This window comes from Streptomyces sp. NPDC047042, assembly GCF_040644035.1.
Lineage (GTDB): Bacteria > Actinomycetota > Actinomycetes > Streptomycetales > Streptomycetaceae > Streptomyces.
This window is the reverse complement of sequence record NZ_JBEYVP010000023.1, coordinates 115344-171460: the sequence shown is the minus strand read 5'-3', so window position 1 is coordinate 171460 and position 56117 is coordinate 115344. Positions and strand designations below refer to the sequence as shown.

Here is a 56117-nt window from a genome sequence, read left to right as displayed (position 1 = left end):
TAGCCCATGACACCCCAGGCACTGGCGGCATGACCCACCCGGTAGGCGGACTTCAGGGCGTCGGGCAGATCCTTGGCCAGGAAGGTCTCGGTCTGCGGCCCGCCCGGTACGTTCACGCACTCGGTGTCGCGCGGCGGCGCGATCGTCGGCCGGATCATCACCATGACCGTCGGCTGCATCTGACCGCGCCGCTGCAGATCGCCCGCGATCTGCGGCACCCGCAGATGCTGCGCGAGGTTGAAGATGCTGCCCGGGTAGCCGCTGAGGGCGACGATCACCGGGAAGCGCTGCCGTTGGTACGCCTTCTGGAAATATTGCGGCGGCAGATAGACGAACGCCGGGTCGACCACGCCGGTGCGGCGTCCGATGACCTTCACGGACTCCACCCGCCCGTCCACCGAGGCGGGCCCGGTGGGCAGTCCGCTGACCTGGCCCAACTGCTCATTGGTGTCCGGCTGTACCAGCGCCCCCTTCATGGCGGCGCCGCTCATCGTGCCGACGCCTCCGACACCTCCGCCCGCCTGGGTCAGCTCGACGGGGGCCGTCTCGACGCGGCCGAAGAGTTCGTTCCACGATCCGAAGAACTGGTACGACGAGTTCACCCAGCACGCGAACGCCGCGATGATCACCACCTGGGTCGTCCCGATGGCCACCAGCCGCCCCAGCACCTGCCACAGTCCCCGCCGGGCGAACCGTGGCCACGACCAGACCAACAGCGCCACACTCACGGCGGCGACAGCCGTCATCACGTACACAGTCGTTTCGCTGGTCAGACCCATGCCGGTTGATACCCGATTTCCCTGTCTGTGCGTATTCCTTCATCCAGAAGGAGGGAAATTCGGGCCTCCGCGTTCCCCCAGACCGCTCAGCGGGGTCGTCGGCCGGTGGAAGTCACCGCTCAGCGGCTCAGCGGCAGTCGTACGTGAAGTGCGCGGTCACCGTACGCCGGGTGGGTGAGAGGAGGTGCAGTTCGGCCTGTGCCGTGTAGCGGCCCTTGCCCTGGAAGGTCCACAGCAGGTGGAGGTTCGCGTGTTTCTGGCCCCGGGCCATCTCCTCGCGCAGTACGCCCGAGGCGGTGCCGTCGCTTCGGGTCCAGCGGTAGGAGAGGGTGCCCGGCCGGCCGTTCGTGGTGACGCGGGCGGCGATGTCCGCGGTGGTGTCGCAGCCCAGCAGCGTCGGCCGGGCCGTCACCTCCACGGTGCGTGCCGCGATGTCCGGTCCCAGGCGCTGCCAGGCGAGGAACGCGATGACGATGAGCAGGACGAGGGCGGGCAACGCCTGTCTTCGCAGGCGCCTGCGCGGGGGTACGAGGGGTGGCGGCGCCACGTTCAGCGTGCTGTGGGTACGGTTCGCGACGGCCGCCGTCACCCCGGGGCCGAACCGCAGGACGGTGCCCTCGGTACGGTCGGGCAGCGTCGGAGGGGTGAGTGACGCGGGTGCGGTAGCTGGTGTCGGCGGCGGCTTCTCCAGCAGGTTCGCCGAGTTCGTCGTGGGTGGCCCGGCGGGAACGGTCTCCGGCTCGGGCCGCTGGATCCAGTGGCTGGCCAGCACGGTCGCGCTGTACTCGTCGTCGTCGTCGTCCGGACGCGGCTGCGGGGCTTGGAGGGGCTCGGCGTCGGCCGGGCCGAGCACCTTGGTGAACTCGACGTCGGCCAGGTTGAGCACCGTCGTGGAATCGAGGTCGGCCGGGCCGATCACCCCGGTGGAGTCGACGTCAGCCGCCGGGCCGATCACCCGGGTGGAGTCGTCGTCCGCATGCAGCACCCGAGTGAACTCGTCCTCGCCCGTGCGCAGCACCCGGGTGGGCTCGTCGGTCCCGGTAGGGGAACCGGGGATGCGGTCGTCGTCATACGCGGTCATCCGATGGCACACCCTCTGGTCAGAAGCTGCTGCGAGGCGCCGCCGTCTGCGGAGGCCGGAGTGGTGGTGGCCTGCACCGTCCAGTAGCAGCCGTCGCCCTGGAAGGTGTGCTCGACGGTGAGCGTGTACTGCGTGGCGCCGCTGCGTTCGAACGTCTGGGACGGGCCGTCCGACGTGGCGGCGAGCCGCAGCCCGTTGTCGCTCGTGGACCACGACACGGTGACGGAGATCGGACCGGTGCCGTCCGTGGTGATGTCGATCGTGGCCGTGGCGGTCGTCGGACCCGTCTGCCGGAAGCCCGAAATCGCGACGTCCTTGACGCCGGGCGCGGCCGGCCCCGTGGGGGCGCTGGTCGTCGGCGCCGGATCGGTGTCGGTCGCGGTCGGTGTCGGGGCGGGCGTCGTGGTCCCCGGCGGGGGCGGAGCGACGGTGGCGGGCCCGCCGGTGTCGGACGTCGCCGGGGCCGAGGGCGTAAGGCCGGGTGACGCGGAGGACGGCGAGGCCGAGGCCGAGTCCGAGGCCGATGGCGAGGGCGAGGAGCTGGGCGACACGGAGGACGACGGGGACGAGGTGTCGGACGCGGCCGGAGTGGCGAGAAGACCTCCGGACTCCACGCCGGGCTGGGCACTGGTGGTCGCCAGGGCCTGCGCCGCCGCCTCCTGCGGATCCACTCCCTGGGTGTCCGGCATGCCGTAGGACAGGACGACGGCCAGGAGTACGGCCGCGCCCGCCACCAGCATCCCCGGGCGGCCGGGCCGCCACGAACGCGCGCCGCCGAGGCCCGGTTCGCTGCCCAGGACCGTACGGGCGGTGTCCGTGGTGGTCCGCTGCGCGCCGCGTGCCGAGGGCAGCAGCAGCGGCAGCAGGGCGACCAGCGCGGCGAGCCGGCCCCGGCCGCGTTCCTCCCAGTCGGGACCGTAGGCGGCGCCCGCGACCGCCTCCAGTTCGATCACGAACTCCTCGGCCTGGCTGGGCCGTTGCCCCGGCTCCTTGGCCAGACCGCGCCGGACAAGCTCCCGCACCGACTCGGGGACCTCGTCGGCGGGGACGGGCGCGTCGACGTGCTGCAGCGCGAGTTCGGCGAGGTTGTCACCCGGGTACGGCTTGTGGCCCGTGAGGCACTCGAAGAACGTGGCCGTGGCCGCGTACACATCGGCGGCCGGCGAGGCGGGAGCGCCGGTCCACTGCTCCGGGGCCATGTAGGCGGGGGTTCCGGCCACGCCGACGCTGGTGCCGGCGTCCACCGCGATCCCGAAGTCGACCAGCTTGGACGAGCCGTCCGGTGCGACCAGGACGTTCGCCGGCTTGTAGTCGCGGTGGACGACGCCTACGCGGTGCGCGTCGGCCAGGCCGAGCAGCGACCCCTTGAGGATCACCAGGGCGGACTCGGGGTCGAGCGTGCCCCGGCTGGTCAGCAGGGTCCGCAACGAGATGCCGTCCACCAGCTCCATCACGATGGCGGCGCCGTCCGGGCTCTCGACGTACTCGTACAGGTTGGTGACGTACGCGCTCTCCAGCCCGCCGAGGAGCCGCGCCTCCGCCCTGAAGTCGCGTACGAAGCCGGGCCGGGTGCGCAGCGAGTCGCTGAGGTACTTCACCGCGACCGGGACGCCGGTCGCCTCGTGCACGGCGAGGACGACCCGCCCGCTCGCCCCCGCGCCGAGCTCCAGCGAGCCGGTGTATCCGGGTACTTCCCACGTGCTCGTCGCAGAACTCATTCCAGACCCCCAAGGCCTACGCGCCGCACGTACCGCACGTACCGCACGTGCTGCCGGAAACCCACCCGCCCAGGACCACAGAGCATGCACCCAGAGACACGTTTTCAGCCACTGCGGTTGCAGTGGGCACGCGAAATCGGCGTGTGCAGGACGAGTGCACGAGTGCCCGGTGGTTGGCCCACAGGCGACAGGGAACTCGGCGATGGTCTCCGCCATCGGCAACGCGTGAGATTCCTGAACATCCTGAAAATCCTGAAATTCCCGAGACTCGTGAGACTCGTGAGACTGGAGATACCCGTGGCCGTACGTCATCGCCTGATCAAAGCCAGCCCCGCCAGAGTGTGGGAGGTCCTTTCCGACGGCAGCAGGTACGCGGAATGGGTGGTGGGAACGTCGTCCTCGCAGCCGGTGTCCGGCCAGTGGCCGCAGCAGGACTCGGCGATCGGTTACGAGGTGCGGCTGGGCCCCTTCCGGGTCGGCAACGAGACGGTCGTACGCCGCTGCCAGGAGGGATCCGTCCTGGAACTGGAGGCTGCCGCCGGGGTCCTCGGCACGGCCCGTATCGCGATCGAGTTGCGGGAGTGGGGCGAGCACTGTCTGGTTCTCGTCGACGAACATCCCTTGCAGGGGGCCGGGGGCGCTCTGCACAACGTGGGGTTCGAGGCGCTGATACAGCTCCGGCACCGGGCCATGCTCGCGCGACTCGCCCGTTGCTGCGAGGACGGGGCCGGAGACACAGAAGGGGTCGGGGAGGGTCTCGCCCATGCCTGACGCCGTTGACGCCGTTGACGCCGTTGACGCCATTGAGGCCGTTGACGCCGTCGTGATCGGTGCCGGACCCAACGGGCTGGTGGCCGCCAACATCCTGGCGGACGCCGGCTGGAGCGTCGAGGTCCTCGAGGAACAGCCCGAGCCGGGCGGCGCCGTCCGCCACGACCGGGGCGTCGATCCCGACTTCGTCAACGACCTGTTCAGCTCCTTCTACCCGTTGGCCGCCGCGTCCTCGATCCTGGCCGGGTTCCACCTCGAGGAGTACGGGCTGCGCTGGAGCCACGCCCCGGCGGTGCTCGCGCATCCCCTGAGCGACGGCCGGTGCGCCGTACTGGACCGGCGCGTCGACACCACCGCCGCCTCCCTCGACACGTTCGCGCCGGGCGACGGGGATGCCTGGCGGCGACTGTGCGACCTGTGGCAGACCGTGCGGCCCGATGTGCTGGGCGCGCTGTTCACCCCGTTTCCGCCGGTCAGGGCGGCGGCCCGGCTGGGCCGGACCCTGCGAACGGCCGGCGGGCTGCGTACGGCACGGTCCTTGATCCTTCCCGTACGCAGGCTGGGCGAGGAGGAGTTCCGCGGTGAGGGCGGGCGGCTGCTGCTGGCGGGCAACGCCCTGCACGCCGACCTCGCCCCCGAGGCGGCCGGCAGCGGCGGCTTCGGCTGGCTGATGTCGATGCTCGGACAGACGTACGGCTTTCCGGTGCCGGTCGGCGGCTCGGGCGCGCTGACCGACGCGCTGATCCGGCGGCTGCGCGCGCGTGGAGGGCGGGTGCGCTGCGGGGAGCGGGTGGAGACCGTCGTCGTACGCGGTGGGCGGGCCGTCGGGGTGCGAACCGCAGGCGGGGAGGCGGTGCCCGTGCGCAGGGCGGTGCTCGCCGATGTCGCCGTACCGGTCCTCTACCGCGAGCTCGTCGGCCCCGAACACCTGCCCGCACAGCTACTGGACGACCTGCGGCGCTTCCAGTGGGACTTCGCCACCTTCAAGGTCGACTGGGCACTCGACGGTCCCGTGCCCTGGCAGGCCGAGGGGGCCGACCGGGCCGGGACCGTCCACCTCGCCGACGGCATGGACGAGCTGACCCGGTTCGCCGCGCAGATCGCCATGCACGAGGTGCCCGACCGTCCCTTCGCCCTGTTCGGCCAGATGACCACGGCAGACGCCTCCCGCTCCCCGCGCGGCACGGAATCGGCCTGGGCCTACACCCACATCCCGCACGACATCCGCCGGGACGCGGGCGAGGAGGGCATCGACGGCACCTGGGACAAGACGGACCAGGAACGCATGGCGGACCGCGTCGAACGGCAGGTCGAACGGTTCGCCCCCGGCTTCCGCAGCCGTGTCCGCGCCCGGCGCGTCCTGGCCCCGCCCACCCTCGAGGCACTCGACGCCAACCTCCCCGGCGGCGCCATCAACGGCGGCACGACCGCCCTCCACCAGCAGCTCTTCTTCCGCCCGGTGCCCGGCACGGGCCGCCCGGAGACCCCCGTCGCGGGCCTCTTCCTGGCCTCCGCCGGAGCCCATCCCGGAGGAGGCGTACACGGAGCGCCCGGCGCCAACGCAGCCCGCGCGGCCCTGCGCGCCCACCGCGTACCGGGCCTGATCCGCACCCACGCCCAACGCCTCCTGACCCGGCGCGACCGCACGGGCCGCAGGGTCTCCGACTGACAACCACCGAACTCACCGATACACCGATACATCGAGGGAGTGGCATGAGTGACCACCAGGACGGTCCCGACCGCCGCCACCGGCGACCGGACGGCGTCGACGACACCACCCTCGAGGCCCTCGGCGCCCTGTCGAAGGCACTGGAGACCACCGAGCGGGCCCGCGGCCACCTCTACGGCTTCCACCAGCTGACCGGCGGAGCCGACCTGGAACTCGACCGGGCGGTACGTCTGCTGCGCGAGGCCGGGCATAACGGCTGGGCCGAGAAGGTCGAGGCGGAGATCCTGGGCCGCAACGTCATCCCCGGCCACTGGACGTTCCAGATCGTCGAGGCCTACAACGCCACCTACTACCGCCCGTTCCAGGAGCTGGAGCACAACCTGGTGAGCGAACTCGCCGACGGCCGGGGCCATTTGTACGAAGCGGAGATGAAGGAGAACCGCCGTACGCCCGGTCACCGCGACCACACGGCCCGCCCGCCGGACGCCGAGGAGTGAGAGCCGGCCCGTCCTGCCGGCCGGTACGAGAAGGGAAGGCCCACCCGTGCGAAGCAGCAGCCCGCTGAAGGACCGGACGGTCGTGGTGACCGGCGCCGCGCGCGGTCTGGGGGCGGCACTGGCGCACGAAATCGCCGCGCGAGGGGCCAGGTTGGCGCTGCTCGGGCACGAGGGGTCCCCGCTGGAGGAGCTGGCCGCGCGCCTGCCGACACCCGCCCTGGCAATAGAGGTCGACGTGACCGACGTACGGGCACTGGAGCGGGCGGCGGCCGAGGTACGCGCCCGTCTCGGTCGGCCCTCGGCCGTGATCGCCAACGCGGGCGTCGCGGCAGGCGGCCCCTTCGACGCCACCGACCCGGCCGACTGGCGTCGGGTGGTCGAGGTGAACCTCGTAGGCAGCGCGCAGACGGCACGGACCTTCCTCCCGGACCTGTACGCAACGCAGGGCTACTACCTACAGATAGCCTCCTTGGCCGCACTCGGTTCCGCGCCCCTGATGAGCGCGTACTGCGCCTCCAAGGCCGGCGCGGAGGCCTTCGCACACGCGCTGCGCGCCGAGGTCGCCCACCGCGGCGTCGGGGTGGGCATCGCCTACCTCAACTGGATCGACACCGACATGGTGCGTGACGCCGACCAGCACGCCGTACTGCGCGAACTGCGCGCCCTCATGCCGGCGCCGGCGCGGCGGGTCTCCAGCGCGGAAACGGTCGCAGACCGGCTCGTACACGGCCTGGAACACCGCCGTACGGCCGTGTACGCCCCACCGTGGCTACGACTCCTGCAGCCGGTACGCGCGGCGCTACCCCCGCTGATCCTGCGCCGATCCCGCCGCGCGCTACCGCGCCTGACGGCCCACGAACCCCTGACCCCGACAGGCCTGCTCGGCGCGGGAGGCGCGGCGGACCGCGCGGCGATGAAACCCCAGAAAGGACCGGAACCATGACCACAAAAAGGCCACACCGGAACGAAGGACGGGACAGAACCCGGGACGAGCAGTACGGCAAGGGCGACAAGGTGACCTGGAAGAGCCACGGATCCACCGCCGAGGGCAAGGTCGAACGCAAGATCACCAAGCGTACGAAGGCCGCCGGCCGCGAGGTGGACGCCTCCCCCGAGGACCCGCAGTACGAGGTCCGCAGCGCGAAGTCGGGCAAGACGGCCGTCCACAAGCCCTCAGCCCTACACCGACACCGACGCCAACGCTGACCGACCGACCGACCGGCCGACCGGCCGACGACCATGCAGACATTCCTGGCAGATCCCGATTTCCGACGCTCCGCCCTGCTCCTGGACCGCCGCCGCCTGGGCAAACAGCGGGTCGAGGCCCTCCAGGTCCTGCGGGGACTGACGGTGCCGGGCTACGGCTGGCGCAGGCATCCCGCCGTACGCATGTGGAGCGGCTACGAGGAGGCACTGGTGAGGTACGGCCTGGAGATCTGCCGGGTGTGGTGCGAACAGGGCCACGAGGACAGCTGCGCCGCGTCACTGCTCGCCGGCCTGGCGGAACACCGTCCGAACACCTCGCCTGTCCGCGACCAGCCGGCCCTGGCGGCGGCCGGGGAGCTACCGCCGTGGCTGGGCGACGAGGCGTTCCACCGCAGCCACCAGTCGGCACTGGTCCGCAAGGACCCGGCCACGTACGGGCCCTGTTTCCCGGGCGTACCGGACGACTTGCCTTACGTGTGGCCACGCTCGGACCGGGAACCGACGGACGGGGGAGATTCTCCGACCCTGACATGACATGACATGACAGCGGGAGAACGCCGAGAGCGGCCCACCCTGTCCAACAGGTGGACCGCTCTCGGTTGCTCAGGCGGGACCGGGATCGAAGATCTCGTGCCCACCGACCCGGCGCCAGATGACGTGCGGTTCACCTTCGCGGAGTTCATCTCCGTACTGCCAGGTGGCGCGCCCGTCAGGTGCCCAGGTCATTTCCATGATGGGACGCTCGCCGTCAGGGAGCCTGACTCCCAGGACCGGCTTGACCCGGAGGCCGGGTCGAAACTGCCCAGTCGCAACATCCGGTACGAACTTCTTCCGGACGGTGTCCTCGAACCGCTTGCGCTCCTGCGGGAGAAGCTTTCGAAAGTCGCGGTCGAAACGGGCAGTCGTAGTGAAAGTGGGCAATAGGGCCTCCGGCGGTCGGGGTCAGCTCTCCTTGCCGAGGTGCGCGAACATGCCGTCCACGTCCTCGTGGCGGGTCGTGCGCCCAGCCGCGATGTCCTCACTGGCCTCGCGCTCACCGACCTGCCACCGCTCCGCCCAGAACCACGCCTGGTCGGTGCGGATCTTCCTCAGTCCGTGAACCTCGACGACGCCGGCATCGTTGATCTCGAACTCGAGCTCGTCACCTGGGGAGACCCCCAGCGCCTCACGCACGCCTGCGGGCAGCGTCAGCTGCCCCTTGTCGCGCACGGTGGCCTGGAACGTAGCCACAGCCATGGATGACCTCCCAGTCTCACCTTCCATGTCTCTTCTACTACGCAGACTACCCAGGATTTAGCGAAATCACGACTCTCCCACTTTCCAACTTTCGCACAGTCTACCGGTGCGATCTGCTCCCCAGGGGTGGCACGGGGCCACGGGTCCACGCGGCGAGGTGCCCTCGAGGCCTGCCCCTGCGCTCAGGTCGCCGGGAGCTGGTACGACAGCACGTAGGCATCGGCCGCCATGACGGTGTCGCAGACCTCCACGGCCCGCCCCTCGGTGTCGTACGCGGTCCGGAGCAGGTGGATGACGGGCACGCCGGGGGCAAGCCGCAGCATCTTCACCTCCGTGGGCGCGGGCATCCGGGCCCGGATCTCCTCCTCGAAGTGATCGAGCCGGTGGCCGAGTTCCTCAAGTCGGGCGTAGATGCCGCCCGGTCCGGGATTGGGCTCGGCAATTGCGGTACCGCGTGCGATGTCGAGCGGGAGATAGGAAGCGGCGAACTCGACCGGCTTGCCGTCGAGGAGATACCGGCGCCGCCGGGCGAGCACCCGCCGTACCGAGCCGAGGCGAGTGGAGATGTCCTGGCTGGCCTTCTCCTCCTTGACCTCAAGACTGTCGACCTGGGGGTGACTGCCGGCCGCGTCGGCCTCGACGATGAACGCGGACTTCCCCTGCTCTCTGTGCCGCCGGGCGAACCGGTCGGAGGCAAGCCGCCGCACGGGCGGCCGGGGCCGCACGAACACGCCCTTGCCGTGTTCGGCGTGCACGAGCCCCTCCCCCTGGAGGACGGAGAAAGAGTTGCGGACAGTCATCCGGGAAACCCCGTAGTACTCAACAAGCTCGGCCTCGGACGGCAGCTTGGCCCCTTCCCCGAACCGCCCACGATCGATGGCCTCGCGCAGCTGGTCGGCGATCTGCCGGAAGACCGCACGATCGCTCGTGGGATCGAGATCACCGAGCAGCCCGGAAGGGAGCGAGGCCACGATTACTCCTTTAGATATCTAGACGAGTGGGCGAGTGCAGTTGCTAACGTGAGGAGCCTAGCCACTTGAGAGGGCCGAGGAACGTGAGCACTGACCGTCCGCACTCCGTGAGCGTTGCCGGAGTCATCGTCGACGACCAGGGCCGCGCTCTGTTGATCCAGCGCCGCGACAACGGCCAGTGGGAACCCCCGGGCGGCGTTCTCGAACGCGAGGAAACCATCCCCGAGGCCCTGCAACGCGAGGTCTTGGAAGAAACAGGCATCAAGATCGCCCTTCCGGCGACCCTGACCGGCGTCTACAAGAACATGGCAGGCCTGATCGTCTCGCTGGTCTTCCGCTGCGAGGCCGACAACGGCACCCCGACCACCGGAACCGAGACCCGCGCACTGCGCTGGGCAACCCGCGAAGAAGTCTCCGAACTCGCCGACGAGGCATACGCGATCCGCGTCCTGGACGCACTCGACGCCACCTCCCCGCCGGCCGTCCGCGCCCACGACGGCGTGAAACTCGTCTAGCCCGAACCCGCTGCACATGGCGGCCTACCAGCACGAAGGAACTTGTATGGACGAGTATATGAGTGCAAGCAGCACAGCGCGGGTCTGGGGCCTTACTTGCCCAGGCTTCCCGGAGGAGATCAGCAGGGCGCGGCGCTGGACCCGCGACATCCTGAACGGCTCACCCCTGGCCGACGACGCCGAACTGATCGTGAGCGAGCTGAGCACGAACGCGGTCCTCCACACGGCCAGCGGGTTGGAGGCGGGAAGCTTCCATCTGACGCTCGCGGTATCGGCACAGGTGATCGCCCTGTCGGTCACGGACGATGGAGGCACAGGTACGGCCCCGAAAGTCGAGCACCGGGACCAGGAGGCGGAGCACGGCCGGGGCCTGAGCATGGTCACCGCACTCGCCCGCCGGGTCATCGTCCACGACAGCCACGGCGGCTACACCGTGACTGCGGAACTCTTCGCCGGCTCCCACCTTGGAGGCCACCCGTGCTGACTGACGGGCCCCGCCGGGGCTTTTGGTGCGAGTGCTGGACCGAAGACCTCACCGAGGCGGAGCCACCTGCACTCCGGGGATCCTTCGACGCCTACTCAGCGCCCCAGGCGGACAGATGGATCGCCATCGCGCTGCGGACCATCTCACCGGCACTCGACTCGGACGGCTCCGACGAGGCATGGGCCTGGTTGTACGAGGGACGCATCGAAACCCGGAGAGCCCTCCTGCGCGCAAAACCCTGCACCGTGTCCATCACCCACGCCGGCACACGCATCACCTGGACAGTCCGACCGGCACTCTTCCTACCCCTCGCACACCGCCAGGCGACCGAACTCCCAGCCTGTGCCCACGATTTCAAACCTCGTGCCAATCCATGACGAGCAGCCAGGTCACAGAAACGAGGCCAGCTCAGGTCAAGTGGGTCAGGCCCTCTTGGCTCCGACGGCTGGCTGAGCTTTGCTGGTCTCAGGGGAGGCGCCAATGGCAGACGAGAGTGACGTGCTACTCGACCTGTGGAAGGGGCACCGCGAGGAAGCACGACAAATGGAGAACCAGCGGGCAGCGCTGACGAACATCGTGATCATTGTGGCGGCAGCCGCACTCGGCTTCTTAGCTCAACAGGGGAATCTCCAAGAGTCCTCCCTAGGCGTGACGCTGCCGCTGTGTGCACTTGGCGTCTTCGGAGCTACTACCTGCGCCAAGTACGGCGAGCGCTGGGCTGTTCACTCCGGGCTGGCAGACGCCCTGCGTCATGAGATCGGGCTTCGCCATCCTGCACTGAAACTGTCGGATCTGATTGCAGCCAACCGAGCAGAGCACCAAGCCGAGTTTCCCCGCATCCTCCGGCTGAGGATCTGGATCCTCTGGGTCGTGCTGCACTCCGCGATCGCAACCGCCGGGCTGTTCCTCAGCGTATGGGTGTTGATTACACGCAACTGACGTCCGCAAGCCCTCCGTGTGCCACACGCGCAGACACACGGCCCGAGAGACGGACCCGCCCGACTGAGTTACAACTTTCTCTACTGGTTCAAGGCGGCTCGCTCCGCTCCCCGCGCGCGGCCGGGCCTGCGCTCCTGCCTCCGTGCCAGCTAGCCGAGATGGAGACGGTAACGTGATCAAGATCGTTAATCCGCACGCCGCCTGCCCCGATTATGCCCGGTATAGATCGGCGATGGGGCGGCTTCGAAGTGCCAACTGCTGGGAATAGCACAGCCTATGAGCATATGGGGTGGCAGGAAGGCGATCACTGCTGCTGTAGCGCTAACGGGCCTCGTGGCATTTGCGCTGGTGGCTTGGGCAGGCTTGGGGGACGTGGACCCTGCCGGAGCCGTGATCGGTGGCGGACTCAGCCTCCTCGCCTTGCTGTTGGCTGTACGAGCACAGCAATGGCAAGACACGGATGTGGTAGGCCTGGCCGACCGTCTGGCGAGCGAAGTCAAGAGACAAGAAAGCGTGACCTGGCGGCAATTGTTGGGGAACAGCGATCGCACCATCGATCTCGCGTTCACATTCCTACCGACCCCGGAACACAACGCTCACGGCGCAGGACAGGCGGGGCGGTTGACAGAAGTTGCTGCCTACTACCGAGCGTTGCGGCCGGGGCGGCTAGTGATCACCGGCGCGCCTGGCGCAGGCAAGACGGTCATGGCATTACAGCTGATGCTATTGCTCTTAACGGATCGCGAGTCGGGGGACCCAGTGCCGGTCCGCCTTTCGCTAGCTGCGTTTGACCCTGCCCGTAACAGTCTTGATGGTTGGATCACGGCTCATCTGATCAGTGTCTATCGACTGCGGCCAGCTGCCGCTGCGGCGTTGGTGGAGAATAGGCGAGTGCTTCCCGTGTTGGACGGTCTTGATGAAATGGATTCCGACGATCATCCCGGCTACACCTCGTATGCGGTACAGGCTGTGCAGGCAATGAATGCATATGCTGATGGCATCAATAAAGGGCAACTAGTCGTAACGTGCCGGAGCGATACTTACGCTTCGTTGCAGGTCCTGCACATATGGGCGCAAGACTCCGCCCGCATCAGCATCGCTCCCGTCACGCAAGAAGTAGCCCGATCTTTCCTGACGGCGCGAGCCGCCGACGCGGTACGTTGGCAGGGGGTTTTCAGCGCACTGCAAAACCATCCCACCGGGCCGCTAGCTCAGGGCCTATCCACCCCATGGCGCCTTGTTCTCGCCGCCACTGTCTATGAACAGCGAGAATCGTCGGGGGCCTTCACTCGCAGCCCTTCCGAGCTGCTGACACCAGGGCTAAACAGTGCCGATTCCGTCCGTGACCATTTATTGCATCACGCCTTCCGCGCTGCCACTCAAAATGCCACCCGAAATCGCAGTTCCTACGCCCCCGAGAACGTCCGACATTGGCTTGGTGTTCTGGCGCGCTATCTGCACAACAATGCAATCACCGGGCGGAGGCTGGGTGGGCGCCAGTTGCCAACGGCAGACCTAGTGCTACACGAGCTTTGGCCGATCTCTGGTTCCTCCGTTGCGAAAACGGTTCATGCCTTTCTAACTATAGGCGCATTCCTAACCATGGCCGTAGTGTTGTTTGCGGCTTTTCCTCAAGCATGGATTGCCTCTGCTGGAACTGTCGTGTGTGCCGCGCTTTTTGGGGCTGAGGCATGGGTTACCACATGGCCCTCACCTGCCCGCGTCGGCGGAACTCACCTGCGGACACGACGAGGGCGACGCCACTTCGCCGCAGGACTTGGGCTTGGATTAGCACTCGGATTCGTGTATGGAGTTGGCGTCGGAGTCACGGGTGGAATAGCAGTCGGCCTACTTATTGGACTTCTTGTGGGGCTATCTAACAGCGGAATAGCGAGAAGTGGAAACCCTCGGAGCATCGTGCGCAATGACTTTTTGGCTGGGGTCCTCTTTGTTCTAACGCTGACACTCATCGCGGGGCTCATATATGAGCTAGGAACGGGTCTTGCAGACGGAACCCTAACCGGTGTGATAGCTGGGTTAATCGTCGGACTCTCTGGAAATTGGACAGGGAGCGCGACCGCCGTTATGGGCTCACGACTCGCTTTTATTCTCATAGCAGGGGTCGTCGGTGGGTTTACGAACGGACCTATGTACGGCTTTTTTACCGCTAGCGGCTGCGTAATTGGGATGATGGTGAACTTTGCTGGCGGGCTTGCGGGGCTGCGTTACTTAGCACTACTGCTGTGTGCGCGCCGTCATTCAAGTATCTGGGTCCCATGGCGGTTGGGGAATTTTTTAGATTGGTGTTGCGAAGCCGGACTGATGCGGGTGGCTGGGATGGCCTATCAGTTTCGCCACCGGGAGCTACAAGAGTTCCTTGCTCGCACCACTACATGATGGGAACCGGGTTCGGATGCTTCGGCCGCAGTAGTGCATTAAGGCAGCCATTGCCACAATAACCGATCGCTAACGCTGGTCAGCAGAAAAAATGCCTGCTCGATTCTCCAACGCTGGACGCCAAGCCGACCAGGCGGAAGCCACAGCGCTGGCCCGTTATGGGTCAGTCCTGGCACCGGGCGTCGAAGACTGAGCTTCCCAAGCTGAGGGCGCCGCTCCGTTGTCACGGGCCAGTTGTCGCCGCTTGCTCTGATCGACGGTCCCGGCAGCGTGGTTGAGGCTGGTGGGGGTGCAGCGAGGCATACGCGCGCCTAGTCGGTCGGCTGACCCGCCACGGTGGCGGGCTGTCGTCGGCTGTGGATCAGATCGAACAGTGTTTGGCAGCTTCATCAGCGAAAGCGCAGAGCATCCCGATGAACTCCCGGTACTCGTCGGGGTCTTCGGGGTCCTCGCGTGCCTTGCTGGCCGGCCCGTCGATCCACTGCTGCCAGAGTCCGCCCGGGACGAGGAACCGGAAGTTGCGGTCGGTACCCAGCTTGGCGTCGAGCAACAAGAGCGCGCCCAGGGTGGCCGTCTGGTCGTAGTAGAGGTCAAGGCGAGGCAGGTAGCGATCAAGGTAAGCAACCAGGAGGTCAGCGTCGGCGGAGGTGCCGAAGGTGGCCAGGGCAACGCAGTAATCCTGCCCCGCGAAGGGCCCCGCGCTGGCGAGCAGGAGTTCGCCGAGACGTTCCCGGAACTCGGTTCTGCCGGCAACGGCGATCAGCCAGGCGGCCGTTCCCCTCTCGCGCCATCCTCGGTCGAGCAGCACGCCCAGTTCACGAGGACTGATCTCACCGGCAGCCTTGCCCAGCTTCCGTATGAACTTGGCTCGGTCGCGCCCGCTCATACTGAGAAGTGCGCCGCCGAGCTTGAGATACCGACGGTCGCGCGTGACATAGCGGCGAGTCAACTTGAGTATCTCGTACTCTTCACGGGTGCAGCGCATGCCAGCATCCTTGTATAGACGAAGCTGTCCCGCCGCCCAGGCGTTTCAGCCCTGCGTGTCTCTCCGTCTCAGTTTCCGTCTCGTTCAGCCCAGTTCACGGCCGTTCAGGAAGGACCGCACGCAGGGCTCGTCTCGCGGTCCAACCGCCCATGAACGCAGGTGAACGCTCCTGTACGGGGCCCCCGGTGACACCACCACAGTTGGAAAGCGTGGTGTTGCATTGGAGTTGGGCGTACGGCGCACCAAAGCTGGCGTCGCGTGATCAGCTTTGGGTGTGGAGACCATCATCGCCAGCGCCATAGCCGTTCTGGGAACTCTGCTCGGTTCGGGGATCACTCTGGCGTTCCAGCAGCGCACCACCGACAGTAGCCACCAGTTCACTCGCCGCGAGAAGCTCCGACAGGAGCGACTCGACGCCTACTCTGCCTACGCTGGCACGTTGATCAACTATCGCCGCTGCCTGGTCCACCTCTGGTTTTGCCAGCACGAGCACCCGCCACCGGAAGATGCCGACACGGTGCGTCTCCGCGCCTACGACTTGCGCTCCAGCGCCCAGGAGGCCCTGTTCCGGGTGCAGATGCTCACGGATGACGAGACGTTGAGCCGGACCGCGGAGGAAGTGCTTGCCGATATCACGGCGCTGCCCAAGGCCAGTAGCAGAGACGAGCTCGACACTCTCAGAGTGCAGACTCGTGACGACATCAGCCAGCTGGTCAGCGCGGGCAAGCAGCACCTCTGAGTCGCTTGCAGAGGCACTGGCCTGCGGGGCCACCAGACCGACCCGAACACCAACGTTGACCGTACGATAAGCGCACCAATTGGAGCGGGGAACAGCGGGGAATCACGGTGAATGCCTGCGAGCCCGTCGAGGCCGCGTCTCAGCCGTTCGCCCAGGTCAGCTCCCGAACCACCCTCAAATGCTCGCAGCTTCCCAAGCTGGGGTCCTCATCGCCTCTGTAGCCCGTCAGTCCAGCCAGACAAGCATCGCCTCGTTCGACCTGGCAGCGGCCTCGAAGAACTGTGTGAGGTCGTCGTAATAGGGACGCCCCCACTCCAGCGAGCCGGGCTCGCTCCATCCGAGTGGATACACCTCGGCGCTGACCAGTTCAGCAGGATCCACGCCGCTGATGAGCTGGCCATAGTTGGTAGCCCGGAGTGCTTCCGCCGCGAGCCGGACCCGCTCAGGCCGCAGGTACTTCGGAGGCCCGTACCCCCAATCCTCGTCCTCTGCGAATGGCTCTTCACCGTGGATCACGTTCACGGGGAAGTCGGCACGCGCCAGCAAGAAACGGAGCATGTCCCAGGTCTTGTACGTGCTGAAGTGGCGGGCTTCAGCCGGCGGGGGATCCGCCTCCTCCTCGGCCTCTTGGACCTCTTCGACGAAGTCCAGAGCCCCGTGAGGATCTTGGATCGCTTGGTCAAGCTCAGCAGCCGTTACGCGCAAGTACTCACCGATCATGCTCATGGCTGGAGACTAGGCGGGACCACTGACAACGGCCGTCGGACGGGTCGGTCTCAGATTCAGCCTGGTTCACCGGCGTTCAGCCGAGCCCCGAAGCCGCTCCCAGCGAGGTGCTGAGCCGCCGACGTACGCAGGTGAACGGCTCTGTACGCGGTTCCGCGAAGCGCCATCGCAGTTGAAAGCGTGCGTCATTATTCGCGGCGACGGCCCGCTCGGTGCGCGGCCGGCGCTGGCAGGTCTCTCCTTGGCCATCGACGGAGCCCGGCCGTTGGTTAGGTCCCGGGTCGTACCCGGGCCGCCCCCAACAGGCCGGGGATGAAGCTGCTCTACAGAGCTGGACACCTCGGAAGCCAGCCGCGCGTCTGAGACCCTAGCTGCGCCCACTGACAATGCGCCCCACGAGCATCACCTCTGACGCTGTGCAGCGCCTGACCTACGGGAGTGTGTGAGCGCGCGCCTCCGCCGTCAGTCGGTTCATCGCCGCCTGCTTTTCCTGAGCCGAGCGCACGGGCAACCCGGCGGCCTCACGCCGCTCGCGCGCCTTGCGCTTCGTCTCCTCCCAGGTCACGGTGCTCATGCGTACTCCCGTCAGGGTGATCGGTCAACGAGCCGACCGTACCCTTGGCCCCATGACGCGGTTGATCGTCGCAGCAGGCGGCGGGGGTGACGCAGTCGCCGCCGCAATGGTTGACGCCGCCCTGTACAGCACCCGCGAGCGCGCCGTGATCCTCACCTATGCATGGGACCGCTTGCTGATCGACCCTGTACCGGGTCCCCGGGGGCCTCACGACTTCGCCCGCCTCGAACCGCTCACCCCAGCCGTCTGGAAGGTGCCTGCGGCAGCCCGCCCGGTCGCCCCCGCAGGGTCCACGCTCCCCCGGCTTGCGGCCGAACTCCCCCACACCTTCGCCCTGATCGACCCCAGGAAGGGCGTCCAGGGCGTCACGCGTCAACTCGAAGAGCTCGTCGCCTACTTGCAGCCGACCTCGATCGATCTCCTGGACGTCGGCGGCGACGTGTTGGCCCGAGGTGACGAACCGACGCTGAAGAGTCCGCTCGCCGACTCCCTGACGCTGGCCGCCTGCGGCCAAGTGGACGCAGCTATACGTCTGTTGGTCGCCGGGCCCGGTCTCGACGGCGAACTGTCACACCGAGACCTGCAAGGCATGCTCGGCGGCCCCCGCCTCCACACCTTCACCGCTGAGGACGCGGAAACCATCAGCTCGGTCCTCGAATGGCACCCCTCAGAGGCAACAGGCATGCTCGCGGCAGCCGCCCGAGGCGTACGCGGCACGTGTGAAGTCCGGGACGCCGGGCTTCCCGTCCCCCTCACCAACGACAGTCCGACTCTCCACCAGGTCGACCTGGACGAAGCGTTGAGCCGCAACAAGTTGGCCCGCGCCATCAGGTCGACGTCGACAACCACTCTGGAACAGGTGGAAGCGTTGAGCCGTGAGGTCTGTCTGTGGCTTCTCCGAGATCGACTATGAGCGCAAGAAAGCCCTCCGGCTCAGGGATCGACATCAACGGCCGGTGAAGCTCGACGCCGAATCCGCGCTACTTCAACTCGTCCAGTTCGAGGCGGAAGCCAGGCTCCGTGGAGTCACCCACACGACGTTCCGGCACCTCACCGAGGTCCTGAACCTCGACGGTTCGCAGCTCGATGACCTGCGCCGACTGCTCATCAACAGCCGACCGGAGCAGTACGCGGCTCCACTCTGGCGCGTCCAGCCGGCATCTGAGTAACGCCCCTCAGCCCCCGCTCCCCGCCACTCTCCTGCGGTGGCAGGATGCGACCTGTGAACGACCACGGCCTCTACACAGAGGGCTTCAGCATCTTCGCCATCGACGCCGACTGGCCGGAATCACGGCAGGTCATGGGGCGCAGCTACGACTCGGTCACCGGGGACGTCCGTCTGACCCTGTGGTTCGGCTCTCCGTACTACGACTACCAGGTCGCGCACATGACGGTCCTCAGCGCCTCCTCCGGAAATGCGGAGGCCGACGAAGCTCTGGAACGCGCCTATGCGATGTACTGCCACCTTGGCGAGGAACGCCCGGACAGCTTGCCGGCCTCCGAACCCGTCACCATCACCGCGGACGGGAATCCCGTGACGTTCGAGCTGTGGCGCAACAGCGTCCACAGTGCCTGGGTCGCACGGGGACGCGTCGAGAGCACTGAGGTGGTCCTGTCCGGCTACGACGTCGAACCCAGCGAAGTCAGCCTGGTCCGCGCAAGCGACCTGACCTCGTTCAGGAACCCCTTCGAGTCCCTCAGGTAAGGCATCGCACGACACCGTCGGCCCTCCCGCCCGCCCCGGAGGGAGCAGGAGAGCCGACGGCTTCTCATGGCGCGTCAGGGAGACCCGCGCCGTACGAGTCCTCCGTCAGTTACGCAGCATCTCGCACCGTCCCCGTGAATTGCGGGCCCTCGATGCCCTCTCCCGTCGGGTCGTACGTCCACAAGCGCAGGCGTACCGACTCCTCGCCCTCGGTCACTTGGTCGGTGACCGTAGGGATCGAGATGTCGATGCTCAGGTCGCCCGCCGGTACCTCCGACATGAGGAGGGCGCCGTTCGGCAACGTGGACAGGGGGCGTTCCGGGTCCGGGGACGCGCCCTCGAAGTTCGTGGCCAGCCAGGTCGCCTCGATGTCCTTGGTGGAGAGTTCCGTGCCGTCGGTGACGGGGAGGATCTCCAGGTCCGTCCACATGGCGCTGTCGGCGATCTCGGAGAGGCTGATTCGCCAGGTCAGGGGCTGGCCCTCCGTCACCTGGTCCGTGAGGGGTGTCATCGTCACCGTGGGTTGGGGGTCGTCGTTCTGTGCGGTGACGCCGCCCGCGTACGCGCCTGCCACCGTGCCTCGTACGGCCTTCACCGCCACCACGTGCCTCGCGTCCGAGCCGTAGCGGGTGTTGCCCTCGACGGTCACCGGTACGTCGATGTCCGTGCCGGCCCGGACCTTCACCGTGCGCGCGACCGGGCCGGCACTGCCCGGCTCGGCCACGAACAGGCGGACCTCGCCGGTGCCCGAGCCCGATACCCGTACCGGCACCTGGTAGGTGCGTGAGCCGGAGTCGCCCTCCTTGACTGTGAGGCGGCCGACGTCCACGCGGGCGAGCTTCGCGGGCTCGACGGCGGGGGTGCCCGGGCGCCAGCCGTAGGCGTCCACCAGCCATGTCGTACCGGAGTCGGTACGAGGGGTCAGGTGCAGGGTTGCCGTGTGGGCGAGGTCGATGCGCTTTCGGGTCTCGGCGGACAGCGGGACTCGGACCTCGCGCGCCCAGTACGAGGACGTACGGGACGTGCCCGGCACTCCGTCGACGGTGACCCTGCCCAGGTCCGCCCGCTTGCCGGAGGTGTCGCTGAGGGCGACGTCCAGCTCGGTGCCTGTGCTGTTCGGCGGGACGATCACGCGCAGGCTCAACGCGTTCGCGGCGGAGAGGGAGACGGGGTGGGACGGGGTCAGGTCAGTCGCGGTGCCGGGGTGGGTCCACGTCATGGCGAGGGCGTAGCGGTCCGGTTCCTTGCCCGGTGCCACTCCGCGCCACTGGGCGAAGTGCGGGGACGCTGTCCTCAGGGTGGGGTCCAGGCAGGAGATCTTCGGGTCCGGGTCCACCTGGGCGCACAGGCGGCCGCCGCCGGTCACCTTGGCGGAGGAGTCGGGGACGAACGCCCCCGTACGGGAGGCGCCGACCGCGTGGGTGAGGACGCGGGCGGGTCCGGCGGACGCCGCGCGGGCGGGGGAGCCGTCGAGCAGCGGGCGGGCGCTGTCGTCACCGGCGACGAACAGCCGGGCCGCTGCGGCTATGTACGTCGAGCCCGCCTTCTGCTGCTGCTCGGCGGTGAGCCGGGTGGCCGTGCCGGGCGAGCAGAGAGGGTCGTGCTCGTCGCCGCCGTACAGGAAGTCGTCGTCGGCCGGTGCGGTGGCCTGGCCGGGGGTCCACTCGCTGTTGAAGTAGTTGTGGTTCGCGCCGGTCATGTAGACCGCGCTGTGCAGGGCCTTGCCGCGGCTGACGCCTCGGGTGCCGTCGACGTAGTACTCGCCCTGGAGATCGATGACGTCTCCGTCGCAGCCCGGCAGGATCGTCACGGACGGCACGTCGGGGGCGGGGTTCTGGCCGAAGATCGTGGGGCCTATGAGGACGGTTCCGCGTATCTTCCAGCGGGTCGGGCCGTGGTAGCCGTCCTGGTCTACGGGCGGTGGGGTGAGGCTGTCCAGCGCGGCCCTGTCGGCGCCCTCGCCGCCACGGGAGTGGCCGACCAGGAGTACCCGGTCGAGGTCGGCGCGGGGTGACCGTCGTACGACCTCGGGGGCCTTGGACGGGTCGGCGGCCCAGTCGGCCCAGTGGGCCAGGTGCAGCCGTATGAGGGAGGAGCGGGCCTGGGCGCCGGCGTCGGCGGCCTGCCAGTCCTGGGCGTTGATGGAGTTGGCCGAGATGGAGACCGTCACATAGCCCTGGGAGGCGAGGAGTTGCTGGTCGTGCAGGTAGCCGCGGTAGCTCGGCACCGGCTCGTAGTCGGTGGGGCACGGCCATTCGAGGGTCGAGTCGTCGCCCTTGAAGCAGGAGACGTGACGACCGTGGAGGAACAGGGCGAGGGGGCGGCTGCCGGTGGCGCCCTCCGGCGCGACCACCTCTGCCTTCATCTCCACGTCGGTGTCGTAGCCGGGCAGCTGGACCGACGGCAGGGTGTATTCGCCGCTGGTGGTGCGGAAGGGGCCGGGCACGCCCGGGTCGTCGACCTTGTTCACGGTCGTCGCGGCCTGGGACAGGCGGGTCGGGCTCGTTGAGCTTTCGGCTGCTCCCCGCCGTTCGCGGGCCGCGGCCTTCACTCCGGCCGCGTCCAGGCGGCGGCCCGCGGCCTCGACCCGCAGGTCACTCGCTCTGCCCAGGCGTACTCCGTCGAGCGGCAGCCGGAAGGTGCGGCCGTCCGGGGCGGGTTCGGGGGTGCCCAACAGGCGTTCCCCGCTGCGGAATTCGACCTGGGCATCGCCCACCGGCACCTTTTCGGGCGCGCGCCACACCAGCTCCGCCGAGTTCCCGGTGCCGGTGGTCAGCCAGCCTTCGGGAAGTCCCGGGGACGCGGGAGCGGACGGCCGCCCCGGCTCCGGTTCCGGCGAGGCCTGCGCCGCCCCCGGCGACGCGAGCGCCAGCGCGAGGGCCGCTGTCACAGCGGCCGTCACGCGCGAGACTTGGATCACTTCTGTTCCTCCTGGTGGTCAGTGCCCCGGGGGCCTCACGGGCCTCCGGACTCCCCCAACGCACCAAATGGAGCACAATCGAACGGTCTTTCATCTCCGCGCACAGCATTCGCACAACTTCCTCCCCTCCCGTTCATCAAATCTCGTGTCACCAGCGGCAGTTGGGTCAACAAAAAATCAACGGCCCTGCGGGGCAGAGGAGTTCATGGACATGCCGATGATGGACTGGACGCTGGTGGGCGGGCTCGTCGCCGGGCTGCTGATCGCGACCGTGACCGCTCCGGTCGGGGTGTCCGGGGCGGTGTTTCTCCTCCCCGTTCAGTTGAGCGTGTTCGGGGTGCCCAACCCGACGGTCACTCCGACGAATCTGCTGTTCAACGTCGTCGCCGGACCCGGCGCCCTGTGGCGCTACCGCCTCGACGGCGCCCTGCGCGGTGATCTCGCCCGGCGACTGGTGCTGGGTACGCTGCCGGGTGTCGTCCTCGGTGCCGTCATCCGGGTCTTCGCTCTGCCCGGCCCGACCGTCTTCCGGCTCCTGATCGCCTGTCTGCTGCTGCCGTTGGGGCTCTGGCTGTGCCTGCGTACGTTCACCCGGGCACGCCGAACCCCCTCGCCCCGGGACGAGTTGCCGCCGCGCAGACTCACCGGGCTCGCCCTCGTGGTCGGCGTCATCGGCGGCGTCTACGGCATCGGCGGTGGCTCCCTGCTCGGCCCGATCCTCGTCGGACGCGGTATGCCCGTCGCACGCGTCGCCCCGGCCGCGCTCGCCGCGACCTTCGCCACGTCCCTCGTCGGCGCCGCCGCCTACGCGCTGCTGTCGCTCGTGGCCCCGGGAGACGTCGCCCCCGACTGGTGGCTCGGCCTCGCCTGCGGCACCGGCGGCCTGATCGGCGGCTACCTCGGCGCCCGCCTCCAGCCCCGCCTGCCCGAACCGGCCCTACGGCTTCTGCTCGGCGCCCTCGCCGCGTCCCTCGGCGCCCTCTACGCCGCCCGCGCCCTGACCGACCTGAGCTGAGCCCGACCTGAGCCCGACCTGAGCTGAGCCCGACCTGCCAGGGCTGAAGCCCCGTTCATCCTTCGAACCTGTAGCCCATCCCCGGCTCGGTGATGAGATACCGGGGATGGGCAGGGTCCGCTTCCAGTTTTCTGCGGAGTTGGGCCATGTAGACCCGCAGGTAGTTGGTCTTGTTGCTCTGGGAGGCGCCCCAGACCTCCTGGAGCAGGTGTTTCTGCGTGATCAGCCGGCCGGGGCTGGTGACCAGGATTTCCAGCAGGTGCCATTCGGTGGGGGTGAGGCGTACGTCGTGGCCGTCCCGGTGCACTTTTCTGGCCCGCAGGTCGATGGTGAAGCCCGCCGTCTGGATGAGGGGTGTGCCCGAGGTGAGCGGCGCGTCCTCGGTGCGGCGTACGGCGGCCCGTAGCCGGGCGAGCAGTTCGTCCATGCCGAACGGCTTCGTTACGTAGTCGTCGGCGCCCGCGTCCAGCGCGGCGACCTTCTCCTCCGACGCCCGGCGGGCGGACAGTACAAGGATCGGTACGCGGGTCCAGCCGCGCAGGCCTCTGATGACGTCGACGCCGTCCATGTCGGGCAGGCCCAGGTCGAGCATCACGACGTCGGGTTGGCGGGCGGCGGCGAGCCGTAGCGCGGTGGCGCCGTCGGGGGCCGCGTCGACGGCGTAGTGGCGTGCCTGGAGATTGATGACGAGGGCCCGCACGAGTTGTGGGTCGTCCTCCACCACCAGCACCCGTGTCATGGGCGCGCCTTTCGTGTCGTACGCGGCGGTGGGAGCCGGCGGCACCGGTGCTGTGACCGGTACCGGTGTTGTGACCGGCACCGGTGCTGTGGCCGGGAACCGGGCCGTCGACTCCCGCTCGGGTCGGGTAACGCCATCAGCTCTTCGCCAGGAGCGCCTTGAGCGCGATGTTGAGTTCCAGGACGTTGACCCGCGGTTCACCGATGAAGCCGAGGGTGCGGCCCGTGGTGTGGTCGTCGACCAGTTTCTGGACCTGGGCGGCGGACAGGTTGTTGCGGTCGGCGATGCGGTGGACCTGGAGGTCCGCGTAGGCCGGGGAGATGTCCGGGTCGAGGCCGGAGCCGGAGGACGTCACCGCGTCCGCGGGTACCTCGGAGGGCTTCACCGGGTGTCCGGGCGTCGAGTTGTCCTTGACCACGGCGGCCTTGGCGGCGGTCACCCAGTCGATCAGGTCCTTGTTGTCGCCGGCGCGGTTGGTCGCGCCGGAGAGGATCAGTTTGTACTGGGTGTTGACGCTGTTGCTGCCGAGGCCGTTCTGCGGGCGGCCCTGGAACCACTTCAGGTCGGGGGCCGGGGTCTCCTGGCCCTTCTTCAGCGGCAGGTTGTACGACTGTCCGATGAGCGAGGAGCCGACGACCTTGCCGTCCGCCTTGATCTCGGAGCCGTTCGCCTTGTCGTGGAAGAGTGCCTGCGCCACACCTGTGACGGCCAGTGGGTAGATGATGCCTGTGAGCACGGTCAACACCAGAAGGGCGCGTAGACCCGCCGCCAGCAACCGGGCTGTGTTAACAACGGAGTTGTTCATGATCTCCAACCGTTCCTCTAACCGATTCCTCTAACCGATCCCGGGGATCAGGGAGATGAGCAGATCGATGATCTTGATGCCGACGAACGGCGCGACCAGGCCGCCGATGCCGTAGACGGTGAGATTGCGGCGCAGCATCTTGTCCGCGCTGACCGGCCGGTACTGCACACCCCGCAGGGACAGCGGCACCAGCGCGATGATGATCAGCGCGTTGAAGATGACCGCCGAGAGGATCGCGGAGTCCGGCGAGGACAGGTTCATGATGTTGAGCTTGTCCAGGCCCGGGTAGACCGCCGCGAACAGCGCCGGGATGATCGCGAAGTACTTCGCGACGTCGTTGGCGATGGAGAACGTCGTCAACGCGCCCCGGGTGATGAGGAGTTGCTTGCCGATCTCGACGATCTCGATCAGCTTCGTCGGGTTCGAGTCGAGGTCGACCATGTTGCCGGCCTCCTTCGCGGCCGACGTACCCGTGTTCATGGCCACGCCGACGTCCGCCTGGGCGAGGGCGGGGGCGTCGTTCGTACCGTCGCCTGTCATGGCGACGAGCTTGCCGCCCGCCTGCTCCCGCTTGATGAGGGCCATCTTGTCCTCGGGAGTGGCCTCCGCGAGGAAGTCGTCGACGCCCGCCTCCTCGGCGATCGCCTTGGCGGTCAGCGGATTGTCGCCGGTGATCATGACGGTCTTGATGCCCATGCGGCGCAGCTCGTCGAACCGCTCCCGCATGCCCTCCTTGACGACGTCCTTGAGGTGGATGACGCCCAACACCCTTGCCCCGTCGGTGTCTTCGACGGCCACGAGCAGCGGGGTGCCGCCCGCTTCCGAGATCCGGTCGGTGAGCGCGCCGGCGTCCTCGGAGACCTCGCCGCCCCGCTCACGTACCCAGGCGACGACCGAACCGGCCGCCCCCTTGCGGATCTTCCGGCCGTCGACGTCCACGCCCGACATCCGGGTCTGCGCGGTGAAGGCGATCCACTCGGCGCCGACGAGCTCGCCCTGGTGACGCTCCCGCAGCCCGTACTTCTCCTTCGCCAGTACGACGACGGACCGTCCCTCGGGCGTCTCGTCGGCCAGCGACGACAGCTGGGCCGCGTCGGCCAGCTCTGCCAGTTCGGCCAGTTCGGCCAGTTCGGCCTCGCCGGTTCCCGCCACCGGCACGAACTCGGCGGCCTGCCGGTTGCCGAGGGTGATGGTGCCCGTCTTGTCGAGCAGCAGCGTCGAGACGTCACCGGCGGCCTCGACCGCCCGGCCGGACATGGCGAGCACATTGCGCTGCACCAGCCGGTCCATGCCCGCGATGCCGATCGCGGAGAGCAGTGCTCCGATCGTGGTCGGGATGAGGCACACCAGCAGCGCGACCAGCACGACCATCGACAGATGCGTACCCGCGTAGTCCGCGAAGGGCGGCAGGGTGGCGACGGCGAGCAGGAAGACGATGGTGAGGGACGCCAGCAGGATGTTCAGGGCGATCTCGTTGGGCGTCTTCTGCCGGGCCGCGCCCTCCACCAGGCTGATCATGCGGTCGATGAAGGTCTCGCCGGGCTTCGTCGTGATCTTGATGACGATGCGGTCGGACAGCACCTTCGTACCGCCGGTGACAGCGCTGCGGTCGCCGCCGGACTCGCGGATGACGGGCGCCGACTCCCCCGTGATGGCCGACTCGTCGACGGAGGCGACGCCCTCGACGACGTCGCCGTCCCCGGGGATGATGTCGCCGGCCTCGCACACGACCCGGTCGCCGATGCGCAGTTCGGTGCCGGGCACCTGCTCCTCGGTCGTCCCGTCCGCCGCGAGCCGCCGCGCGACGGTGTCGGTCTTGGCCTTGCGCAGGGTGTCGGCCTGCGCCTTGCCACGGCCCTCGGCGACCGCCTCCGCCAGGTTGGCGAAGATCACGGTCAGCCAGAGCCAGGCGCTGATGGTCCAGCCGAACCAGTCGCCCGGGTCCTTGAAGGAGAACACCGTCGTCAGCACGGAACCGACCAACACCACGAACATGACCGGGGACTTGACCATCACCCGGGGGTCGAGCTTGCGGACGGCGTCCGGCAGCGACTTCAGCAGTTGCTTGGGGTCGAACAGGCCCGCGCCGACACGGCCCTCGGGGGCCTTGTGAGCCGTGGGCGCGTCCTGGTGGGGCGCGAGGGTGGGAGTGGACATGGGGTCCTGCTTCTCTACGTCGGTGGTCATGACGCCAGCCCCTCGGCCAGCGGTCCCAGCGCGAGGGCCGGGAAGTAGGTCAGACCGGTGATGATGAGGATCGCGCCCACCAACAGGCCGGTGAACAGCGGCTTCTCGGTGCGCAGGGTGCCTGCCGTGGCGGGTATCGGCTGCTGTTCGGCGAGCGATCCGGCCAGCGCCAGGACGAACACCATGGGCAGGAAGCGGCCCAGGACCATCGCCAGTCCCAGGGTCGTGTTGAACCACTGGGTGTCCGCGTTCAGCCCGGCGAAGGCCGAACCGTTGTTGTTCGACGCGGAGGTGTACGCGTAGAGGATCTCGGAGAAGCCGTGCGCGCCGGAGTTGGTCATCGAGTTGCCGGGTGTCGGCAGTGCCATGGCGGCGGCGGTGAAGACGAGGGCGAGGGCCGGGGTGATGAGGATGTAGCAGGCCGCGAACTTGATCTCGCGGGTGCCGATCTTCTTGCCCAGGTACTCGGGCGTACGGCCGACCATGAGCCCCGCGATGAACACCGCGATGACCGCCATGATCAGCATGCCGTAGAGGCCAGAACCGGTGCCGCCGGGCGCGATCTCGCCCAGCATCATCCCGAGCATGGCGATCCCGCCGCCGAGCCCGGTGAAGGAGGAGTGGAACGAGTCCACCGCACCGGTCGAGGTCAGCGTCGTCGACACCGCGAAGATCGACGAACCGCCGACGCCGAAGCGCACCTCCTTGCCCTCGTACGCCCCGCCCGCGATGTCGAACGCGGGGCCGTGGTGGGCGAACTCCGTCCACATCATCAGGGCGGTGAAGCCGACCCAGATGGTCGCCATCGTCGCGAGGATCGCGTACCCCTGCTTCACGCTTCCGACCAGCACGCCGAACGTACGGGTCAGCGCGAACGGGATCACCAGCAGCAGGAAGATCTCGAACAGGTTGGTGAAGGGGGTGGGGTTCTCGAAGGGGTGCGCGGAGTTGGCGTTGAAGTAGCCGCCACCGTTGGTCCCGAACTCCTTGATGGCCTCCTGCGAGGCGACCGCACCCCCGTTCCACTGCTGCGACCCGCCAACGAACTGCCCGACTTCATGAATCCCGGCGAAGTTCTGGATCGCACCGCAGGCCACCAGGACGATCGCGGCGACGAAGGCGCCGGGGAGCAGGATGCGGGTGACGCCGCGCACCATGTCGGCCCAGAAGTTGCCCAGTTCACCGGTGCGGGACCGGGCGAACCCGCGTACGAGGGCGACCGCCACGGCGATACCCACCGCCGCCGAGACGAAGTTCTGGACAGCCAGCCCGGCCGTCTGGACGACATGGCCCATGGCCTGTTCGCCGTAGTACGACTGCCAGTTGGTGTTGGTCACGAAGGACACGGCGGTGTTGAACGCCTGGTCCGGATCGATGGCGCTGAAGCCCAGCGAGCCGGGCAGCACGCCCTGCAGCCGCTGGAGCAGGTAGAGGAACAGGACGCCGACGGCCGAGAAGGCGAGGACACCGCGCAGGTACGCGGGCCAGCGCATCTCCGTGTCCGGGTCGGCGCCGATGCCCTTGTAGATCCACTTCTCGACACGCCAGTGCCTGTCGGCGGAGTAGACCCTGGCCATGTAGTTGCCGAGGGGGATGTAGGCGAGTGCCAGTGCCGCGATCAGGGCGAGCAGCTGGAGTACGCCGGCGAGTACGGGACCCATGGCAGTGCTCAGAACCTCTCCGGGAAGATCAGGGCGAGGACGAGATAGCCCAGCAGGGCGACGGCCACGACGAGGCCGACGATGTTCTCGGCGGTCACAGCTTCGTCACCCCCTTGGCGGCGAGAGCCACCAGCGCGAACACCGCGATCGTGGTGACGACGAAGGCCAGGTCGGCCATCGCGAGCTCCTAGGACTGGAAGAGGTTCGGAAGAGGTCCGGAAGAGAATCGGACAGGTCGAGCAAACCCCGCCCGTGGCCGGAATCAGCCGCCGTTGACGAGTCCCTTACGCCGTCCCGCACACCTTTGACGAGGCTCTTACGGCCCCGCCCGCCACCAAGGTCCCTCACGCGTGCACCCCATGTATGCACCCCGCGTATACACACGACGTATACACGGTGTGTAGAGTGCGGGGCATGTCCATCGGTCACACCCTTTTAGGGCTCCTCGAGGCCGGGCCGTGTCACGGCTACGACCTCAAGCGGGCCTTCGACGAGAAATTCGGTCATGACCGGCCGCTGCACTACGGCCAGGTCTACTCGACGATGTCCCGCCTGCTGAAGAACGGTCTCGTCGAGGTCGACGGGATCGAGGCGAGCGGCGGTCCCGAGCGCAAGCGCTACGCGATCACCGGCGCCGGAGTCACCGACGTGGAGCAGTGGCTGGCGACCCCGGAGAAGCCGGAGGAGTACCTCCAGTCGACCCTCTACACCAAGGTCGTCCTCGCCCTGCTCACCCGGCGCGACGCCGCCGAGGTCCTCGACACCCAGCGCTCCGAGCATCTGCGCAGCATGCGGATCTTCACCGACCGCAAGCGCAAGGGCGACCTGGCGGACCAACTGATCTGCGACCACGCCCTGTTCCACCTCGAAGCCGACCTGCGCTGGCTCGAGCTGACCGCCGCCCGACTCGACAAACTCCGTGAGGCCGTGACCCGATGACGACTTCTCCCCCTTCTCCCCCCGGTTCGCTGCTCAGCGCGCACGACCTGCGCAAGGCGTACGGCCCGACCAACGCGCTGGACGGCGCCCGGTTCTCCATCCACCCCGGCGAGGTCGTCGCCATCATGGGCCCCTCCGGGTCCGGCAAGTCGACGTTGCTGCACTGCCTCGCCGGCATCGTGCAGCCCGACTCCGGGTCGATCGTCTACTACGGGCGTGAGCTGACGACGATGAGCGACGCCCAGCGCAGCGCGCTGCGCCGCTCCGAGTTCGGGTTCGTGTTCCAGTTCGGCCAGTTGGTGCCCGAGCTGACCTGTGTGGAGAACGTCGCCCTGCCGCTGCGGCTGAACGGCACCTCCCGCAAGGACGCCGAGAAGACCGCGCTCGGCTGGATGGAGCGCCTGGAGGTCGACGACCTCCAGGCCAAGCGTCCCGGCGAGGTCTCCGGCGGCCAGGGCCAGCGCGTCGCCGTGGCCCGCTCCCTGGTCACCGGGCCGCGTCTGCTGTTCGCGGACGAACCCACCGGCGCGCTCGACTCCTACAACGGCGAACGCGTGATGGAACTGCTGACGGAGGCGGCCCGTTCGACCAACGCGGCCGTCGTCCTCGTCACCCACGAGGCACGCGTGGCCGCCTACGCCGACCGCGAGGTCGTCGTCCGCGACGGTCAGTCCCGTGACATGGAGCGCGCCGTATGAGTCCTCGCCAATGGGCCAGGGACCTCGGCATGGGGGTCCACTTCGCGGTCACCGGCGGACGTGAGGGCTGGGTCCGGGTGACGCTCACCGCCGTAGGCGTCGGCCTCGGCGTGGCACTGCTCCTGCTGTGCACCGCCCTGCCCAATGTGTTCGCCGCCCGCGACAGGGTGGAGAACTCCCGCTTCGACTACACGTACTCCGACGAGGCCCCGCCGAAGGCCGACAACACCTTCCTGACCGCCCTGACCGACACCACCTGGCGCGACGACGACATCCGCGGCCGGCTCCTCGAGCCCGAGGGCAAGCGGGCGCCGCTGCCCCCGGGGCTCGACAGCTTCCCCGGCAAGGGCGAGATGGTGGTCTCCCCCGCCCTCAAGGACCTGCTCGCCTCCGACAGCGCCAAGCTGCTGCGGGAGCGGCTGCCCTACAAGATCACCGGCACGATCGGGGAGAGCGGACTCGTCGGCTCCCACGAACTGGCCTACTACGCGGGCGCCTCGGGGCTGCGGCTCACCCCCTTCGCCGACGTGCACCGGCTGTCCGCGTACGGCCCCCCGGACGCGCCGTCCGAGAAGACCGACCCGGTGCTGCTGCTCATGGTCCTGGTCGTGTTCGTGATGCTGCTGACCCCGGTCGCCGTGTTCATCGCCGCCGCCGTCCGCTTCGGCGGCGAGCGCCGCGACCGCCGGCTCGCCGCGCTGCGGCTGGTCGGCTCGGACAGCCACATGACGCGGCGGATCGCGGCGGGCGAGGCGCTCGCCGGAGCCGTGCTCGGGCTGGTCGTCGGTACCGGCTTCTTCCTTCTCGGCCGTCACACGCTGGGCACCACCGAGGTGCTGGGCGTGAGCGTCTGGCCCAGCTACCTCGACCCCTCCCCCGCCCTCGCCGCGCTGGTGGCGGTGGCGGTCCCGGTCGCCGCCGTACTCGTCACACTGCTCGCGCTGCGCGGCGTGGTCGTGGAACCGCTGGGCGTCGTGCGCGCGGCCAAGCAGCGTGCCCGCAGGCTGTGGTGGCGGCTGCTGCCGCCCGTGGCGGGCCTCGCGATGCTCTACCCGATGATCGGCAAGGGCCGCAAGAACGGCGACTTCAACCAGTACCTCGTCATAGGCGGCGTACTGCTGCTGCTGATCGGCATCACCGCGCTGCTCCCGTGGGCCGTGGAGGCGGTCGTCGGCCGCCTCGGCAAGGGTGCGCTGTCCTGGCAACTGGCGGTACGACGGCTGCAGTTGAGCAGCGGGACCGCCGCGCGCATGGTCAACGGCATCGCCGTCGCCGTGGCCGGGGCCATCGCCCTGCAGATGCTGTTCACGGGAACGCAGAGCCAGTACACCAAGGAGACCGGCCAGGACCCGAACCGGGTCCAGATGCAGGTCAACTTCAGCAACCCCAAGCAAAACTCCAGTGTCGACCGGGAGTTCGCCGACACCAAGGGGGTACGGGCCGCGGTGGCTCCGGCCGTCGCGTCCTACGCGACCGTCGCCCTGGACCCGGAGAACGAGAACGGCCTGACCGTGGGCAGTTGCACCGTCCTGCGTGAACTCGCCACCCTGCCCTCCTGCAAGGACGGCGACGTGTTCGTCACGAGCACCAGGAGCTTCTACGAAGACCCCAGCAACGCCGAGGAGATAGCCCTCGTCAAGCCCGGCCGGCGCCTCTACATCAACCCCTCGTACAGCGACGCCACCGAACGCGGCCTCGAGGTGCCCTGGACCGTTCCGGCGAGTGTGCGGGTGGTGGAGGCGCGCGAGGACTCACTGCAGAAGGCCAACAGTCTGCTGGTGACCCCGGCCGCCCTGCCCGCCAAGGCAGCGCCCGCGTTGTACTCGGACGGCGTCTACCTGCGGCTCGACCCGTCGGTGCCGGACGCGCGGGAGTACGTACGCAACACCCTCGCCCGGATCGACCCGCTGGCACGGGACTTCAGCTGGTCGGCGACCCAGGTGAACGACAAATACGCCTCCCTGCGCACCGGCCTGTTCGTCGGCTCCGCCTTCGTGCTGGCGCTGATCGGCGCGAGTCTGCTCGTCTCCCAGCTGGAGCAGCTGCGCGAGCGCAGGAAGCTGCTCTCCGCGCTGGTCGCCTTCGGCACCCGGCGCCGCACACTGAGCCTGTCGGTGCTGTGGCAGACGGCCCTCCCGGTCGGCCTGGGCCTCCTCCTGGCCACGACGGTGGGTGTCACCCTCGGCGCGGTGCTGCTGAAGATGACCCGAACCCCGGTGGCGATGGACTGGCCGAGCGTCCTGACCATGACGGGCGTGGGAGCGGGGGTGGTGGCCGTGGTCACCCTGCTGAGCGTGCCGCCACTGCTGCGGATGATGCGCCCGGAGGGACTGCGCACGGAGTAAGCGGCGCGCGCGTCGCCCTGGGCGGGCTCCTTCCTTCTCCGGGGAGGGGCCCGCTTCCGCGTGTGGACGGCCACGGTCACCTTCCCCGAGGGCAGGCCGGAGTAGCCGCCGCGCCCCCTGCGCTGCCCTGACGCCTCTGGTGGGGGCACCCGCCCGCCCTGTATCCAGGAGCGAGTCGAATTCCGCCGTCGGATGGGGACCGCGTGCACGACCGCAGCAGGGCGAGGACGACCGGCGCCGACACGAGCCGAGCACCGGCCCGGCAGCCCGCCGGACCGCGGGCGGCTCCGGGGAGTCTCACGGCTCTGCAGGCGGCTGCCGGGAACCGGGCCGTGGTGCAGATGCTGCGCCAGGCCGGACAGCTGTGGGAGGAGCGGCACCGGCACGAGGACGGCTGCGGGCACGAGCGGCCCGAGGTGCAGCGTTCCGCCGTCCATGACGTGCTGCGTGCCCCTGGGCGTCCCCTGGACGAGGCCACCCGTGTCGACATGGAGGCCAGGCTCGGCGCCGACTTCTCCGACGTGCGCATCCACAGCGACCCGGCAGCCCGGTCCTCCGCGGCCGAGGTGGGCGCACGGGCGTACACCTCGGGCAGTCACGTCGTCATCGGAGAGGGCGGCGCGGACCGGCACACCCTGGCCCATGAGCTCGTCCATGTGATCCAGCAACGCCGGGGCCCCGTCGCCGGGACCGACAACGGGGCCAGTCTGAAGGTCTCCGACCCCGCCGACCGGTTCGAACGGGAGGCCGATGCCACCGCGCGGCGCGTCATGGCGGGGCGCACGACAGAGGCGTACGACCCCGGTCCCGGTGCCGGTCCCGGTTCGGGTGCGCGGGCGGGGGCCGGTGGACCGGCTGCCGTGCAGCGGATCGTCAAGATCACTCCGCGCATGTACATGCAGGGAGTGGACGCCACCGAACAGACACTCACCGCGAACCAGCTCATGCAGTATCTGTTCATCGCCGTGCAGGACGAGGTGAGCCGCGCCCTGGAGATCGACGGCGGGGTCACGTTCCCGGCAGATCTCAAAAAGATCAGGACAGGGCTCAAGAAGGGCACCCTCACTGTGCCGGAGGCCCTCCGGCTGACCACCGTGCTCGTCGGCGAGGTGAACACCCTGCTGGAGGCTCAGGAGACCTACGTCTCCGCCTACAACCCGCCGGACCACCCGGACGGGCCGGGCGCCATGGTTCCGGTGCCGAACGCGACCACCCGGTACGCGACGGCGCCGAACGTCAAGGAAACCGGCTACCACCACACATCCCTCTCCGCGCAGACGGAACCGTACTGGGGAGACGACAACAAGATGAGGGAGAAGACCGGCCAGTCACTCGGCAAAATCGTCACCGCCCCCGGGGGAGCCCCTCAGGAGCAGCCGAGGCTCCAGAACCACTCACGGGGTGGGGCGAACCTGCCCCTGACGAAGCTCACGCTGAAGCAGGCCACGGAGATGCTTCCGCGCCCGCTGTTCAACCTCATCTTCGACGTGCGCTACCAGTTGGAGGCACCGGAGCCGGGACAGCGGCAACCGGTGATCGACGAGCGGACCCCGGCGCAGCAGGCGGACCGCGTCAAGAGCCCCAGCGCGCCCGGAACACTGCGCAGCTGGCACCAGGACGACTACGGCAGGCTCCCCGACAACCAGTTCGACCCCGCGGCCGTTCCCGCGCACGCCCAGTCGCTGCACGCCCACTACACCGCCCACTCGCAGTCCGGCGCGGGCTCCTCGGTGCAGAACGCGGCCACGGCCCCCCGCGGCTTCGCCGAGTACACCGGCACGGGAAGCGACTGGGAGCACAACGTCAAGGTGGTGCTGGACTACATCAACAAGCGCGTCTATCTCACCCTGAGCCACTACCAGTACTGGGCACTGATCCCGCCCGAGCACGAGGGCGGGCCGTACGCGTTCTGGCAGGGTCCGGGCCAGGACCTGGGAGCCGCGCAGGCGGCACTGGACAAGGAGGAGCGCGGCGCGTCCGGAATCATGATGAGCCCCTGGCTGGAGATCGCCATGTCCTGACCGAACATCGCAGCACTTCGCCAGGCCCCGTTCGCTCAGTTGTCCGGGAACCCCATCGGAATTGTCCTTGATCCGTAACGGACGCATCCCCCGGGCTCCTTTCTCCGTCAAACAGGTTGGTCGCGAGATGACCAGGTAATTGGGCGGAACTGCGGGAGAGCGGGGCGGACATGGCGCGGCACAACGGCGGGCGGGGCTGGTACGGCAAGGTACTCGGCGCGGCACTCGGGGTGACGCTGCTCGCCACCGGCGCCTCGGTGTGGACCGCGCAGGCCGGTTCCACCGGCGGCTCCGCGCCGAAGACGGCCACCTCGGCCAAGCCGGCCAGTGTCGTCAAGCCGGTCGCGGTGACCATCGTGCACGCCTCGGACAAGGGCGCGCGCGGCGTCAACATCACCGTCGACGACGGCCCCGACCCCGAGTGGACCCCCCAAGTACTCGACGTGCTGCGGGAGTTCGGGGTGAAGGCCACCTTCTGCATGGTGGGCACCCAGGCCGAGGCCCACCCCGACCTCGTCAAGCAGGTCGTCGCGGCCGGGCACCGGCTGTGCGACCACTCGGTGTCGCACGACACCACCATGGACAAGAAGTCCGAGGCCTACCAGTCGCAGCAGATCCTCGACGCCGAACGCATGATCACCAAGGCGTCAGGCGGCGTACGGCCGATGTACTACCGCGCGCCCGGCGGCGCCTTCACCCCCTACAGCCGCAAGCTGGCCGCCTCCCGTGGCATGCGCCCGCTGGGCTGGAACGTGGACACCAAGGACTTCGAGCGGCCGGGCACGGACGCCATCGTCACCACCGTCGAACGGGAGCTGCCGAACGGCCCGACGCTCCTCTTCCACGACGCCGGAGGCGACCGCTCCCAGACCGTCGAGGCCCTGCGCCTGATCCTCCCCAAGCTCAAGGAGCAGGGTTACGTGTTCGGCTTCCCGGTGCGCTGAGCCCGGCACACCCGCGTGAGCCCACGCCCCCCGGGCTCCCGCGCCCCGCCCGTCCCCCCTGCCGGGGAGTCAGCTCACCGGCGTGAGGATCACCGCCTGGCCGCCCGCGCTCGTCATCGCCACGTTGAGGGTGGTGGTCGAGGTGACCGTCCGGGTGCTGACGACCGTGGGCGTGCCGTGCGGGCTGCTGGCGGCCGTGCCGTCGGCGTAGATCGTCGCCGTGTACGACGTACCGCTGTCGAGGAAGGACAGCGGGACCGGGACCGTGCGCGCGGTCTCGTTGTTCATCGCGCCGAGGAACCAGGTGGAGCCGCTGCGGCGGGCCACGGCGACGTACTCGCCGAGGGACGCGGCGACCGTGGTGCTCTGGTCCCAGGTGGTGGGGACGGCGTCGAAGAAGGCGAGGCCCGGCCAGTTGGCGGTGGTCGCGTAGGCGGAGGGCTTCGAGTACCAGTAGAGGAAGTTGAGCGGCTGGTAGTAGACGGCGGCCATCGCCAGCTGGTGGTTGTTGGTGGTCTGGTCGCGCGACTGGCCGTAGCAGATGGTGTAGTCCATCGGGCCGCCGACGTTGCGGGCGAAGGGCAGCAGGATGTTGTTGGTGGCGGTGGGGAACTGCTCGTTGCCCCGGACGCCCTCCAGGCTGATCCAGTTGGGGTACGTGCGCTCGTAGCCCCAGGAGCGGACGTCGTCGTGCATGTCGATGAGCAGCTCGTACTTGGCGGCGGCCTTCGCCCAGCTGATGATCTGGTTGGTCATGGCCTGGGTGCCGTCGTTGATGAAGCCGAGTTTGATGCCGGCCACGCCCCAGCTCTTGTAGAGGGCGAACAGGGTGTCCGGGTCCGTCAGGGCTATGCGGTTGACGTAGAGGAAGACTCCGACGCCGGATGTCGTGGCGTGGTCGATCACCGTGGGCAGGTCGATGGCCGCGATCGGGGTGGTGGCGTCCGGCGTGGTGAACTCGGGGCCGTACCAGCCGGCGTCGTACTCGATGTACTGGAGGTTGCGGGCGACGGCGAAGTCCACGCCCTCGAGGCCTGCGGCGGTGGTCAGTTCGCAGCGGAACACCTTGCCCGGCCTGATCCAGGAGGTGTCCGGCAGGGCGCAGGGCGGGGCCAGGTTGAGCACCAGCTCGGCGTTGTCGATCAGCTCGCCCGCCTCGTCGCCGAGCACCAGCACCCGCCACGGGGTGGCGAACGGCGTGGTCACGGTGGACGTGTTCTGTGCCGTGCCGGAGGAGCGGGCCGGCTTCTTCATCAGGTACGTCTTGAGCGTGTTGGCGGCGCCGGAGCCAGTGCCGGTGACCGAACTGACCATCGATCTGGGGTAGTTGACCCGGGAGGCCTCGCAGAGGGTGGCGTACGGGCCGCTGCCCAGGGTGACCAGCAGGGGCAGGTCGCTGAGGTTGCCGTTGTCGGTGCTCGAGGTGCCGGTGAGCGGGATGGCGTCCGGCGCGGTCGGGCTGTAGGCGGCCTCGTCGCGGGCCGCGTACACCGAGGTGCTGTCGGGGAAGACGAAGGTGGTCAGCTCGTCGGCGATGGTGGCGCTGCCGGTGTCGAGCAGGACGTAGCGCAGGGCCACGCCGGTGTCGTAGGCGCGCAGTTGGACGGAGAAGTTGACGCCGCTGGTGCCGTCCCGGAGGTTCCAGCGCATCTCCTGGTAGTGGTCGCGGACGGTCGCGTTGCGGCCGAAGACCGGGGTCCAGGTGCTGTCCTTGGTCCAGTGCTGGTAGTTGGTCACCGACACGTTGCCCGTGCCCAGTGCGGTGCCGTTGCTCAGCACCAGGCCCAGCGCCGAGGAGTTGAGGACGGTCGCGGCGCCGCGCTTCACCGACCACTGGAGCGCCCCGCCGACCAGGGACATGGTGATCCGGTTCGCGCCGTTCGGCGAGGTCGCCGTGATCGACGCGTCCGCCGCCCGGGCCACGGACGCGCCGCCGAGGCCGAGGACCGCGCCCCCCGCGGTGACAGCCGCCCCCTTGAGGATCCCGCGCCGTGACAGGTTCCCGGGTGATGCGGGAGCTTCCATGGGGTGCCCACCTCGCCATTCAAACAAAACCGACCAGTAACAAACCATGACGACTGCAGGTGATGTTCTACGCGCCGACCTTCGGGCAGGTCAATGGATCAGTCCAAAGTCAATAAAAAGAAACAGAATCCAACGTCGATCTCTTGACAGGGCATCTGCCGACAGTTGTCATTAACCCCGCCGAACGGCGGACATATGCGCGGGACCTCGACGAAGAGGCGGAGAAGCATGTTGCAGGGAACGTCTACCGACCGAAGCGACAGCGCCAACACCGGCCCGGGCCGCAGACGACGGCGCGGTGCCCCCGTCCTGCTCCTCACGCTGCTGTCGGCTCTCGCGGCCCTCCTGATACCCGCCCCGGCGGCCCGGGCGGCCACCCCCGTGACCTTCACGACCGGCGCCGCGCGCACCGACACCAGCGGCAACGCCCTGCAGCTGCACGGCATGGGCATCATCAAGGTCGGCGACACCTGGTACGGCTTCGGCGAGAACAAGACGGGCGAGACCTCGTCCGACACGTCCTTCCGCGCCATCGCCTGCTACAGCTCCACCGACCTCGCGAACTGGACGTACCGGGGCGACGCGCTGCCCCTCCAGGCAAGCGGCGACCTCGGGCCGTCCCGCGTGGTCGAGCGGCCGAAGGTGATCTACAACGCCGGAACCCAGAAGTACGTGATGTACGTCCACATCGACAGCTCGAACTACTCCGAGGCCAAGGTCGGTGTCGCCACCAGCAGCACCCCCTGCGGCCCCTACGACTACCGGGGCAGCTCGCGTCCGCTCGGCCAGCTCAGCCGTGACATCGGCCTGTTCCAGGACACCGACGGCACCGCCTACCTGCTGACCGAGGACCGCAACAACGGCCTGCGCATCGACCTGCTCTCGAGCGACTACCTCACCCCGCTCAGCACGGTCGCCATCCTCGGCAGCGGCGGCGGTGCCAACAGCTTCGAGTCGCCCGCGATGGTCAAGGCCAACGGGATCTACTATCTGCTCGCCTCGCACCTGACCGGCTGGAGCCTCAACGACAACGTCTACTCCACCGCCACCTCCGTCAGCGGCACCTGGGCGCCGATGCGCAACTTCGCCGCCCCGGGCACCAGGACGTACGGCAGCCAGACCGCCAACATCATCACGGTGGCCGGCACCTCCGGTACGACGTACATCTACGCGGGCGACCGCTGGAACGCCTCCGACCTCGGCGCGTCCCAGCTGATCTGGCTGCCGCTGACCATCAGCGGTACGACGGTGAACCTCGGCCAGTACCCGACCTGGTCCCTGGACGTCGAGGCCGGCACCTGGACGCCGAACAGCGGGGTGCCGAGCGCGGCGGCCCACACCCTGACGAACTCGGGCAGCTCCATGCTCCTCGACGTCACCGGCGCCTCGACCGCCAGCAACGCCAACATCGTCCAGGCGACCGGCACGGGCGGGGCGGACCAGCGGTGGACGCTCACCAAGGTCTCGTCGAACATATACACGCTGAAGAACGTCAACAGCGGGCTGTGCCTGGACGTCCCCAGCAAGTCGACCGCAGAGAACCGCCAGCTCATCCAGTGGACCTGCAACGGCGGCACCAACCAGCAGTTCTTCTTCGACCTGGTCGGCAGCTACACCGGCAGCGTCTACATGCTGGTGGCCGTGCACAGCGGCCTGAACCTCGGCGTACTGAACAACGCGACGACGACGGGAGCGGCGATCGTCCAACTGACGGGCACGGGCGCGACAAGCCAGAAGTGGACGGTGGGCTGACGGCGGCCGCGACGCCGCCGCCTCGGCCGGGAGCCGCTCGGCCGGCAGCCACTCGACCGGGAGCCACTCGGCCGGAGGCCACTCGGCCGGTGGCGACCCGGCCGGAAGCCACCCGGCCCGAAGCCACCCGACCGGAGGCCACCCGGCCCGAGGCCACTCGGCCAGTGGCGACCCGACCGGGAGCCACTCGGCCAGTGGCGACCCGACCGGGAGCCACTCGGCCAGTGGCGACCCGACCGGGAGCCACCCGGCCGGAGGCCACTCGACCGGAGGCCACCCGGCCCGAGGCCACCCGACCGGAAGCCACCCGGCCCGAGGCCACCCGACCGGAAGCCACCCGGCCCGAGGCCACCCGACCGGAAGCCACCCGGCCCGAGGCCACCCGGCCGGAAGCCACCCAACCCGAAGCCACCCGACCCGAAGCCACCCGACCCGAAGCCACCCGACCCGAGGCCACCCGACCCGAGGCCACCCGACCGGAGGCCACTCGGCCAGTGGCGACCCGGCCGGAAGCCACTCGACCGGGAGCCGCTCAGTCGGAGGCCGCTCAGTCAAAGGCCGCTCAGTCGGAGGGGACCCGGCCGGGGGCCAGTGGGCCTGAGCCGCTCGGCCGGTGGGGACCCGGCCGGGGGCCGCTCGGCCGGGGGTGACCCGGCCGGGAGCCGCTCGGTCGGGAACCGCTCGGTCGGAAGACGCTCAGTCGGTGGGGGTCCGGTCGGGGGACAGTGGGCATGTGGTGGATCTCGATGTTCCGTCCTGGCCCGTCAGTTCCACCGCCGTCCGGCCGTCGGCGTCCTGGCTGTAGGCGATCGTGCAGGTCAGTTGGCGTAGGGCGGTGCTGTCCAGGTCTGCCAGGGGGAAGGGCAGGTGGGTCTTCACGCGGCCGGGTGAGGGGAGGGTTACGACGGGCCGGCCGGGGGTGGCGGTGGGGAGGGCGGTGGTCAGGCCGGCTGCCCGGTCCTCCTTCCTCGGGCCCGCGAGCAGGGCCGCGAGGGCCTGCTCCGTCGGTACCGGTCCGGTCAGGTCGGCGGAACTCCGGTCGCCGGAGCCCGGCAGGTCGTAACTGGTGGGGAACACCGGCGCGGGCTTCGTCGTGCGGATCACGGGGACCACTTCGCCGTCGGAGGCGCGGAAGAAGACCAGCATGTCGTAGTCGCGGTCGAGAAAGGCCTGGAAGCTGGCGGGTCCGCCCGCCTCGACGACATCGGTCGGCTGGATACCGCAGCCGCCGAGCAGCGGTACGGCGGCCACGAGGGCCAAGGTGGCCGCGACCGGCGTACGGCGGCGCCCGCGCGTACGTCTCATCCGCGGGCCTCCTCCGTGTGCAGCGGGATCTCGACGGCGAAGACGGCACCGCCCCCGGGCCGGTTCCCGGCGTGGATGGTTCCGCCGTGCAGCTTCACGTTCTCCAGGGTGATCGCCAGGCCCAGGCCGCTGCCCGCCGAGCGGGTGCGGGCCGCGTCCGCCTTGTAGAAGCGGTCGAAGATGTGCGGGAGCGCCTCGGGCCGGATGCCGGGTCCGCTGTCGATGACGTCGGTGATCAGCACGGCCGTACCGGGGGCGCGGCTCTCGGTGCGCAGCCGTACGGTGACGGGCGCGTCGCCGTGCCGCAGGGCGTTGCCGACGAGGTTGGCGAGGACGACATCGAAGCGGCGCGGGTCGAGTCTGGCCCGGATGCCGTCGGGGAGTTCGGTGCGGACCCGCTCGTCGGTCCAGCGCCGGTTGCCGAGGGTCTTGCGGATGGCCTCGGCGACATCGACCTCGTCGGCGTTCAGTTCGGCGGCGCGGGCGTCGAAGCGGGAGATCTCCATCAGGTCCTCGACGAGCACGGCGAGCTTCCCGGTCTCCGCGCTGACCAGCCGGACCGCGCGGGCGGTGTCGGCGTCGAGGCTGTCGGCGTCCTCGTCGAGGACCTCGGTGACGGCGAGCATTCCGGCGAGGGGGGTGCGCAGTTCGTGCGAGACGTCGGAGGCGAAACGGCGGGCGCGTTCCTCGGCCTCGCGCAATTCCCGTACGGATCGCTGGAGTTGGGCCGCCGACTCGTTGAACGTACGTGCCAGAGCTGCCAGTTCGTCACTGCCGCGCACCGGGATCCGGGTGTCGAGCCGGCCGCTGCCCATGTTCAGGGCCGCCTCACGCAGCTTCCGCACCGGGCGCAGCACGCTGCGTGCCGCGATCAGGCCGGGGACGAGCGCGACGGCGAGGCCGGGCAGGGCGCCGTCCCGAGCGGCCAGGAGGAGGGCGTCGACGTTGACCTGTTCGTCGGTCATCCGCATGACGGCGTACAGCACGAGCCCGCTGGGCAGTTCGCTGTCCGGGCTCGCCTTGAAGACCATGGGCATGGCGATGGTCAGGTAGGGCACGCCGTCCTTGACGACCCGCTCGAAGCCGCCACGGGGGTTGGCGTGCGCGGCGCGGCGCAGTTCGGGGGTGATGACGGTGGAGACGGGGTTCTCGCCCGAGGAGGCGCGGACCGACCCGTACTCGGCGAACACCACCCAGGGGCGGGGCTTGCCCTTGCGGGCGATGTCCCGCAGGACCTCCTCCAGGTCGGGTCCGCCCAGTACGGGCAGCGCGAAGGCCGACTGCTGCACATCCTCGCGGAACGACCTGACCGCCGTGTCCTGGGCGGTCTGCAGGATCGCGTTGCGGGCCTCGCGGTAGGTCAGCGCGGCCGTCGTACCGGCGCTGACGGCGGCGACCAGCAGGAAGGCGAGCATGAGTCGCGTACGCAGCCCGAACGCCGTGGCCCGCAGGCGCTCGGCGCCACTGCCGCCGGTTCTCACAGCGGTCCGAAGCGGTAGCCGAAGCCGCGCAGCGTCTGGACGTAGCGGGGGCTGCCGACCTCGTCCTCGATCTTGCCGCGCAGCCGCGCCACGCACGCGTCGACCAGCCGGGCGTCGGCGTGGTAGCTGTGGTCCCAGACGTGCTCCAGCAGTTGCTGCCTGCTGAACACCTGCTCGGGGGCGGCGGACAGATGCAGCAGGAGCTTCAGCTCGGAGGGCGCCAGGGCCAGCGGCCGGCCGGCCTTGGTGACGGTCAACCCGCCCCGGTCGATGGTGAGTTCGCCGTACACCTCGATGGCCGGGCGCCCCGGACCGCTGTCGTCCAGGCGGCGCAGTACGGCCCTGATCCGGGCCTCGATCACCTCGGGGCGGGCGGGCTTGACGATGTAGTCGTCGGCGCCGGCCTCCAGGCCGATGACCACGTCGAAGTCGTCGCTGCGCGCGGTGAGCATGATGATCGGCAACTGGCTGCGGTCGCGAACCTGCCGGCACACCTGTACGCCGTTCATGCCGGGCAGCATCAGGTCGAGCAGCAGCAGGTCGGGGCGGAACTCGGCCATCGCGGCGAGTCCGGCCTCGCCGGTCGCGGCGGCCCGTACCTCGTGACCGCGCCGACGCAGACCGAGCTCGACCCCTTCACGTACGGAGGGGTCGTCCTCGATGAGGAGCACGCGGGGCATGGGGGGTTCTCCCTCGGTGGTCAGGTGGTCAGGTGGTCTTACGTGGTCGGGTGGGGGGTCCGTGTCCGGGTGAGCAGGGCGAAGGGGAGGACGACTGTGGCCGCGTCGGCAGTTGCAGCGACGAGGGCGGCGGTCCCGCCGGTCGGCTCATCGGCGGTTCAGGTAGGTCTGGAAGGCGCGGTACAGGGCGTGGTTGGTGCTGCCGGGCAGCGGTTTCTCCCATTCGCCCAGCGTTTCCACGACCTGGCCGCCCGTGCCGAGCTTCCACCGCAGCAGGCCGTGCGCGCGCTCCTCGGGGTCGAGGGTGGACGGCACCCCGCGCATGTCGTAGACGTCGGCGCCCAGCGCGTGGGCGTCCAGCAGCATGCGCCACTGGAGGGCGTTGGAGGGGCGGACCTCGCGGCGGTGGTCGGCCGAGGCGCCGGTCTGGTACCAGACCCGGCGGCCCACCGTGATCATCGTGTGGGCGGCCAGGATCTCGCCCCGGTGCCGGGCGAGGTACAGCTTCATGCGGCCCGGTTCCTCCGCGTTGAGCGCCGCGTACTGACGCTCGTAGTAGGCGAGCGAGCGGCCGAGGCGGAAGCCGTCGCGTCGCTCGGTGACGCCGAGGAGCCGGTGGAACTCGGGGAGGTCGGCCGCGCTGCCCACGACCACCTCCACGCCCTCCTTCCGGGCTCGGCGGACATTGCGGCGCCATTCCTGGTTGAGCCCGGTCCACAGGTCCTCGGTGGTGCGTCCGGCGAGCGGCACCTGGAAGACGTACCGCGGCTGGGCGTCCCCGTCCTGCCCGGTCCCGTCGCCACCGCAGCGGCGCCAGCCCCGGCCCCGCAGCCGTTCGGCGACGGCCGTGCCGAGCGGGTCGACCTCACTGGCGAGGACGTCACCCAGGCGCCGGCCCGGCCCGGTGAGCGGCTTGAGCAGCGCCGCGTCCCAGCGCCGGTACGCGGGTGAGGGGCCGACGCGTACGGCGAACACGCCCGCGCGGCGGAGGTGTTCGAGCAGCGGGCCCAGCCAGCCGTCGATGTCGGGGTCGGTCCAGTCGGCGACGGGACCTTCGGGGAGATAGGCGAAGTACCGCCGGGTGCCCGGGAGTTGCCGCAGCAGCACCAGGGCGACACCGGTCAGCCGGCCGGCCGCCGGGTCGGGCCCCCAGCCGAGCAGTTGGGCACGCCAGCCCTCCTTGACGTCGGCCCAGGACGGGCACTGGAGGAAACCCGCCCCGAGGGCCACGCCCGCCGGCGAGGCGAGGAAGGCGCGGTAGGTCGCCGCGGTGATGGTTCGCAGGGACACGCCCGGGTGGTGCTGTGCGTGGGGCACACGGCTGGGCGTCACAAGCAGCGCTGACACAGTCTGAACCTCTCCTTCTCCCCGGGCGGTTCGCGGGGACACAAAGGAGGTTCACAGCGGTCCATGACCGCTCCGCGCGGCGAATGTGACCGGACGATGACCGTTCCTCACCAGTCGCCGTCACATGGCTCCACAGCGGCTGACCTCGGGTTTTCCGGCTCTACAGTCACCACATCGCCCCCTCACCCACCAGGTTTCCGTCCTTGCCGGAGGTCCCGTTGTCACGCACACGCACATGCACTCGCACGCACACACGCACCTACGTCCGAGCCGTCCTCGTGGCCGCTCTGCTGGCACCGCTCGCGGCCTGCTCGTCGGGGGCCTCCCCCAGCGCCGGGGACAGCGCTGCGGGCAACTCCCCGGGCGGCAAGGGGACTTCGGGCGGCGCCGACCGTCCTGTCACGGTCACCGTCACACCCAGGGGGCAGCAGGTCGCGGCGGGCGAGCCCGTACGGGTCACGGCCACCGGCGGCACACTCACCTCGGTGACCGTCACCGACGCGGAAGGCCACCGGCTGACCGGCAGGGCCGCCGCCGACGGGCGGTCCTGGGTCTCGGACCGCAAGGCCGTCCCCGGCACGGCGTACGCGGTGACTGCGGCGACCCGCAGCGCCGCCGGAACCGCCAAGAGCACCAAGACGGCCTTCACCACGGCCGGGGCGGACAAGGTCAACAAGGTCGACTGGCGGCCGGGCGCCGGCGCCACCGTCGGGGTCGCCCAGCCGATCTCCCTGGTGTTCGACAACCCGGTCGGCAACCGCGCCGAGGTCGAGAAGCAGCTCAGCATCACCACCTCCGACGGCACCGAGGGCTCCTGGGGCTGGATAACCGACTGGTCGGGCAGGGACAGGGTCGACTGGCGGCCCAGGACCTACTGGAAACCCGGCACCAAGGTCACCCTGAACGCCGAGCTGAACGGCACCGACTCCGGCAAGGACGGCGGCTGGTTCGTACGCGACTACTCGACCGCCTTCACGGTCGGCGCCCGGCAGATCGTCAAGGTCGACCTCGACCGGCATCAACTCGCCCTCGTACGCGACGGCGAGACGGTCCGGCGGATACCGGTCTCCGGCGGCACACCCGGCGGCGACCGGCGCTCCTGGCGCGGAACCGCCGTCCTCATGGCCAAGGAGGGCACGATCAACATGAACTCCGAGACGGTGGGCCTCGCCAACGCCTACAACAAGATGGTCGACTACTCGATGCGGCTGACCTGGTCCGGCATGTACGCGCACGCCGCGCCGTGGAACGCCCGCTACTTCGGCAACACCAACCACAGTTCCGGCTGCATAGGCATGAGCGACGCGAACGCCGCCTGGTTCTACGGGCAGGTGCGGCCGGGCGACCCGTTCGAGATCACCGGCAAGGACACCAAGGGCGTGGTCGCGCCGGGCAACGGCTTCGGGGCGTGGAACCTGTCGTGGAGCGAGTGGCAGGAGAAGAGCGCGTTGCGCTGAGAAGTGAGATGGGGGTCCGACTGCTCCCGTCGAACCCCAGCGGCGTCACGCGCCGTTGAAGGACCTCCGGCTGCTCCAGTGGGCCAGGGCCCGTTCCGCCCCCGGGAGCGACCGGTGGGTGGCCGACTTCGCGCGGAGGGCGTCGACCAGGGTGGACAGCAGGGCCGTGGCCTGCTCGGGGGAGCCGGCGACGCCGGTCATGACGGCGTGGTTGCGGCGTACGTCGATGCTGAAGTCGTCGAGGGGGCCCAGGACTTCGGCCGCGTCCACGGCGAGGTCGGCCAGTACGTCGACCAGTCGCGGCAGGGCCGCCGGGTCGGGCACGGGGGTGTCGGGCGACGGCTCGGTGAGCCGCTTGAGCCGCTGCGCGAAGGCGGCCCGGGCCCGCAGTCCCGCCGGGGTACGCGCGGTGCCGTGGGCGGGGTTGACCGCAAGGGCGAGGTGACCGGAGCGGTCGACGGTCTGCTGGTGCGGAGCGGGGTATCCGGTGGGAAAGAGGCCCGTTCGCGGAGCCGGAGTGGTCGGCAGGACCACCGCCAGACGGTCGTAGAGGTCGGCGAGGCCGAGGTGGCGGGGCCCGTCGGGGATACCCTCGTCGAGGACGCCCAGGACCGCCCCGGTGAAACCGGTGAGGGTGCCGTCCGGCGGGAACAGGGCCTTCTGGATGGGACCGCACGCGGTGAGCAGATGGATGCCGTGACCGTCCGGGCCGAGGGCACGGCCGGAGAAGCAGCAGTCGAGGATGGCGACCTTGTGTCTGGCCGACGACTCCCGCAGCAGGCTGGCGACTTCGGTGAACGGCAGGGAGGGGCTGGGGTCGCTTCCGCCGCCGTACTGGCTGGAGGGGGTGAGCGCCAGACAGAGGCGGTCGTCCCGGCCGAGCAGTCCGTGCCCGCAGTAGGCGAAGAGCAGCAGGTCGGCGTCCGGTTCCCGGACCATGCGGCGCAGGGGGTCCAGTATCTGCCGGGGGTCGGCGGGCTCCGGGACGACGGTGGTCCGGCGCGCGTCGAACATCCCCTGGGGGCCGGTGAGGGCGGCGGCGAGGGCGCGGGCTGCGGTCACCGCCTGGGGCATGGGAGGGAGGGTGCTGGGCCGGACATGCCGACCGGTACCGACAAGCAGCGCACGCGCGGACGCGGAGCGCCCCGACGGCACCCGGGTCATTCGTCCGCTCCGGGCGGGACGACGGCGAACGCGGCCAACTGGGCCATCACCGCCGGGAGTTGGGCCTCGTCGTCAACCGCTCCACTCACCCGGGTGCCGTCGGGCCGAACCGCCTCGAACTCGATCCGCCGGTAGGTCGGGCGCCGCTGCTGCAGCCAGAGAAAGAACGCGTTGGTGACAGCGGCGACCACGGCGGCGGAGGCGTTGATGATGTCCACGGCGATGGCCGCGTCCCCCTGCTCCCCAGGACCGGGCCCGGCGGTACGCAGCCCCGCCCGGCCCCCCACCTGCTCACCGGCGTTGATCCACGCGGCCAAATCCCGGTTCAGGGCGTCGACTTGAGCGGCAGCCCCAGAGAAGGTGAAGGTGAGAGCGTTCTCCGGCGCGTGGGACGCGGAATCTGCGGGCATGGGGCGAGGGCTCCTGTTCGGTCGTTCGGGCGGACGGTCATAGGGGGCGGGGGATCTCGGCGGTCAGACTCCAGTGCCGCCGAAGTCGGTCCAACCCATGTCGGGGCCGCCGGTGTTGGTGTTGTTGGTGGGTGTTCCCGGGCCGGAGGTATGAGGTGATCCTCGTTGCAGCGCGAAGAGTTCGGGCTCGCCCGGTTCCTCGTGGGGGAGTCTGAAGAGTGCGGCCGTTTCGTCCGGGTCCATGAGGTCGGCCAGGGCCGTCACCGTGGCCGGGTCGCTCAGCCATAGTTGCTGTCCCTCGGACGGTGTTCGCAGGAACGCGGGGACGCCCTGCCAGTACGCCTCCCACTGCCAGTCCCGGTTGACGCCCAGCAGGTTGCCGCAAGCCACCTGGTGTTCCTGCGGGCTCTGCGGGCGCACCACCACCGCCCCGGAGCTCGTCGGCGCCACGGTGTGCGCGATGAGGCCGGTCAGGACGTCGGACACCGGGGCCTCGCCCTCGGCGGCGACCGAGATCCGCGCCCGGTGCAGCCGCCCGGCGCAACGACGCGCGGCCTCCTCGTACAGGCCGTGCGCCTCGCGGGCGAAGGGGTCGCCGGGTACGGGCAGCCCGTACATCGGGTCGGGCCGGCCCGGCACCGCGAGTGTCCCGAACGCCTGCGCGCGCATCGTCAGGCCGGCGGCGAGGCCGGCCGGCGCGGCGCACGGTTCGAGGCACACGCTGATCACCGTACGCCTCGGCTCGGCGGCCAGTTGGGCCCATATCCGGTCCCAGGAAGGGTCGTTGGCGTCGAACCGGGAGACCGTCGTCGCGATGCGTTCCGCTCCCCACGCGCGGGTGAGGGTCCGGCAGGTGATGCGTTTGCGGATCTCCGCGATGGCGCCCCATCCCGGTACGAAGGGGGCGAGCAGCCGTGCGATCTCGTCGGTGTCCTCGACCCGGGTCCCCGTCACATGCGCGGGGAGCCGGGCCAGGGCGGGGAGCGTGTCCCGTACGGCCCGGAGCGCGGCTGCCCGGTCCGCGCCGTACAGCTGGGCTATCAGGACGGTCCCGATCCGTCCGCTCACCGGGTCGCCGGTGAACCGCAAGTCCCAGCGGACGGTGGTGCGTTCGGTCCAAAGGGCCGCGAGCCAGGCCCGCTCGGCGGCGACCCGGTCGGCTCTGCGCCGGGCCTCGGAGAACTCCGGGTAGAGGCCTCCGGGCAGCGGGGCGGGGCTGAGGGAGAAGGCGATGTAGGCCCAGTTCTCCCCGCTGGGGGCGGCACGCAGGAGCACGCCCCGCGCGTCCCCCGGCGCGCCTGCGACCATCCGTTCACTCTCCCCTTCCTGGTCCCGCTCCTTCGTCTCAGGTCCGAGGCTGCGGACCGCCCGGCGGGGGTCCGCCGGCCGGTCCCCACGTCCCCGTGGAACCCACGTCCGGCGGCATCGGCGCGGACTTCGCGTGGTCGGCCCGTACTGGAGGCAGGCCCTGCGGGAAGGCGTAGCTGACGGGAACCACGACCTGGTCCACCGCCGTGGCCAGCCCCTCCCGGCACGCCGCGTGCACTGCCTCACGCATGGCCCGTACGCCCTCCGTACGCATCATGATCCGCTCGGGGCTCAGCCGGCCCATGACGTTCGCGATCAAATCCGACACCCAGCCGCCGATCAGGACGTATCCGCGACGCGAGCGCCACATCTGCCAGCCCAGGTAGAGGCTCGTACCGTACGAGAAGACCGAGACGTAGGCCTGGCACCTGCCCTCGGAGAGCACGAGGCGGCTGCGGACCTGGTCCCGGCCCAGGCCGGTGGCGATGACGCGCTCGGCGCGGTCGACGGGGATGGAGCGCTGCGCGAGCGTCCCCGCGATGGAGACGTACGCGGAGTCGAGGGAGCCGGCCCGGTCCGCCAGCAGGACCCGCCATTCGGCGATCGGTTCGATCATGCGTACGCCGAGCAGGGTCACCCAGAAGGCGACGCCCGAGGCCACGTACGACAGCGCGAACATGAAGGCGAATCCCTCGGCACTGCCCAGGAGCAGGAGGAAGAGCCCGAAGAAGAAGACCGGCAGGAAGGCCAGGAACGAGGCCAGGAAGGCGTAGACGAACAGCTGGAGCAGCAGCCGCCAGCTGACCGAGTCGTCGAGGGAGGTCTCCACCGGGAAGTGCCGCAGGTTCTTGTCGAGATACGCGGCGTTGGCGTCGCCGCCTCTCCATCCGGGCAGGCTCGTGAATCTGTCGTCCGTCATCTGTCCCCCTGAAACGGTCACGGATCCGAGATAGCGAGGACTACCCACCGTGGACGCGCGGTCACCCTCCCGGAGGTCTCGAAATTGCGACAATCCGACTGACGGGACATGGTCGAGACAAGAGTCGAGACAAGAAGTGGGGCGGCACGCATGCCCGGGGCCCCGGAGGGCACCCGGGGTCCCCGTACCCGCGTAGCCGCGTACCGGCATCTCCGCGTCGGGGCCAGACAGGGAGCAGCCGCATGATCCGTCCAGCCGACATCCGTGAGTGGCGCGACCACGACGTGATCGACACGAAGCAGCGCAGGATCGGCATGCTCGAGGCGGTCTACGTGGACACGGCCACCGACGAACCCGCCATGGCCACCGTCCGGACCGGCCTGCCCACCCGCCACCGGCTGGTCTTCGTCCCCCTCGACGACGTGGTCCTCGGACCGGACTACGTGCAGGTCGCCTACGCCAAGGCGCAGGTGCGCGACGCCCCGTCGATCGGGACGGACGACGTGCTGCCGGCCGAGCGGGAGGAGGAGATCTTCCGGCACTACGGCATGCCGTACCAGCCGGGAGCGGGCGGCGAACGTCAGCTCGCGCGCCGCTGAGACCGGCGACCCGTACCCGGCACGGAGGAGGTGGTCGCGGTGATGGCGCTGTTCCTGCTGCTGGTCCTGGTGGCCGTCGTCCTGGGGATCATCGGTGCGGCGGCCTCGGGCCTGGGATATCTCCTGGCCCTCGGCATCGTCGTCTTCGCCGCCGACCTGATCTTCTTCGGGGCCCGGCTGTCCCGGCGGGCGCGGCGGCGGCCTGTGCGCTGACGCCCCTTGGGGCTGCGCCCCCAGACCCCCCTTCGGCCCTGAACAGGGCCTCGTCCTCAAACGCCGGACGGGCTGAGAATCACCGGGGCGGGGCGGTCGAGTTGCGCACCACGAGTTCCGTGCCCACCTCCATGTTCTCCATGAGCAGCCGCTGTCCCTCGATGACGGACAGCAGTGCGCGGGCCGCCTTCTGGCCCATGTCGTGCAGTGGTTGGCGCACCGTGGTCAGTCCGGGGAAGCTCTGCGCCGCCCGCGGCAGGTCGTCGAAGCCGACGACGGAGAAATCGTCGGGCACGGCGAGTCCTCGCGCCCGGGCGGCGTCGATGGCGCCGAGCGCCATCAGGTCGGCACCGCCGACGACCGCCGTCGGGCCGTGGTCGTCGATCAGGCGAGTGGTCGCGCGGAAGCCGCTGGCATAGGAGAAGTCGCACGAGGCGACCAGTCGCTCGTCGACCTCCAGGCCGGCGAGCCGCATCGCGTCCTCGAAGCCCTGGAAGCGGATCGACGTGCTTTCGAGGTCCTCCACACCGCGGAGGTAGCCGATCCGGGTGTGCCCCAGGTCGATGAGGTGCTGCGTGCCCTGGCGCATCCCCTGGTAGTTGTCGACGGTGATCCGGGGAAGCGGTACGTCCACGCGCCGGGGGTCGATGATGACGCAGGGCAGCTTCTGTCTGCGCAGCAGCGTGACCGTGTCGGCCTCCAGGACGGGCGCGATCATGAGCACACCGTCGACGAGGCCGTTGCCCAGGAACTCGATCCGGTCCTTCTCCCGCACCGCGTCGTGGTACGTGGCGTTGACGAGCAGTTCCTGCTCGGCGCCGGCCAGTTCGTCGGCGACGCCGCGCAGGATCTCCAGCCCGTACTGACTGGTGAGGTCCAGGGCGATGAGACCGATGAGCCCGCTGCGGCCGGCCTTGAGGTTGCGGGCCGAGACGTTCGGCCGGTAGCCGAGCCGCGCCGCCACCTCCATGACACGGCGCCGGGTCTCCTCGGAAGCACCCGGTCTGCCGTTGACGACGTTGGACACGGTCATCGCGGAGACACCGGCCTCCTCGGCCACCTGCGCGATGGTCACCCGCCCTGCCACCCGGACTCCTTCTGCCGCGAACGCTCGGGCAACTGTAACGATAAGGCAGCGGTCACGTCAACGAAACATGCCAGCTTCAAGGGACGACAGCGGTCTACTGAACCGGCTGGTCGAGCACCGAAAGTTACTTCTAGATGTCAGCTAAGTTTTGCGTTACAGTCCCCGCAATCGGCAGAAAAGTTCGCCGCAAAATCGGGTCGACCGGTCCCTTTCCGCATGTAGCACCTTCCCCCACACGGAAACCGACCAGCCCGTTCACATCCCTTCAGAGCTGACAAGTCGGTCCGTACCGACGATGGGTGAGGTATGCAATGAAGCGTTCTGGGAGAGGTCTCGCGATCGCCACCACGGTCGCCGCCATGGCGGTCTCACTGGCCGCGTGCGGAGGCAGCGGGTCGTCCGGCACCTCCGCGGACGGCAAGGTGACCCTGCACGTACAGGCCTGGAAGGGCGGCGGCGCGGAGCCGGCGAACGTCGCGGAGATCAACAAGGCGTTCGAGGCGGCCCACCCCGACATCAAGGTCGACTTCGAGTACATCACCGCCAACGACACCTACGTCCAGAAGCTCCAGCCCGAACTGCTCGGCGGCAAGGCCGGCGACGTGATCATGGTCGACACGGACAAGATGAAGAAGTGGGGCGCCTCCGGCTACCTCGCCGACCTGTCCGGGGAGTCATGGGCGAGCGCCATAGCCCCCGACGCCAAGCCGTTCGCGCAGGCCGACGGCAAGACCCTGGCGATGCCGATGGAGCTGATCGGCATCGGGCTGTACGCCAACATGGACCTGCTGAAGAAGGCGGGCGTCACCGAGGTCCCCGCCGACTGGCCGACGTTCCTCGCGGACCTCGCCAAGGTCAAGAAGGCCGGCATCAACCCCATCGCGCTGCCCGACAAGAGCGGCTGGACCGGCAGCTCCGTGTTCCAGGCGAGCGGTTCGACCCTCGTCTACAACAAGAACAAGCAGTGGGACGCCGACTTCCTGGCCGGCAAGACGTCCTTCGACCCGGACTGGAAGGGCCCGCTCGAGCAGCTGAAGACCCTGGAGGACAAGGGGTACGTCAACTGGAAGAACGAGCTCGGCGTCGACGAGTGGGCCCAGGGCCCGCAGGACTTCAGCGCGGGCAAGAGCGCCTTCTGGTACCAGGGCGCGTGGCAGGTCTCCAACGTCAAGAAGGCCGGCTTCCCGGTCTCGTTCGCGCCCTGGCCGGGCGGTGACGCGGGCACCAAGCCCAACAGCATGCTGTTCGCCGGGACGATGTGGGGCGTCAACTCCCAGTCGCAGCACGGCGACGCGGCCCGCGAGTACGTCAAGTTCTGGTCGCAGAGCGAGAACCTCGCCAAGTACCTCGATGCCGAGCACGCCGAGTCCCCGTTCACCGGCGGCACCACCCCGGAGAGCGCCGAGACGACGGCCTTCACCACGGCCTTCAAGGACGGGCGTTACCGCATCCTCCCCTCCAACTCCTGGTACGCGGCAGCCGCCGAGACCGACACCGGCTCCAAGATCCAGGCGTACCTGCTGGGCCAGGCGTCCGCCGCTCAGACGCTGAAGGACATCCAGACCGCGGCGTCCGCGAAGTAACCCAGCCAGCCCACCCCTGGTCTGCCGGGGCGAGGGCCGCGGTCGGTGGCTCCCGGCCGCACCGCCCCCGCCCCGGCCATCCACCAGGCAAGAGGAGGATCCCCCGTGTTCCACCGCCGGCGTGCCACCATGGCCGCCTTCCTGCTCCCGGCGATCGCCGTGTACGGCGTGTTCATGCTGTATCCGCTGGCCCGCGGCATCTACCTGAGCATGACCGACAGCCTCGGCGGACCCATCGCCAACTTCGTCGGCGCCGAGCAGTACCGTGCCATGGCCGACGACCCGAAGGTCACCGCCGCCCTGTGGCACACCGTGCTGTACGCGGCCGTGGTCGTCGTCGTGCAGAACGGCCTCGGGCTGCTCTTCGCGAGCCTCCTGTTCCGCCGCCCCAGGGTCCGCAAGACGCTCAGCGTCGTCCTGCTCACGCCGACCCTGATCTCCCCGGTGATGGCCGCCTTCATCTGGTCGTATCTGTTCGCCCCGACCGGGGGCATCAACGCGCTCCTCGACCTGGTCGGACTGCACGGCCTGAACCACGTCTGGCTGGGCGACACCTCCACCGCGCTCTACTCGGTGGCCGCCGTCAACATCTGGATGTTCACCGGCTACTCCTGCGCGATCTTCCTGGCCAGCTACATGAGCATGCCCACCGAACTGCTGGAGGCGGCGGCACTGGACGGCGCGAGCGGCTGGCGTCGCTTCGTCAGCATCGAGTGGCCCCTGCTCGCCCCCGCGCTCACCGTCAACGTGACGCTCAGCCTCATCGGCTCGCTGAAGGTCTTCGAGTTCCCCCTCGTGCTGACGAACGGCGGCCCGGCCGGCGCCACGGACACCCTGACCCTCCTCGTGTACCGCAATGTCTTCGGCGGCGGGAAGTTCGCCTACGGGGTCGCGCTGTCGGTCGTCCTCCTCGTGACCGTGGTCGTCCTGTCCAGCGCCACCTCCTCCCTGCTCCGGCTCCGCGAACGACGCATCTGAGAACGACGGATCGCCACCATGACTTCAGACATCTCCGCCCCGCCCACCGGAACCCGGCCCGCTCCCACGGGCGCGACCCCGCCCCACCCGCTGCGCCGCCTCCTCGGCGGGCTCGGCACCGTCCTGCTCTGCCTGGGAACCCTGCTGTTCGTCCTGCCGTTCCTCTTCACGGTCGTCACCTCGCTGCGCACGGCGGCGGACGTGGCCCGATCCCCCCTGGGCATCCCGCATTCGCTGACCCTGAAGAACTTCACCGACGCGTTCAGCCAGATCCACTACGGGCGGAGCACCCTCAACACCCTGCTCATCACCGGGCTCTCCTGCCTGGCCATCACCGTGATCGGCTCACTCGCCAGCTATCCGCTGGCCCGGATCACCCAGCACTGGTCCACCGCGCTGTACCGGCTGTTCATCCTGGGCACGTCGATCCCGGTGTTCGTCGTGGTGGCGCCCCTGTACCTGCTGATGCGCGACCTCAACCTGCTGGACAGCTACGCGGGCGTGGTCTTCATCTACACGGCCCTGTACCTGCCTGTCGCCGTGTTCTTCTACACCAGCTTCATCCGCTCCATCCCGGTGGACCTGGAGGAGGCGGCCTCGCTCGACGGCTGCGGAGCCTTCCGGACGTTCTTCACGATCATCCTGCCGCTGCTGCGGCCGGTCACCAGCACGATGCTGACCTTCGTCGCCCTGCAGGTCTGGAACGACCTGGTGGTGCCCCTGGTGTTCCTCCAGGACCCGGACAAGCGGACCGTCATGGTCAACGCGTACTCGTTCATCGACCCGCACACCGTGCAGCCGACGACCCTGTTCCCCGCCGCCCTGCTGGGTGTCCTGCCGCTGCTGCTGATCTTCGTCTTCCTCCAGCGCCAGGTGGTCGCCGGCATGTCCGCCGGAGCGGTCAAGTCCTGATCCGCCGGTCGGCGGCCCCGCGTCACCCCTCACCAGTACCCAGGTCACCCGACCGACCCCACCGTCCAGGGGCACCCGCGCCCCGACGTCCCGGAAGGACCATCCCACCGATGTACGTGGTCTCATACTTCACCGACGCCGACGAGGCACTGCACCTCGCCTACAGCCACGACGGCGAGGAATTCGCAGCGGTGAACGAGGGGCGGCCCGTTCTACGGGGCACGGTCGGCACCGGCAGACTGCGCGACCCGTTCATCGGGGTGGGCCCCGACGGTCTGTTCCATCTGCTGGCCACCGACGGCTGGACGAGCCCCTGCATCGTGCACGCCACCTCGGCCGACCTGCTGACCTGGTCGCCCCAGGAACTCGTCCCGGTGATGGCCGGTGTCGAGGGAGCCCACAACGCCTGGGCCCCCGAGTTCTTCCTGGACCGCGCGACCGGGCTGTACCACCTCATCTGGTCGTCGGTCGTGGAGGCCGGGAGCACGGCCGAGGGCCGCGACTACGAGCACATCGGCCAGGACCACCGCATCTGGCACTGCAGCACTGAGGACTTCCGCACCTTCTCCGCCCCGAGTCTCTTCTTCGACCCCGGGCACTCGGTCATCGACGCGACCGTGCGCGAGGCGGACGGCGGCGGATTCCTCATGGCCTTCAAGGACGAACGCGGCACCAACGACCTCGCCACCCCCCACAAGGACATCCACCTGATCTCCTTCGACACCCCCGGAGGCCCCTACGCCTCCTCCCGGGGGCCGGTCACCCCCTCGGTGGTGGAAGGCCCGTCAATCTTCCGCCGCGACGACGAGCTGGTCATGATCTACGACCACTTCCTCGAAGGAAGGTACGGGGCCTCCCGCAGCAAGGACGGCGTGGTCTGGGAGCCCGTCGACCTGGCGCTGCCGCCGGGCATGCGCCACGCCTCCGTACTCGAGACGTCAATCCCTGCTTCCCTCCCGGCGTCACTCCCGACCCGCTGAGGCGCCCCGCCACAGATTCCGGGCGGAGTTTTCGGACGGGGTTCGCCTCGGCCCGCCCGGTGCAAAAAGCCCCGCGTCGCAGCCCGCGACCCGGAGGACTCATTCACCCAGCAAGGAGCGCCGCAATGAAGCGTCGCAGATCGGACCGCCCCGGCCTCAGGGCGTCCCGCGTCCTCACCCTGCTCGCCACGCTGGCGGGCGCCCTCCTCCTCCCGGCTCCTTCCGCCATGGCGGCCGGCAGCACCTACTACGTCGACTGCTCGGCCGCGACCAACGGCACCGGCACCCAGGCCAGCCCCTGGAACTCGGTGACCAGCGTCAACAACACCACCTTCGGGGCGGGCGACAACATCCTCTTCGCCACCGGCACCACATGTTCCGGCCAGCTCACCCCGCAGGGCTCGGGCGCCTCCGGCAGCCCCATCACCATGGGCTCCTACGGCACCGGCGCCAAGCCGGTCATCAACGCGGGCGGCGCCACCGGTCCCGTCATCCACCTGCTCAACCAGCAGTACTGGGAGATCGGCGGCCTGGAACTCACCAACCCGGCCGCGTCACCCGCGTACCGCTCGGGCGTCCTCGCCGAGAACAGCTCCGGCGGCGTCCTGCACCACATCCGGGTGCACGACATGAACATCCACCACATCAGCG

53 protein-coding genes and 1 pseudogene (2 of these 54 cut by a window edge) are annotated in these 56117 nt (G+C 69.3%); 29 read left to right on the top strand and 25 right to left on the bottom strand.

All coding sequences use genetic code 11. The features are described from left to right. The 3 genes from ABZ855_RS26945 to ABZ855_RS26935 form a co-directional block, all read right to left on the bottom strand. A protein-coding gene (locus tag ABZ855_RS26945) for an alpha/beta hydrolase-fold protein (RefSeq protein ID WP_360811026.1) crosses the window boundary here: on the bottom strand, nucleotides 1-779 show its 5' portion. Its footprint begins 514 nt before the window's first position; the window shows 779 of its 1293 coding nt (coding positions 1-779); the start codon lies at nucleotides 777-779; the stop codon falls past the left edge of the window. 127 nt (nucleotides 780-906) lie between these two features. Next, entirely contained in the window at nucleotides 907-1860 is a 954-nt protein-coding gene (locus tag ABZ855_RS26940) for a hypothetical protein (protein WP_360811024.1), read from the bottom strand. Continuing rightward, nucleotides 1857-3578 carry a serine/threonine-protein kinase gene (locus tag ABZ855_RS26935; RefSeq protein ID WP_360811022.1) on the bottom strand — a complete coding sequence of 574 codons (1722 nt, stop codon included), beginning with the start codon at nucleotides 3576-3578 and terminating at the stop codon, nucleotides 1857-1859. The genes ABZ855_RS26940 and ABZ855_RS26935 overlap by 4 nt, the downstream gene beginning before the upstream one ends. Nucleotides 3579-3875: 297 nt before the next feature. Between ABZ855_RS26935 and ABZ855_RS26930 the strand changes: the two genes are divergently transcribed. Genes ABZ855_RS26930 through ABZ855_RS26905 form a run of 6 tightly spaced genes read left to right on the top strand, consistent with a single transcriptional unit; the run spans nucleotide 3876 to nucleotide 8255 of the window. Next, on the top strand, nucleotides 3876-4349 hold the full coding sequence (locus ABZ855_RS26930; RefSeq protein ID WP_360811062.1) for an SRPBCC family protein: 474 nt from the start codon (nucleotides 3876-3878) through the stop codon (nucleotides 4347-4349). Next, nucleotides 4342-6018, top strand: a complete 1677-nt coding sequence (locus ABZ855_RS26925; protein WP_360811020.1) for an NAD(P)/FAD-dependent oxidoreductase — start codon at nucleotides 4342-4344, stop codon at nucleotides 6016-6018. The genes ABZ855_RS26930 and ABZ855_RS26925 overlap by 8 nt, the downstream gene beginning before the upstream one ends. Before the next feature lie 44 nt (nucleotides 6019-6062). Then, complete coding sequence (locus tag ABZ855_RS26920) at nucleotides 6063-6515, top strand: hypothetical protein (protein WP_360811018.1); 453 nt, start codon at nucleotides 6063-6065, stop codon at nucleotides 6513-6515. 46 nt (nucleotides 6516-6561) lie between these two features. Next, nucleotides 6562-7458: an SDR family oxidoreductase gene (locus ABZ855_RS26915; protein ID WP_360811016.1), complete on the top strand. Its 897-nt coding sequence runs from the start codon at nucleotides 6562-6564 to the stop codon at nucleotides 7456-7458. Then, nucleotides 7455-7721 (top strand): DUF2945 domain-containing protein, encoded by a 267-nt coding sequence (locus tag ABZ855_RS26910; protein ID WP_360811014.1) that lies wholly within the window; start codon nucleotides 7455-7457, stop codon nucleotides 7719-7721. The genes ABZ855_RS26915 and ABZ855_RS26910 overlap by 4 nt, the downstream gene beginning before the upstream one ends. Nucleotides 7722-7754: 33 nt before the next feature. Continuing rightward, complete coding sequence (locus tag ABZ855_RS26905; RefSeq protein ID WP_360811012.1) at nucleotides 7755-8255, top strand: MSMEG_6728 family protein; 501 nt, start codon at nucleotides 7755-7757, stop codon at nucleotides 8253-8255. Nucleotides 8256-8324: 69 nt separating this feature from the next. On the opposite strand, the gene ABZ855_RS26900 is transcribed toward ABZ855_RS26905, so the two are convergent. From ABZ855_RS26900 to ABZ855_RS26890, 3 genes are all read right to left on the bottom strand, one after another. Continuing rightward, nucleotides 8325-8447 carry a hypothetical protein gene (locus ABZ855_RS26900; RefSeq protein WP_319205803.1) on the bottom strand — a complete coding sequence of 41 codons (123 nt, stop codon included), beginning with the start codon at nucleotides 8445-8447 and terminating at the stop codon, nucleotides 8325-8327. 216 nt (nucleotides 8448-8663) lie between these two features. Beyond that, nucleotides 8664-8957, bottom strand: a complete 294-nt coding sequence (locus ABZ855_RS26895; protein ID WP_360811010.1) for an AbrB/MazE/SpoVT family DNA-binding domain-containing protein — start codon at nucleotides 8955-8957, stop codon at nucleotides 8664-8666. 182 nt (nucleotides 8958-9139) lie between these two features. Beyond that, nucleotides 9140-9928: a GntR family transcriptional regulator gene (locus ABZ855_RS26890; protein WP_360811008.1), complete on the bottom strand. Its 789-nt coding sequence runs from the start codon at nucleotides 9926-9928 to the stop codon at nucleotides 9140-9142. Nucleotides 9929-10035: 107 nt separating this feature from the next. On the opposite strand from ABZ855_RS26890, the gene ABZ855_RS26885 reads away from it, so the two are divergent. The 5 genes from ABZ855_RS26885 to ABZ855_RS26865 all read left to right on the top strand — a co-directional run bounded on the left by ABZ855_RS26885 (nucleotide 10036) and on the right by ABZ855_RS26865 (nucleotide 14263). After that, entirely contained in the window at nucleotides 10036-10443 is a 408-nt protein-coding gene (locus tag ABZ855_RS26885) for an NUDIX hydrolase (protein ID WP_360811060.1), read from the top strand. Nucleotides 10444-10489: 46 nt separating this feature from the next. Continuing rightward, on the top strand, nucleotides 10490-10927 hold the full coding sequence (locus ABZ855_RS26880; RefSeq protein WP_360811006.1) for an ATP-binding protein: 438 nt from the start codon (nucleotides 10490-10492) through the stop codon (nucleotides 10925-10927). After that, nucleotides 10921-11304, top strand: coding sequence for a hypothetical protein (locus tag ABZ855_RS26875; RefSeq protein WP_360811004.1), 384 nt, complete (start codon nucleotides 10921-10923; stop codon nucleotides 11302-11304). Before ABZ855_RS26880 ends, ABZ855_RS26875 begins: the two co-directional genes overlap by 7 nt. A gap of 103 nt (nucleotides 11305-11407) precedes the next feature. Next, nucleotides 11408-11866 carry a hypothetical protein gene (locus ABZ855_RS26870; RefSeq protein WP_360811002.1) on the top strand — a complete coding sequence of 153 codons (459 nt, stop codon included), beginning with the start codon at nucleotides 11408-11410 and terminating at the stop codon, nucleotides 11864-11866. Between the two features lie 333 nt (nucleotides 11867-12199). Then, nucleotides 12200-14263 carry an NACHT domain-containing protein gene (locus tag ABZ855_RS26865; protein WP_360811000.1) on the top strand — a complete coding sequence of 688 codons (2064 nt, stop codon included), beginning with the start codon at nucleotides 12200-12202 and terminating at the stop codon, nucleotides 14261-14263. Between the two features lie 361 nt (nucleotides 14264-14624). Here ABZ855_RS26865 and ABZ855_RS26860 read toward each other — a convergent pair whose 3' ends face one another. After that, nucleotides 14625-15248 (bottom strand): DUF6000 family protein, encoded by a 624-nt coding sequence (locus tag ABZ855_RS26860; protein WP_360810999.1) that lies wholly within the window; start codon nucleotides 15246-15248, stop codon nucleotides 14625-14627. A 274-nt stretch (nucleotides 15249-15522) separates the two neighbouring features. Between ABZ855_RS26860 and ABZ855_RS26855 the strand changes: the two genes are divergently transcribed. Next, the gene (locus ABZ855_RS26855) at nucleotides 15523-15987 is read left to right on the top strand and encodes a hypothetical protein (RefSeq protein ID WP_360810998.1); all 465 of its coding nucleotides are present in this window, start codon (nucleotides 15523-15525) and stop codon (nucleotides 15985-15987) included. 225 nt (nucleotides 15988-16212) lie between these two features. Here ABZ855_RS26855 and ABZ855_RS26850 read toward each other — a convergent pair whose 3' ends face one another. Next, nucleotides 16213-16713 carry a YfbM family protein gene (locus ABZ855_RS26850; protein WP_360810996.1) on the bottom strand — a complete coding sequence of 167 codons (501 nt, stop codon included), beginning with the start codon at nucleotides 16711-16713 and terminating at the stop codon, nucleotides 16213-16215. A gap of 430 nt (nucleotides 16714-17143) precedes the next feature. Then, nucleotides 17144-17287 (bottom strand): hypothetical protein, encoded by a 144-nt coding sequence (locus ABZ855_RS26845; protein WP_360810994.1) that lies wholly within the window; start codon nucleotides 17285-17287, stop codon nucleotides 17144-17146. 106 nt (nucleotides 17288-17393) lie between these two features. On the opposite strand from ABZ855_RS26845, the pseudogene ABZ855_RS26840 reads away from it, so the two are divergent. Further along, a pseudogene (locus tag ABZ855_RS26840) lies at nucleotides 17394-18456 on the top strand (DUF1152 domain-containing protein). Between the two features lie 53 nt (nucleotides 18457-18509). Continuing rightward, nucleotides 18510-18992, top strand: coding sequence for a hypothetical protein (locus ABZ855_RS26835; RefSeq protein ID WP_360810992.1), 483 nt, complete (start codon nucleotides 18510-18512; stop codon nucleotides 18990-18992). Between the two features lie 109 nt (nucleotides 18993-19101). Here ABZ855_RS26835 and ABZ855_RS26830 read toward each other — a convergent pair whose 3' ends face one another. Then, nucleotides 19102-21912, bottom strand: coding sequence for a hypothetical protein (locus tag ABZ855_RS26830; RefSeq protein ID WP_360810990.1), 2811 nt, complete (start codon nucleotides 21910-21912; stop codon nucleotides 19102-19104). 220 nt (nucleotides 21913-22132) lie between these two features. Here ABZ855_RS26830 and ABZ855_RS26825 point away from each other — a divergent pair, with 220 nt between their 5' ends. Then, nucleotides 22133-22927 carry a sulfite exporter TauE/SafE family protein gene (locus ABZ855_RS26825; protein WP_360811058.1) on the top strand — a complete coding sequence of 265 codons (795 nt, stop codon included), beginning with the start codon at nucleotides 22133-22135 and terminating at the stop codon, nucleotides 22925-22927. Between the two features lie 55 nt (nucleotides 22928-22982). On the opposite strand, the gene ABZ855_RS26820 is transcribed toward ABZ855_RS26825, so the two are convergent. The 5 genes from ABZ855_RS26820 to kdpF form a co-directional block, all read right to left on the bottom strand. After that, nucleotides 22983-23666 (bottom strand): response regulator, encoded by a 684-nt coding sequence (locus ABZ855_RS26820; protein ID WP_360810988.1) that lies wholly within the window; start codon nucleotides 23664-23666, stop codon nucleotides 22983-22985. 136 nt (nucleotides 23667-23802) lie between these two features. Further along, nucleotides 23803-24471 (bottom strand): potassium-transporting ATPase subunit C, encoded by a 669-nt coding sequence (locus ABZ855_RS26815; protein WP_360810986.1) that lies wholly within the window; start codon nucleotides 24469-24471, stop codon nucleotides 23803-23805. Between the two features lie 30 nt (nucleotides 24472-24501). Beyond that, the gene (gene kdpB / locus ABZ855_RS26810; RefSeq protein ID WP_360810984.1) at nucleotides 24502-26658 is read right to left on the bottom strand and encodes a potassium-transporting ATPase subunit KdpB; all 2157 of its coding nucleotides are present in this window, start codon (nucleotides 26656-26658) and stop codon (nucleotides 24502-24504) included. Continuing rightward, on the bottom strand, nucleotides 26655-28319 hold the full coding sequence (gene kdpA / locus ABZ855_RS26805) for a potassium-transporting ATPase subunit KdpA (RefSeq protein ID WP_360810982.1): 1665 nt from the start codon (nucleotides 28317-28319) through the stop codon (nucleotides 26655-26657). The genes kdpB and kdpA overlap by 4 nt, the downstream gene beginning before the upstream one ends. Nucleotides 28320-28327: 8 nt before the next feature. Beyond that, on the bottom strand, nucleotides 28328-28417 hold the full coding sequence (kdpF, locus tag ABZ855_RS26800) for a K(+)-transporting ATPase subunit F (protein WP_016434100.1): 90 nt from the start codon (nucleotides 28415-28417) through the stop codon (nucleotides 28328-28330). Nucleotides 28418-28733: 316 nt separating this feature from the next. On the opposite strand from kdpF, the gene ABZ855_RS26795 reads away from it, so the two are divergent. The 5 genes from ABZ855_RS26795 (at nucleotide 28734) to ABZ855_RS26775 (ending at nucleotide 35266) form a co-directional block, all read left to right on the top strand. After that, nucleotides 28734-29258 carry a PadR family transcriptional regulator gene (locus ABZ855_RS26795; protein ID WP_360810979.1) on the top strand — a complete coding sequence of 175 codons (525 nt, stop codon included), beginning with the start codon at nucleotides 28734-28736 and terminating at the stop codon, nucleotides 29256-29258. After that, a complete protein-coding gene (locus ABZ855_RS26790; protein WP_360810977.1) occupies nucleotides 29255-29956 on the top strand; it encodes an ABC transporter ATP-binding protein in 702 nt (233 codons plus the stop codon). The genes ABZ855_RS26795 and ABZ855_RS26790 overlap by 4 nt, the downstream gene beginning before the upstream one ends. After that, nucleotides 29953-32301: an FtsX-like permease family protein gene (locus ABZ855_RS26785; protein ID WP_360810975.1), complete on the top strand. Its 2349-nt coding sequence runs from the start codon at nucleotides 29953-29955 to the stop codon at nucleotides 32299-32301. The genes ABZ855_RS26790 and ABZ855_RS26785 overlap by 4 nt, the downstream gene beginning before the upstream one ends. 203 nt (nucleotides 32302-32504) lie before the next feature. Continuing rightward, nucleotides 32505-34322 carry a DUF4157 domain-containing protein gene (locus ABZ855_RS26780; protein WP_360810974.1) on the top strand — a complete coding sequence of 606 codons (1818 nt, stop codon included), beginning with the start codon at nucleotides 32505-32507 and terminating at the stop codon, nucleotides 34320-34322. 170 nt (nucleotides 34323-34492) lie between these two features. After that, a complete protein-coding gene (locus ABZ855_RS26775; protein ID WP_360810972.1) occupies nucleotides 34493-35266 on the top strand; it encodes a polysaccharide deacetylase family protein in 774 nt (257 codons plus the stop codon). 69 nt (nucleotides 35267-35335) lie between these two features. On the opposite strand, the gene ABZ855_RS26770 is transcribed toward ABZ855_RS26775, so the two are convergent. Then, nucleotides 35336-37291, bottom strand: a complete 1956-nt coding sequence (locus tag ABZ855_RS26770) for a glycoside hydrolase family 97 N-terminal domain-containing protein (protein WP_360810970.1) — start codon at nucleotides 37289-37291, stop codon at nucleotides 35336-35338. 228 nt (nucleotides 37292-37519) lie between these two features. Between ABZ855_RS26770 and ABZ855_RS26765 the strand changes: the two genes are divergently transcribed. Beyond that, the gene (locus ABZ855_RS26765; RefSeq protein ID WP_360810968.1) at nucleotides 37520-39043 is read left to right on the top strand and encodes an RICIN domain-containing protein; all 1524 of its coding nucleotides are present in this window, start codon (nucleotides 37520-37522) and stop codon (nucleotides 39041-39043) included. Nucleotides 39044-39739: 696 nt separating this feature from the next. On the opposite strand, the gene ABZ855_RS26760 is transcribed toward ABZ855_RS26765, so the two are convergent. The 4 genes from ABZ855_RS26760 to ABZ855_RS26745 all read right to left on the bottom strand — a co-directional run bounded on the left by ABZ855_RS26760 (nucleotide 39740) and on the right by ABZ855_RS26745 (nucleotide 43799). Then, nucleotides 39740-40348 (bottom strand): hypothetical protein, encoded by a 609-nt coding sequence (locus tag ABZ855_RS26760; RefSeq protein ID WP_360810966.1) that lies wholly within the window; start codon nucleotides 40346-40348, stop codon nucleotides 39740-39742. Beyond that, nucleotides 40345-41763: a HAMP domain-containing sensor histidine kinase gene (locus ABZ855_RS26755; protein WP_360811056.1), complete on the bottom strand. Its 1419-nt coding sequence runs from the start codon at nucleotides 41761-41763 to the stop codon at nucleotides 40345-40347. Before ABZ855_RS26755 ends, ABZ855_RS26760 begins: the two co-directional genes overlap by 4 nt. Before the next feature lie 62 nt (nucleotides 41764-41825). Beyond that, nucleotides 41826-42509, bottom strand: coding sequence for a response regulator transcription factor (locus tag ABZ855_RS26750; protein ID WP_360810964.1), 684 nt, complete (start codon nucleotides 42507-42509; stop codon nucleotides 41826-41828). 147 nt (nucleotides 42510-42656) lie between these two features. Then, nucleotides 42657-43799, bottom strand: a complete 1143-nt coding sequence (locus ABZ855_RS26745) for a peptidoglycan bridge formation glycyltransferase FemA/FemB family protein (protein WP_360810962.1) — start codon at nucleotides 43797-43799, stop codon at nucleotides 42657-42659. Nucleotides 43800-44134: 335 nt separating this feature from the next. Between ABZ855_RS26745 and ABZ855_RS26740 the strand changes: the two genes are divergently transcribed. Then, nucleotides 44135-45313 carry an Ig-like domain-containing protein gene (locus ABZ855_RS26740; protein ID WP_360810960.1) on the top strand — a complete coding sequence of 393 codons (1179 nt, stop codon included), beginning with the start codon at nucleotides 44135-44137 and terminating at the stop codon, nucleotides 45311-45313. A gap of 45 nt (nucleotides 45314-45358) precedes the next feature. On the opposite strand, the gene ABZ855_RS26735 is transcribed toward ABZ855_RS26740, so the two are convergent. From ABZ855_RS26735 to ABZ855_RS26720, 4 genes are all read right to left on the bottom strand, one after another. Further along, a complete protein-coding gene (locus ABZ855_RS26735; protein ID WP_360810958.1) occupies nucleotides 45359-46387 on the bottom strand; it encodes a hypothetical protein in 1029 nt (342 codons plus the stop codon). A gap of 86 nt (nucleotides 46388-46473) precedes the next feature. Then, the gene (locus ABZ855_RS26730) at nucleotides 46474-46887 is read right to left on the bottom strand and encodes a hypothetical protein (protein ID WP_360810956.1); all 414 of its coding nucleotides are present in this window, start codon (nucleotides 46885-46887) and stop codon (nucleotides 46474-46476) included. A 63-nt stretch (nucleotides 46888-46950) separates the two neighbouring features. Next, complete coding sequence (locus tag ABZ855_RS26725) at nucleotides 46951-48195, bottom strand: hypothetical protein (protein WP_360810954.1); 1245 nt, start codon at nucleotides 48193-48195, stop codon at nucleotides 46951-46953. 37 nt (nucleotides 48196-48232) lie between these two features. Beyond that, nucleotides 48233-49114, bottom strand: coding sequence for a hypothetical protein (locus ABZ855_RS26720; protein WP_360810952.1), 882 nt, complete (start codon nucleotides 49112-49114; stop codon nucleotides 48233-48235). Nucleotides 49115-49356: 242 nt separating this feature from the next. Here ABZ855_RS26720 and ABZ855_RS26715 point away from each other — a divergent pair, with 242 nt between their 5' ends. Beyond that, entirely contained in the window at nucleotides 49357-49713 is a 357-nt protein-coding gene (locus ABZ855_RS26715) for a PRC-barrel domain-containing protein (protein ID WP_360810950.1), read from the top strand. Between the two features lie 39 nt (nucleotides 49714-49752). Then, entirely contained in the window at nucleotides 49753-49926 is a 174-nt protein-coding gene (locus ABZ855_RS26710; RefSeq protein ID WP_360811064.1) for a hypothetical protein, read from the top strand. A gap of 79 nt (nucleotides 49927-50005) precedes the next feature. Here ABZ855_RS26710 and ABZ855_RS26705 read toward each other — a convergent pair whose 3' ends face one another. Further along, entirely contained in the window at nucleotides 50006-51013 is a 1008-nt protein-coding gene (locus tag ABZ855_RS26705; protein WP_319205832.1) for a LacI family DNA-binding transcriptional regulator, read from the bottom strand. 311 nt (nucleotides 51014-51324) lie between these two features. Here ABZ855_RS26705 and ABZ855_RS26700 point away from each other — a divergent pair, with 311 nt between their 5' ends. The 5 genes from ABZ855_RS26700 to ABZ855_RS26680 form a co-directional block, all read left to right on the top strand. After that, nucleotides 51325-52596, top strand: coding sequence for an extracellular solute-binding protein (locus ABZ855_RS26700; protein ID WP_360810948.1), 1272 nt, complete (start codon nucleotides 51325-51327; stop codon nucleotides 52594-52596). Nucleotides 52597-52701: 105 nt separating this feature from the next. Further along, entirely contained in the window at nucleotides 52702-53574 is an 873-nt protein-coding gene (locus ABZ855_RS26695) for a sugar ABC transporter permease (RefSeq protein ID WP_360810946.1), read from the top strand. Between the two features lie 18 nt (nucleotides 53575-53592). Continuing rightward, nucleotides 53593-54486, top strand: coding sequence for a carbohydrate ABC transporter permease (locus ABZ855_RS26690; RefSeq protein ID WP_319205835.1), 894 nt, complete (start codon nucleotides 53593-53595; stop codon nucleotides 54484-54486). Nucleotides 54487-54596: 110 nt separating this feature from the next. Beyond that, the gene (locus tag ABZ855_RS26685; RefSeq protein ID WP_360810943.1) at nucleotides 54597-55466 is read left to right on the top strand and encodes a glycoside hydrolase family 43 protein; all 870 of its coding nucleotides are present in this window, start codon (nucleotides 54597-54599) and stop codon (nucleotides 55464-55466) included. Between the two features lie 125 nt (nucleotides 55467-55591). Continuing rightward, nucleotides 55592-56117 carry the start of a carbohydrate binding domain-containing protein gene (locus ABZ855_RS26680; RefSeq protein WP_360810941.1) on the top strand. Its footprint extends 1955 nt past the window's final position, so only the first 526 of its 2481 coding nucleotides appear in the window; it begins with the start codon at nucleotides 55592-55594; the stop codon falls past the right edge of the window.

What these genes read in the sequence shown, in the direction of transcription:
- ABZ855_RS26940 (WP_360811024.1), bottom strand. Translation starts at nt 1,860, where the DNA reads ATGACCGCGTATGACGACGACCGCATCCCCGGTTCCCCTACCGGGACC.
- ABZ855_RS26935 (WP_360811022.1), bottom strand. Translation starts at nt 3,578, where the DNA reads ATGAGTTCTGCGACGAGCACGTGGGAAGTACCCGGATACACCGGCTCG.
- ABZ855_RS26925 (WP_360811020.1), top strand. Translation starts at nt 4,342, where the DNA reads ATGCCTGACGCCGTTGACGCCGTTGACGCCGTTGACGCCATTGAGGCC.
- ABZ855_RS26920 (WP_360811018.1), top strand. Translation starts at nt 6,063, where the DNA reads ATGAGTGACCACCAGGACGGTCCCGACCGCCGCCACCGGCGACCGGAC.
- ABZ855_RS26910 (WP_360811014.1), top strand. Translation starts at nt 7,455, where the DNA reads ATGACCACAAAAAGGCCACACCGGAACGAAGGACGGGACAGAACCCGG.
- ABZ855_RS26905 (WP_360811012.1), top strand. Translation starts at nt 7,755, where the DNA reads ATGCAGACATTCCTGGCAGATCCCGATTTCCGACGCTCCGCCCTGCTC.
- ABZ855_RS26900 (WP_319205803.1), bottom strand. Translation starts at nt 8,447, where the DNA reads ATGACCTGGGCACCTGACGGGCGCGCCACCTGGCAGTACGGAGATGAA.
- ABZ855_RS26895 (WP_360811010.1), bottom strand. Translation starts at nt 8,957, where the DNA reads ATGGCTGTGGCTACGTTCCAGGCCACCGTGCGCGACAAGGGGCAGCTG.
- ABZ855_RS26880 (WP_360811006.1), top strand. Translation starts at nt 10,490, where the DNA reads ATGGACGAGTATATGAGTGCAAGCAGCACAGCGCGGGTCTGGGGCCTT.
- ABZ855_RS26870 (WP_360811002.1), top strand. Translation starts at nt 11,408, where the DNA reads ATGGCAGACGAGAGTGACGTGCTACTCGACCTGTGGAAGGGGCACCGC.
- ABZ855_RS26860 (WP_360810999.1), bottom strand. Translation starts at nt 15,248, where the DNA reads ATGCGCTGCACCCGTGAAGAGTACGAGATACTCAAGTTGACTCGCCGC.
- ABZ855_RS26850 (WP_360810996.1), bottom strand. Translation starts at nt 16,713, where the DNA reads ATGAGCATGATCGGTGAGTACTTGCGCGTAACGGCTGCTGAGCTTGAC.
- ABZ855_RS26845 (WP_360810994.1), bottom strand. Translation starts at nt 17,287, where the DNA reads ATGAGCACCGTGACCTGGGAGGAGACGAAGCGCAAGGCGCGCGAGCGG.
- ABZ855_RS26825 (WP_360811058.1), top strand. Translation starts at nt 22,133, where the DNA reads ATGGACTGGACGCTGGTGGGCGGGCTCGTCGCCGGGCTGCTGATCGCG.
- ABZ855_RS26820 (WP_360810988.1), bottom strand. Translation starts at nt 23,666, where the DNA reads ATGACACGGGTGCTGGTGGTGGAGGACGACCCACAACTCGTGCGGGCC.
- ABZ855_RS26815 (WP_360810986.1), bottom strand. Translation starts at nt 24,471, where the DNA reads ATGAACAACTCCGTTGTTAACACAGCCCGGTTGCTGGCGGCGGGTCTA.
- kdpB (WP_360810984.1), bottom strand. Translation starts at nt 26,658, where the DNA reads ATGACCACCGACGTAGAGAAGCAGGACCCCATGTCCACTCCCACCCTC.
- kdpA (WP_360810982.1), bottom strand. Translation starts at nt 28,319, where the DNA reads ATGGGTCCCGTACTCGCCGGCGTACTCCAGCTGCTCGCCCTGATCGCG.
- ABZ855_RS26795 (WP_360810979.1), top strand. Translation starts at nt 28,734, where the DNA reads ATGTCCATCGGTCACACCCTTTTAGGGCTCCTCGAGGCCGGGCCGTGT.
- ABZ855_RS26790 (WP_360810977.1), top strand. Translation starts at nt 29,255, where the DNA reads ATGACGACTTCTCCCCCTTCTCCCCCCGGTTCGCTGCTCAGCGCGCAC.
- ABZ855_RS26785 (WP_360810975.1), top strand. Translation starts at nt 29,953, where the DNA reads ATGAGTCCTCGCCAATGGGCCAGGGACCTCGGCATGGGGGTCCACTTC.
- ABZ855_RS26775 (WP_360810972.1), top strand. Translation starts at nt 34,493, where the DNA reads ATGGCGCGGCACAACGGCGGGCGGGGCTGGTACGGCAAGGTACTCGGC.
- ABZ855_RS26770 (WP_360810970.1), bottom strand. Translation starts at nt 37,291, where the DNA reads ATGGAAGCTCCCGCATCACCCGGGAACCTGTCACGGCGCGGGATCCTC.
- ABZ855_RS26765 (WP_360810968.1), top strand. Translation starts at nt 37,520, where the DNA reads ATGTTGCAGGGAACGTCTACCGACCGAAGCGACAGCGCCAACACCGGC.
- ABZ855_RS26760 (WP_360810966.1), bottom strand. Translation starts at nt 40,348, where the DNA reads ATGAGACGTACGCGCGGGCGCCGCCGTACGCCGGTCGCGGCCACCTTG.
- ABZ855_RS26755 (WP_360811056.1), bottom strand. Translation starts at nt 41,763, where the DNA reads ATGCTCGCCTTCCTGCTGGTCGCCGCCGTCAGCGCCGGTACGACGGCC.
- ABZ855_RS26750 (WP_360810964.1), bottom strand. Translation starts at nt 42,509, where the DNA reads ATGCCCCGCGTGCTCCTCATCGAGGACGACCCCTCCGTACGTGAAGGG.
- ABZ855_RS26735 (WP_360810958.1), bottom strand. Translation starts at nt 46,387, where the DNA reads ATGCCCCAGGCGGTGACCGCAGCCCGCGCCCTCGCCGCCGCCCTCACC.
- ABZ855_RS26730 (WP_360810956.1), bottom strand. Translation starts at nt 46,887, where the DNA reads ATGCCCGCAGATTCCGCGTCCCACGCGCCGGAGAACGCTCTCACCTTC.
- ABZ855_RS26725 (WP_360810954.1), bottom strand. Translation starts at nt 48,195, where the DNA reads ATGGTCGCAGGCGCGCCGGGGGACGCGCGGGGCGTGCTCCTGCGTGCC.
- ABZ855_RS26720 (WP_360810952.1), bottom strand. Translation starts at nt 49,114, where the DNA reads ATGACGGACGACAGATTCACGAGCCTGCCCGGATGGAGAGGCGGCGAC.
- ABZ855_RS26715 (WP_360810950.1), top strand. Translation starts at nt 49,357, where the DNA reads ATGATCCGTCCAGCCGACATCCGTGAGTGGCGCGACCACGACGTGATC.
- ABZ855_RS26700 (WP_360810948.1), top strand. Translation starts at nt 51,325, where the DNA reads ATGAAGCGTTCTGGGAGAGGTCTCGCGATCGCCACCACGGTCGCCGCC.
- ABZ855_RS26690 (WP_319205835.1), top strand. Translation starts at nt 53,593, where the DNA reads ATGACTTCAGACATCTCCGCCCCGCCCACCGGAACCCGGCCCGCTCCC.
- ABZ855_RS26685 (WP_360810943.1), top strand. Translation starts at nt 54,597, where the DNA reads ATGTACGTGGTCTCATACTTCACCGACGCCGACGAGGCACTGCACCTC.